The 55845-nt window shown below is 67.4% G+C and carries 52 protein-coding genes (1 of these 52 only partly in view); 29 read left to right on the forward strand and 23 right to left on the reverse strand.

Translation table 11 applies throughout. The annotated features are described in order from the left end of the window. Positions 1–69: 69 nt before the first annotated feature. The gene (locus ACIIOY_RS19275; RefSeq protein WP_411036297.1) at positions 70–885 is read right to left on the reverse strand and encodes a MerR family transcriptional regulator; all 816 of its coding nucleotides are present in this window, start codon (positions 883–885) and stop codon (positions 70–72) included. Between the two features lie 193 nt (positions 886–1078). On the opposite strand from ACIIOY_RS19275, the gene ACIIOY_RS19280 reads away from it, so the two are divergent. Then, positions 1079–2356, forward strand: coding sequence for a 4-aminobutyrate--2-oxoglutarate transaminase (locus tag ACIIOY_RS19280; protein ID WP_411036298.1), 1278 nt, complete (start codon positions 1079–1081; stop codon positions 2354–2356). An 87-nt stretch (positions 2357–2443) separates the two neighbouring features. Continuing rightward, a complete protein-coding gene (locus tag ACIIOY_RS19285; protein WP_411036299.1) occupies positions 2444–3925 on the forward strand; it encodes an NAD-dependent succinate-semialdehyde dehydrogenase in 1482 nt (493 codons plus the stop codon). A gap of 36 nt (positions 3926–3961) precedes the next feature. Here the strand turns inward: ACIIOY_RS19285 and ACIIOY_RS19290 are convergent, their stop codons facing one another. Genes ACIIOY_RS19290 through ACIIOY_RS19305 form a run of 4 tightly spaced genes read right to left on the reverse strand, consistent with a single transcriptional unit; the run spans position 3962 to position 6318 of the window. Then, entirely contained in the window at positions 3962–4357 is a 396-nt protein-coding gene (locus ACIIOY_RS19290) for a type II toxin-antitoxin system VapC family toxin (RefSeq protein WP_411036300.1), read from the reverse strand. After that, a complete protein-coding gene (locus tag ACIIOY_RS19295) occupies positions 4357–4596 on the reverse strand; it encodes a type II toxin-antitoxin system VapB family antitoxin (RefSeq protein ID WP_411036301.1) in 240 nt (79 codons plus the stop codon). Before ACIIOY_RS19295 ends, ACIIOY_RS19290 begins: the two co-directional genes overlap by 1 nt. Before the next feature lie 57 nt (positions 4597–4653). Next, complete coding sequence (maiA, locus tag ACIIOY_RS19300; RefSeq protein ID WP_411036302.1) at positions 4654–5298, reverse strand: maleylacetoacetate isomerase; 645 nt, start codon at positions 5296–5298, stop codon at positions 4654–4656. 3 nt (positions 5299–5301) lie between these two features. Then, the gene (locus ACIIOY_RS19305; RefSeq protein ID WP_411036303.1) at positions 5302–6318 is read right to left on the reverse strand and encodes a fumarylacetoacetate hydrolase family protein; all 1017 of its coding nucleotides are present in this window, start codon (positions 6316–6318) and stop codon (positions 5302–5304) included. Positions 6319–6431: 113 nt separating this feature from the next. Between ACIIOY_RS19305 and ACIIOY_RS19310 the strand changes: the two genes are divergently transcribed. Next, entirely contained in the window at positions 6432–6992 is a 561-nt protein-coding gene (locus ACIIOY_RS19310; RefSeq protein ID WP_411036304.1) for a DUF2585 domain-containing protein, read from the forward strand. Between the two features lie 8 nt (positions 6993–7000). Here the strand turns inward: ACIIOY_RS19310 and hmgA are convergent, their stop codons facing one another. Beyond that, entirely contained in the window at positions 7001–8341 is a 1341-nt protein-coding gene (hmgA, locus tag ACIIOY_RS19315) for a homogentisate 1,2-dioxygenase (protein WP_411036305.1), read from the reverse strand. A gap of 85 nt (positions 8342–8426) precedes the next feature. On the opposite strand from hmgA, the gene ACIIOY_RS19320 reads away from it, so the two are divergent. Continuing rightward, positions 8427–8885 carry a MarR family winged helix-turn-helix transcriptional regulator gene (locus ACIIOY_RS19320; protein WP_411036306.1) on the forward strand — a complete coding sequence of 153 codons (459 nt, stop codon included), beginning with the start codon at positions 8427–8429 and terminating at the stop codon, positions 8883–8885. Between the two features lie 88 nt (positions 8886–8973). After that, a complete protein-coding gene (locus tag ACIIOY_RS19325; RefSeq protein WP_411036307.1) occupies positions 8974–9234 on the forward strand; it encodes a WGR domain-containing protein in 261 nt (86 codons plus the stop codon). Here the strand turns inward: ACIIOY_RS19325 and ACIIOY_RS19330 are convergent. Beyond that, entirely contained in the window at positions 9231–9701 is a 471-nt protein-coding gene (locus ACIIOY_RS19330; protein ID WP_411036308.1) for an Lrp/AsnC family transcriptional regulator, read from the reverse strand. The genes ACIIOY_RS19325 and ACIIOY_RS19330 overlap by 4 nt on opposite strands. 184 nt (positions 9702–9885) lie before the next feature. Here ACIIOY_RS19330 and ACIIOY_RS19335 point away from each other — a divergent pair, with 184 nt between their 5' ends. The 7 genes from ACIIOY_RS19335 to ACIIOY_RS19365 all read left to right on the forward strand — a co-directional run bounded on the left by ACIIOY_RS19335 (position 9886) and on the right by ACIIOY_RS19365 (position 18629). After that, a complete protein-coding gene (locus ACIIOY_RS19335) occupies positions 9886–10086 on the forward strand; it encodes a hypothetical protein (protein ID WP_411036309.1) in 201 nt (66 codons plus the stop codon). A gap of 41 nt (positions 10087–10127) precedes the next feature. Next, positions 10128–13832 (forward strand): trifunctional transcriptional regulator/proline dehydrogenase/L-glutamate gamma-semialdehyde dehydrogenase, encoded by a 3705-nt coding sequence (gene putA, locus ACIIOY_RS19340; protein ID WP_411036310.1) that lies wholly within the window; start codon positions 10128–10130, stop codon positions 13830–13832. Positions 13833–14205: 373 nt separating this feature from the next. Further along, on the forward strand, positions 14206–14952 hold the full coding sequence (minC, locus tag ACIIOY_RS19345; RefSeq protein WP_411036311.1) for a septum site-determining protein MinC: 747 nt from the start codon (positions 14206–14208) through the stop codon (positions 14950–14952). 34 nt (positions 14953–14986) lie between these two features. Further along, on the forward strand, positions 14987–15802 hold the full coding sequence (minD, locus tag ACIIOY_RS19350; protein ID WP_411036312.1) for a septum site-determining protein MinD: 816 nt from the start codon (positions 14987–14989) through the stop codon (positions 15800–15802). Further along, complete coding sequence (minE, locus tag ACIIOY_RS19355) at positions 15799–16062, forward strand: cell division topological specificity factor MinE (protein WP_411036313.1); 264 nt, start codon at positions 15799–15801, stop codon at positions 16060–16062. Before minD ends, minE begins: the two co-directional genes overlap by 4 nt. A 99-nt stretch (positions 16063–16161) precedes the next feature. After that, positions 16162–16344 carry a hypothetical protein gene (locus ACIIOY_RS19360; protein ID WP_411036314.1) on the forward strand — a complete coding sequence of 61 codons (183 nt, stop codon included), beginning with the start codon at positions 16162–16164 and terminating at the stop codon, positions 16342–16344. 254 nt (positions 16345–16598) lie between these two features. After that, on the forward strand, positions 16599–18629 hold the full coding sequence (locus ACIIOY_RS19365; protein ID WP_411036315.1) for a right-handed parallel beta-helix repeat-containing protein: 2031 nt from the start codon (positions 16599–16601) through the stop codon (positions 18627–18629). Between the two features lie 95 nt (positions 18630–18724). Here ACIIOY_RS19365 and ACIIOY_RS19370 read toward each other — a convergent pair whose 3' ends face one another. After that, a complete protein-coding gene (locus tag ACIIOY_RS19370; protein WP_411036316.1) occupies positions 18725–19588 on the reverse strand; it encodes a DMT family transporter in 864 nt (287 codons plus the stop codon). Positions 19589–19701: 113 nt separating this feature from the next. Between ACIIOY_RS19370 and ACIIOY_RS19375 the strand changes: the two genes are divergently transcribed. Beyond that, positions 19702–21099: an aminotransferase-like domain-containing protein gene (locus tag ACIIOY_RS19375; RefSeq protein WP_411036317.1), complete on the forward strand. Its 1398-nt coding sequence runs from the start codon at positions 19702–19704 to the stop codon at positions 21097–21099. 6 nt (positions 21100–21105) lie between these two features. Here the strand turns inward: ACIIOY_RS19375 and ACIIOY_RS19380 are convergent, their stop codons facing one another. The 5 genes from ACIIOY_RS19380 to ACIIOY_RS19400 all read right to left on the reverse strand — a co-directional run bounded on the left by ACIIOY_RS19380 (position 21106) and on the right by ACIIOY_RS19400 (position 26090). Further along, the gene (locus tag ACIIOY_RS19380; RefSeq protein WP_411036318.1) at positions 21106–21858 is read right to left on the reverse strand and encodes an ABC transporter ATP-binding protein; all 753 of its coding nucleotides are present in this window, start codon (positions 21856–21858) and stop codon (positions 21106–21108) included. Beyond that, a complete protein-coding gene (locus ACIIOY_RS19385; protein WP_411036319.1) occupies positions 21855–22664 on the reverse strand; it encodes an ATP-binding cassette domain-containing protein in 810 nt (269 codons plus the stop codon). The genes ACIIOY_RS19380 and ACIIOY_RS19385 overlap by 4 nt, the downstream gene beginning before the upstream one ends. After that, positions 22661–23506: an ABC transporter permease gene (locus tag ACIIOY_RS19390; RefSeq protein WP_411036387.1), complete on the reverse strand. Its 846-nt coding sequence runs from the start codon at positions 23504–23506 to the stop codon at positions 22661–22663. Before ACIIOY_RS19390 ends, ACIIOY_RS19385 begins: the two co-directional genes overlap by 4 nt. A gap of 14 nt (positions 23507–23520) precedes the next feature. After that, positions 23521–24474 carry an ABC transporter permease gene (locus ACIIOY_RS19395; RefSeq protein ID WP_411036320.1) on the reverse strand — a complete coding sequence of 318 codons (954 nt, stop codon included), beginning with the start codon at positions 24472–24474 and terminating at the stop codon, positions 23521–23523. 92 nt (positions 24475–24566) lie between these two features. Beyond that, complete coding sequence (locus ACIIOY_RS19400; RefSeq protein ID WP_411036321.1) at positions 24567–26090, reverse strand: ABC transporter substrate-binding protein; 1524 nt, start codon at positions 26088–26090, stop codon at positions 24567–24569. Between the two features lie 189 nt (positions 26091–26279). On the opposite strand from ACIIOY_RS19400, the gene ACIIOY_RS19405 reads away from it, so the two are divergent. Beyond that, complete coding sequence (locus tag ACIIOY_RS19405; RefSeq protein ID WP_411036322.1) at positions 26280–27512, forward strand: M24 family metallopeptidase; 1233 nt, start codon at positions 26280–26282, stop codon at positions 27510–27512. On the opposite strand, the gene ACIIOY_RS19410 is transcribed toward ACIIOY_RS19405, so the two are convergent. Genes ACIIOY_RS19410 through ACIIOY_RS19420 form a run of 3 tightly spaced genes read right to left on the reverse strand, consistent with a single transcriptional unit; the run spans position 27509 to position 30142 of the window. Beyond that, complete coding sequence (locus tag ACIIOY_RS19410; RefSeq protein WP_411036323.1) at positions 27509–28267, reverse strand: iron ABC transporter ATP-binding protein; 759 nt, start codon at positions 28265–28267, stop codon at positions 27509–27511. The two genes, ACIIOY_RS19405 and ACIIOY_RS19410, sit on opposite strands and share 4 nt — an antisense overlap. After that, positions 28264–29205: an iron chelate uptake ABC transporter family permease subunit gene (locus tag ACIIOY_RS19415; RefSeq protein ID WP_411036324.1), complete on the reverse strand. Its 942-nt coding sequence runs from the start codon at positions 29203–29205 to the stop codon at positions 28264–28266. The genes ACIIOY_RS19410 and ACIIOY_RS19415 overlap by 4 nt, the downstream gene beginning before the upstream one ends. Continuing rightward, positions 29198–30142, reverse strand: coding sequence for an ABC transporter permease (locus ACIIOY_RS19420; protein ID WP_411036325.1), 945 nt, complete (start codon positions 30140–30142; stop codon positions 29198–29200). Before ACIIOY_RS19420 ends, ACIIOY_RS19415 begins: the two co-directional genes overlap by 8 nt. Positions 30143–30208: 66 nt before the next feature. On the opposite strand from ACIIOY_RS19420, the gene ACIIOY_RS19425 reads away from it, so the two are divergent. The 11 genes from ACIIOY_RS19425 (at position 30209) to ACIIOY_RS19475 (ending at position 43552) form a co-directional block, all read left to right on the forward strand. Beyond that, complete coding sequence (locus tag ACIIOY_RS19425; RefSeq protein WP_411036390.1) at positions 30209–30541, forward strand: hypothetical protein; 333 nt, start codon at positions 30209–30211, stop codon at positions 30539–30541. Between the two features lie 10 nt (positions 30542–30551). After that, positions 30552–30638: a K(+)-transporting ATPase subunit F gene (gene kdpF, locus ACIIOY_RS19430; protein ID WP_411036388.1), complete on the forward strand. Its 87-nt coding sequence runs from the start codon at positions 30552–30554 to the stop codon at positions 30636–30638. A 17-nt stretch (positions 30639–30655) separates the two neighbouring features. After that, complete coding sequence (kdpA, locus tag ACIIOY_RS19435) at positions 30656–32365, forward strand: potassium-transporting ATPase subunit KdpA (RefSeq protein WP_411036326.1); 1710 nt, start codon at positions 30656–30658, stop codon at positions 32363–32365. Between the two features lie 10 nt (positions 32366–32375). After that, positions 32376–34412, forward strand: coding sequence for a potassium-transporting ATPase subunit KdpB (gene kdpB, locus ACIIOY_RS19440; protein ID WP_411036327.1), 2037 nt, complete (start codon positions 32376–32378; stop codon positions 34410–34412). 2 nt (positions 34413–34414) lie between these two features. After that, positions 34415–34984 (forward strand): potassium-transporting ATPase subunit KdpC, encoded by a 570-nt coding sequence (kdpC, locus tag ACIIOY_RS19445; protein WP_411036328.1) that lies wholly within the window; start codon positions 34415–34417, stop codon positions 34982–34984. A gap of 2 nt (positions 34985–34986) precedes the next feature. Then, positions 34987–37677, forward strand: a complete 2691-nt coding sequence (locus tag ACIIOY_RS19450) for an ATP-binding protein (protein ID WP_411036329.1) — start codon at positions 34987–34989, stop codon at positions 37675–37677. Continuing rightward, the gene (locus tag ACIIOY_RS19455) at positions 37674–38369 is read left to right on the forward strand and encodes a response regulator (protein WP_411036330.1); all 696 of its coding nucleotides are present in this window, start codon (positions 37674–37676) and stop codon (positions 38367–38369) included. The genes ACIIOY_RS19450 and ACIIOY_RS19455 overlap by 4 nt, the downstream gene beginning before the upstream one ends. 190 nt (positions 38370–38559) lie before the next feature. Then, entirely contained in the window at positions 38560–39072 is a 513-nt protein-coding gene (locus ACIIOY_RS19460; RefSeq protein WP_411036331.1) for an RNA polymerase sigma factor, read from the forward strand. Between the two features lie 154 nt (positions 39073–39226). After that, positions 39227–40153 (forward strand): FecR family protein, encoded by a 927-nt coding sequence (locus ACIIOY_RS19465; protein WP_411036332.1) that lies wholly within the window; start codon positions 39227–39229, stop codon positions 40151–40153. 131 nt (positions 40154–40284) lie between these two features. After that, entirely contained in the window at positions 40285–42588 is a 2304-nt protein-coding gene (locus tag ACIIOY_RS19470; RefSeq protein WP_411036333.1) for a TonB-dependent receptor, read from the forward strand. Positions 42589–42643: 55 nt separating this feature from the next. Then, complete coding sequence (locus ACIIOY_RS19475; protein WP_411036334.1) at positions 42644–43552, forward strand: siderophore ABC transporter substrate-binding protein; 909 nt, start codon at positions 42644–42646, stop codon at positions 43550–43552. 240 nt (positions 43553–43792) lie between these two features. On the opposite strand, the gene ACIIOY_RS19480 is transcribed toward ACIIOY_RS19475, so the two are convergent. The 5 genes from ACIIOY_RS19480 to cyoA all read right to left on the reverse strand — a co-directional run bounded on the left by ACIIOY_RS19480 (position 43793) and on the right by cyoA (position 48775). After that, positions 43793–44512 carry an SURF1 family protein gene (locus ACIIOY_RS19480; RefSeq protein WP_411036335.1) on the reverse strand — a complete coding sequence of 240 codons (720 nt, stop codon included), beginning with the start codon at positions 44510–44512 and terminating at the stop codon, positions 43793–43795. 35 nt (positions 44513–44547) lie between these two features. Continuing rightward, positions 44548–44946 carry a cytochrome o ubiquinol oxidase subunit IV gene (cyoD, locus tag ACIIOY_RS19485; RefSeq protein WP_411036336.1) on the reverse strand — a complete coding sequence of 133 codons (399 nt, stop codon included), beginning with the start codon at positions 44944–44946 and terminating at the stop codon, positions 44548–44550. Beyond that, entirely contained in the window at positions 44943–45563 is a 621-nt protein-coding gene (cyoC, locus tag ACIIOY_RS19490) for a cytochrome o ubiquinol oxidase subunit III (RefSeq protein WP_411036337.1), read from the reverse strand. Before cyoC ends, cyoD begins: the two co-directional genes overlap by 4 nt. A 4-nt stretch (positions 45564–45567) precedes the next feature. Beyond that, positions 45568–47571, reverse strand: coding sequence for a cytochrome o ubiquinol oxidase subunit I (gene cyoB, locus ACIIOY_RS19495; protein ID WP_411036338.1), 2004 nt, complete (start codon positions 47569–47571; stop codon positions 45568–45570). Positions 47572–47656: 85 nt separating this feature from the next. Continuing rightward, on the reverse strand, positions 47657–48775 hold the full coding sequence (gene cyoA, locus ACIIOY_RS19500) for a ubiquinol oxidase subunit II (protein ID WP_411036339.1): 1119 nt from the start codon (positions 48773–48775) through the stop codon (positions 47657–47659). Positions 48776–49039: 264 nt separating this feature from the next. Here cyoA and ACIIOY_RS19505 point away from each other — a divergent pair, with 264 nt between their 5' ends. After that, entirely contained in the window at positions 49040–50365 is a 1326-nt protein-coding gene (locus ACIIOY_RS19505) for an MFS transporter (RefSeq protein ID WP_411036340.1), read from the forward strand. Positions 50366–50384: 19 nt separating this feature from the next. Here ACIIOY_RS19505 and ACIIOY_RS19510 read toward each other — a convergent pair whose 3' ends face one another. Beyond that, on the reverse strand, positions 50385–50687 hold the full coding sequence (locus tag ACIIOY_RS19510; RefSeq protein WP_411036341.1) for a hypothetical protein: 303 nt from the start codon (positions 50685–50687) through the stop codon (positions 50385–50387). Next, positions 50684–52978 (reverse strand): FdhF/YdeP family oxidoreductase, encoded by a 2295-nt coding sequence (locus ACIIOY_RS19515; RefSeq protein WP_411036342.1) that lies wholly within the window; start codon positions 52976–52978, stop codon positions 50684–50686. The genes ACIIOY_RS19510 and ACIIOY_RS19515 overlap by 4 nt, the downstream gene beginning before the upstream one ends. Before the next feature lie 196 nt (positions 52979–53174). Here ACIIOY_RS19515 and ACIIOY_RS19520 point away from each other — a divergent pair, with 196 nt between their 5' ends. The 3 genes from ACIIOY_RS19520 to ACIIOY_RS19530 all read left to right on the forward strand — a co-directional run. Continuing rightward, positions 53175–53792, forward strand: coding sequence for a helix-turn-helix domain-containing protein (locus tag ACIIOY_RS19520; RefSeq protein ID WP_411036343.1), 618 nt, complete (start codon positions 53175–53177; stop codon positions 53790–53792). A 45-nt stretch (positions 53793–53837) separates the two neighbouring features. Next, positions 53838–54908 carry an extracellular solute-binding protein gene (locus tag ACIIOY_RS19525; protein WP_411036344.1) on the forward strand — a complete coding sequence of 357 codons (1071 nt, stop codon included), beginning with the start codon at positions 53838–53840 and terminating at the stop codon, positions 54906–54908. A gap of 177 nt (positions 54909–55085) precedes the next feature. After that, positions 55086–55845, forward strand: partial view of an ABC transporter permease gene (locus tag ACIIOY_RS19530; protein WP_411036389.1) — the 5' portion only. Its footprint extends 26 nt past the window's final position; the window shows 760 of its 786 coding nt (coding positions 1–760); its start codon is at positions 55086–55088; its stop codon lies beyond the right edge, outside the window.

The raw sequence follows: 55845 nt of genomic DNA on the forward strand, positions 1-55845 counted from the left end.
CTGCACCTTTCCTCCTACTCAGGCACAAAATGCGGCTTGCAGAACACCCATCCTGATCGAGTACAGACCCTAGAACGTCGGCGGGGTGTTGATCCAGATCAGCACCGTCTCGCCGTCGTGGCGGTTGCGCCAGGCGTGGCGGCGGCCGCTTGCGAAATAGAGGCTGTCGCCGGGCCCGAGGTCGTGGAACTCGTGGCCGTCCAGCACCATTTCCATCCGCCCTGAAAGCACGTGCACGAACTCCTCGCCCTCGTGCTCGTAGGCGCCGTCCGAGGAGGCGCCGGGGGCGAGCACGAAGCGGTGGCAGTCCATCATGTTGCGCCCCTCCGCCAGCACCTGCACGGTCACGCCGGGCGAGGTCTCCGGCCAGAGCTTCCACTCCCCTGCCCTGACGACCGACCGGTTGTCTTCTTCCTCCTCGCCGGAAAGCTTCGAGACGGTCGTGCCGTAGTAGTCGGCAAGGTCGTGCAGCACGCGGAAGGTCACGCCCTGCGAGGTGCGCTCGAAGGTGGAGAGCACCGAGGTGGCGATGCCGATGTCGCCGGCGACCTGCTCCAGCGTCTTGCCCGCGGCGTGGCGCAGGCTGCGCAGCTTGCGCCCGACGCCCTGCGGCGCATCCCCTTCGGAGGGCGGCGTCTCGGCGGCGGGCTCCCCGGCCTCCAGCGCCTCGCGGATGGCGGCCGGGTTGAGGCCGCGCTCCGTCCTGTACCAGGCGATGCGCTTCAGCCGCGCGACGTCCTCCGCGCTGTACTGGCGATGGCCGGTCTGCGAACGGCCCGGCACGACGAGCCCCTGGGCTTCCCAAAGCCTCAGCGTGGAGGCCGAAACGCCGGCGAGCCGCGCCGCCTCCGCCACCTTGTAATGCACCGGCTCCGCAGAACCCATCGCGCCAAATCCCTGATTCCGTATTATCGTTCCATAGCATTTCCCGGGACACGCCTGCCGGTTTGAAATCCGTCGCGCCGCCCCCCGTGTAAAATGCCGTTGCATTCTTGCAGAAAAAATGTAGGAATTCCACTTGAAGCTTGCAGAAAAAATGCAAGTTATTGGACAACGCCTCCAGATCCGGGATAAAGCCATGACCGCCACGCCTCTGACAGACCGCAAGAACGCCGCCATCTCGCGCGGCGTGGGCATGACCACGCAGATCTACGCCGACCGGGCGGAGAATGCGGAGATCTGGGACAAGGAGGGCAACCGCTACATCGATTTCGCCGCCGGCATCGCCGTGGTCAATACCGGCCACCGCCATCCGCGCGTCATAGAGGCCGTCAAGAACCAGCTCGACCGCTTCACCCACACCTGCCACCAGGTCGTGCCCTACGAGAACTATGTCGAGCTCGCCGAGCGGCTGAACACCATCACCCCCGGCAACTTCGCCAAGAAGACGATCTTCGTGACGACGGGCGCGGAGGCCGTTGAGAACGCCGTGAAGATCGCCCGCGCCGCCACCGGCCGCCAGGCGGTCATCGCCTTTTCCGGCGGCTTCCACGGCCGCACCTTCATGAGCATGGCGCTGACCGGCAAGGTCGTGCCCTACAAGGTGGGCTTCGGCGCGATGCCGGGCGACGTCTTCCATGCGCCCTTCCCGGTCGAGATGCACGGCACGACGGTCGAGCAGTCGCTTTCGGTGCTGAGGAAGCTCTTTGCGGCCGATGTCGACCCGAACCGCGTCGCCGCGATCATCATCGAGCCGGTGCAGGGCGAAGGCGGCTTCTATCCGGTGCCGGCCAATTTCATGAAAGCGCTGCGCGAGATCTGCGATGAGCACGGCATCCTCCTCATCGCCGACGAGGTGCAGACCGGCTTCGCCCGTACGGGAAAACTCTTCGCCATGGAGCATTACGGCATCGCGGCCGACATCACGACCATGGCCAAGGGCCTCGGCGGGGGCTTTCCGATCGCCGCCGTCACCGGCCGGGCGGAGATCATGGACGCGCCCGGCCCGGGCGGCCTCGGCGGCACCTATGCCGGCAGCCCGATCGGCGTCGCGGCGGCCCATGTGGTGCTCGACGTCATCAAGGACGAGGACCTGTGCAACCGTGCCGAAAGCCTCGGCGCGCGCCTCAAGCAGCGCCTCGCCTCCCTGCGCGACAAGGTTCCGGAAATCGCCGACATCCGCGGCCCCGGCTTCATGAACGCCGTCGAGTTCAACGACGTGGCGACGAAGCAGCCGAGCGCCGACTTCGCCAACAGGGTGCGCCTCAAGGCCCTGGAAAAGGGCCTGATCCTGCTCACCTGCGGCGTGCACGGCAACGTCATCCGCTTCCTCGCGCCGATCACCATCCAGGACGAGGTCTTCGCCGAGGCGCTCGACATCCTCGAAGCTGCGATGATCGAAGCCCGCGCCGCCTGAGCGGCGGCCGAACCGAAATCCCCCGAGGCGGCACCCGGAGCATCGGCTTCGGGTGAACGGCCTTTCTTTTCCGGAAGGAGCGAAACCATGGCCTTCTACGATGCTCTTGCAAAGCACCTGAAGTCGACCGAGTTCCTGCGCGACGCAGGTTATGTCAACGGCAACTGGATCGGCGGCAACGGTGCCGCGACCTTCGACGTCCTCAACCCGGCGACCGGGGAAAGGCTGGCGACGCTGCCGGAGATGGGCGCGGGCGAAACCGCCGCGGCCATCGACGCCGCCTACGCGGCGCAAGGCCCCTGGGCCGCGCGCCCGGCCAAGGACCGCAGCGCGCTGCTGCGCAAGTGGCACGATCTCGTCGTCGCCAATGCGGACGAGCTTGCCGCGATCCTGACAGCCGAGATGGGCAAGCCGCTGGCCGAGGCGAGGGGCGAAATCCTCTACGCCGCCGCCTATGTCGAGTGGTATGCGGAAGAGGCCAAGCGCATCAACGGCGAGACGATCCCCGCGCCCTCCGCCGACAGGCGCATGCTCGTCATCCGCCAGCCGGTCGGCGTCGTCGGCACCATCACGCCATGGAACTTCCCGGCGGCGATGATCGCCCGCAAGGTCGCCCCGGCGCTCGCCGTCGGCTGCACGGTGGTCTCCAAGCCCGCCGAGCAGACGCCGCTCTCGGCCATCGCCCTTGCGGTCCTCGCCGAAAAGGCGGGCCTTCCGGCCGGCGTCTTCAACCTCATCCTCGGCACAGATGGGCCGGCGATCGGCAAGGAGCTCTGCTACAATCCGAAGGTGCGGAAGATCTCCTTCACGGGCTCTACGGAGGTCGGCCGCATCCTGATGCGCCAGTGCTCCGACCAGATCAAGAAGGTGAACCTGGAGCTCGGCGGCAACGCGCCCTTCATCGTCTTCGACGACGCCGATCTCGATGCGGCCGTGGAGGGCGCCATGGCCTCGAAGTACCGCAATGCCGGCCAGACCTGCGTATGCGCCAACCGGCTCTACGTGCAGGCGGGCGTCTATGACGCCTTCGCCGAGAAGCTGGCGAAGAAGGTGGCGGAGCTTTCGGTCGGCGACGGCTTCGACAAGGCCACGACGATCGGCCCGCTGATCGAGGAAGCGGCCGTCAAGAAGGTCGAGGCACATATCGCCGACGCCCTTTCCAAGGGCGCGACGGTGGTGGCCGGCGGCAGGCGTATCGACGGCAAGGGCACCTTCTTCCAGCCGACCGTGCTGAAGGACGTCGCCCGCGGCATGGCGGTCGCGAAGGAAGAGACCTTCGGCCCGGTCGCCCCGCTCTTCCGCTTTGACACGGTCGAGGACGTGATCGAGCAGGCCAACGACACCGAGTTCGGCCTTGCCGCCTACTTCTTCGCCGGCGACCTCAAGAAGGTCTGGAAGGTGGCCGAAGCGCTGGAATACGGCATGGTCGGCGTCAATACCGGCCTCATCTCCTCCGAGGCCGCCCCCTTCGGCGGCATCAAGCAGTCCGGGCTTGGCCGCGAGGGCTCCGCCCACGGCGCGGACGACTATCTGGAGCTGAAATACATCTGCATGGGGGATGTGGCCTGACCATTCAGGATCGCCCCGCCTCGCGCGGGGCGATTTTCATGCGGCTTCGATATCCGTCCTGGCGAAGTCATCGCCTTTATAAAGCAGCGGCATGCAGAGTTGCCGGGCGCAGGCATAGGCGAAACAGTCGCCGAAGTTCAGGCCGGCCGGATGCCGGCCCTTGCCGAAACGCTGGTAGGCATCGACAGCTGCGGCTGTCAGCGCCGGCTCGATTGAAATGACTGTAACGTCGAAGGGGCGAATATAGGCCTCCACCTCCCGCAGGGCCGCCTTCGGCTCAAGCCCGAAGATCCGCCCGTAAGCAACCGAGGCCTCCCAGAGCGCCATGGGGGACGTCGTCCGCGCATCCGCGCGCATGAGGCGTGCGGAGAGCGATTCCGCATCGCTTTCATCCGCCATCATGGCGACCATGGCTGAAGCATCGACGAACATCAGTCCTCGTACAGGCTGTCGATGAAAGCCTTGTCGGCCTTGAGGCCGGTCGGAGAGTATTTCCGGTTCAGCTCGCGGGTCATGGCGATGGCCTTCTCCACCAGCGTCGGCTGGCTCTCGGCTCGCGCCAGCTCACGCGCCAACGCCTGCCGCACCGCCTCGGTCTTGCTGACCTTGCGCAGCGTGGACAGCCGTTCGGCAAGCCGGTCGACCTCCTGGTCCTTGACATAGAGCGGCATGGTATATCCTTCCCTTTCAAGAGGTATATATAGCATGCCGCAGCCCGGCAGGAAAGGTCAGGCCGGCTTCACCGCCTCCGGATGGGCCGCCTGGAAGGCAGGAAGGGCCCGGCAGGTCCCGGCGATGCGCCGGACCCGTTCGAGGCCGGCGATGTCGGCGCCCCAGCGCTCGGCGTTGTAGACCTGCGGCACGAGGCAGAAATCGGCCATGGTGGGCGTGTCGCCGTGGCAGAAGGTGCCGGTGGCCGGATCGGTCAGCAGGGCCTCGACGGCGGAAAGGCCGTCGCTGATGAACTTCTTCATCCAGCCGGCGCGGACCTCCTCCCCGCCCCCGGTGATCTCCAGCACATGGTTGGCGACGCCCGTGTTGCAGACGGCGTGGATCTCCATGGCGATGGCGTAGGAGAGCGTGCGCACGCGCTGCCGGCCGGGCGGGTCGGCGGGCAGGAAACGCGCCCCGGGGCGCGTTTCGGAAAGGTATTCGATGATCGCGAGGGATTGCGTCAGCGTCCGCCCGTCGATCGTCAGGGCCGGCACGAGGCCCTGCGGATTGCGGGCGCGGTGTTCCGGCGCGCGCTGCTCGCCGGCGAGCAGATCGACGGGCACCCGCCGGTACGGCAGGCCGAGGCTTTCGAGCGCGATGCGCACGCGGTAGCTGGCGGAAGAGCGCCAGTAGTCGTAGAGCACGATGCCGTCGCTCATCGGTCAGCCCTTATCGTAGCGTGTCACGGTCTGCTCGATCGCGCCGAAGATCGAGTGGCCGGCCTTGTCCTTCATCTCGATGCGCACGGTGTCGCCGAACGTCAGGAACGGTGTCTTCGGGGCGCCGGTGGCGATCGTCTCGACGGTGCGGATCTCGGCGATGCAGGAATAGCCGGCGCCGCCCTCCGGGACCGGCCTGCCCGGCCCGCCGTCCTGCCTGTTGGAGACGGTGCCGGAACCGATGATCGAGCCGGCGACGAGCGGGCGGGTCTTTGCCGCATGGGCGACGAGCTGGCCGAAATCGAACGTCATGTCGACGCCGGCATTGGCCCGGCCGAAGGGCTTTCCGTTGAGCGAGACGAGGAGCGGCAGGTGCAGCCTGCCGCCGTCCCAGGCCTCGCCCAGCTCGTCCGGCGTCACGGCGACGGGGGAGAAGGCGGAGGAGGGCTTGGACTGGAAGAAGCCGAAGCCCTTGGCAAGCTCGGCCGGGATGAGGCCGCGCAGCGACACGTCGTTGACGAGCATGACCAGCTTGATCGCCTCGCGGGCTTCCTCGACGCTTGCGCCCATCGGCACGTCGTCGACGATGACGGCGACCTCGCCCTCCATGTCGATGCCGAAGGCCTCGTCGGCCGCAAGGATCGGATCGCGGGGGCCGAGAAAGCTGTCGGAGCCGCCCTGGTACATCAGCGGATCGGTCCAGAAGCTCTCCGGCATCTCGGCATTGCGCGCCTTGCGCACCAATTCGACATGGTTGACGTAGGCCGAGCCGTCCGCCCATTGGTAAGCCCGCGGCAACGGAGAGGCGGCGTCGTGCTCGTGGAAGCGCATCGTCGGCTGCGAGCCGGTTTCCAGCCCCTCGGCGACCCGCGCCAGCCGCGGCGCGACATGCGCCCAGTCGTCCAGCGCCGCCTGCAGCGTGCGGGCGATGTGGCCGACTTCCGAGCAGCGCGTCAGGTCGCGCGAGACGACGACCAGGCGGCCGTCGCGGGTGGAATCCTTTAATGTCGCAAGTTTCATGCGCCTCTCTCCCGATCTTGTTTCCGGCCGGCGGATCGTGTCATCTTCCGGCCGCCTGTCTCCACCCGCATGCGCCGTTTCCGCGGCGCATTGCCTCTCCAAGGAAATCCCGCTTGAACCCCACGGCCCGAAATTCCCTGCTGATCGCCGCCGGCTTCATCGCCGCGACGGCCATCATCCTTTATACGATGGGTCAGCCGCTCATCTGCAAGTGCGGATATGTCAAACTGTGGCGCGGCGTCGTGGTTTCCTCTGAAAACTCGCAGCACCTTTCCGACTGGTACACGCCGAGCCACATCATCCACGGCATCCTGTTCTTCGGCTTCTTCACGCTGATCCTGAGGAAGGCGAGCATCAACGTGCGGCTCGCCCTTTCGCTTGTCGTCGAATGCTCGTGGGAAATCCTCGAAAACACCGACATGGTCATCAACCGCTACCGCGAATCGACCATCTCGCTCGACTATTTCGGCGACAGCGTGATCAATTCGAGCGCGGACATCCTCGCGATGGTGGTCGGCTTCTTCCTCGCCGCGCGCCTGCCCGTCTGGGCGAGCGTCGCGATCATCGTCTTCTTCGAGGCGCTGACCACATACCTCATCCGCGACGGGCTGGCGCTCAACATCCTGATGCTCGTCTGGCCGCTGGAGGCGGTGAAGGCCTGGCAGGGCAGCTGACCGGCCGGTCATTTGACGCCCGGCGTGCCGTCGAACTTGCGCTCCAGTCCGTCCCAGCAGTCGAGATAGTTTTCCTGCAGCGTCTCCAGCTCGGCGGCGAACTTCGTGAGCTGCTGCGGGAAACGCGTCTCGAACATGAAGGCCATGGTGTGGTCCAGTTTCACCGGCTTCAACTCGCTGCCGGAGGCCTTCTCGAAGCCCATCGTGTCCGGGCCGTGCGGCAGCATCATGTTGTGCAGGCTCATGCCGCCGGGAACGAAGCCCTCCTCCTTGGCGTCGTACTGGCCATGGATCAACCCCATGAATTCGCTCATGATGTTGCGGTGGTACCACGGCGGGCGGAACGTGTGCTCGGCGACCAGCCAGCGCGGCGGGAAGATGACGAAGTCGACATTCGCCGTGCCGGCCTCCTCCGTCGGCGCCGTCAGGACGGTGAAGATCGATGGATCGGGATGGTCGAACAGGATCGCCCCGACCGGCGAATAGGTCCGGAGGTCGTATTTGAACGGCGCGTAGTTGCCGTGCCAGGCGACGACGTCGAGCGGCGAATGGCCGATCCCGGTGACGTAGAACTTGCCGCACCATTTGACATGGACCCTGCAGGGCGTCTCCTTGTCCTCGTAGGCGGCGGCCGGCGTCTTGAAGTCGCGCGGATTGGCGAGGCAGTTGGCGCCGATCGGACCGCGGTCCGGCAGGGTGAACTTCGCCCCGTAGTTCTCGCAGATGTACCCGCGCCAGACATCCCCCTCGCCGATGCGGGCGACCTTGAACATCATGCCGCGCGGGATGAGGCAGATCTCCAGCGGCTCGACGTCCATGATGCCCATCTCGGTGAAGACGCGGATGCTGCCGAGCTGCGGCACGACGAGCAGCTCGCCGTCGGCGTTGAAGAAATAATCGTCCACCATGTCGGCATTGAACGTATAGGCGTGCGCGGCCATGCCGACCTGCGTCAGCACGTCGCCGGCGGTGGTCATCGTGCGGATGCCTTCGAGGAAGTTCAGCCTTTCCTTCGGCGCCGGCAGCGGGTTCCAGCGCAGCTGGCCGAGCGGAAGCGAATGGTCGTCGAGGCAGGGCGCGGTCTTCCAGTGCGGATAGCCGGCATTGCTGAATCGGCGGGTGTGCCGCACGCTCGGGCGGATGCGGTAGAGCCAGGAGCGCTCGTTGGTGCCGCGCGGCGCGGTGAAGGGCGAGCCCGAAAGCTGCTCGGCATAGAGGCCGTAGTTGCATTTCTGCGGGCTGTTCTGGCCCTGCGGCAGCGCGCCGGGCAGGGATTCCGTCTCGAAGTCGTTGCCGAAGCCCGGCATGTATTTCAGGCTGTTGGCGGTCTGCGTCGCATGATCCGGCATGGCTTGCCCTCCTCTGCAGAGCGTGCTTGTCGTCAGATGGTTACAGATGTAACTGTCCATTTTGTAACCATCAAGGCGACCGCCCATGGACTTCAAGCTCGAAACCTTCCTGCCCTACCGGCTCAACCAGGCAGCCGAGCGGGTGAGCCAGCGCTTCGCCGCGCAGTACCGCGTGCGCTACCGCATGACGCGGCCGGAATGGCGGACGCTCGCCGCGCTCGGCGCCTACGGCCGCATGACGGCAACGGAGATCGGCGCCAATTCCAGCATGCACAAGACGAAGGTCTCCCGCGCGGTGCGGGCCCTGGAGGAAAAGCGCTGGCTGAAGCGCAGCGAGGACGCGAGCGACCGCCGCATCGAGCATCTGGAGCTGACGCCGGCGGGCCGGCGCATCCACGGCGAGATGATCGAGCTTGCCCGCCGCTACGAGCAGGAACTGGCGCGGCTTCTCGGCACGGCCGGCCTCAAGCAGCTGGAGGCGGGCCTTTCGGCCGTCGAGGCCGGGCTGCCTGCGCAGGCCGTCCGGCGCGGCCCGAAGGACTGACGACGCTTCACCGGCATGAATCGATCCGGCCGGATCGATTCAAAGCTTTCATTGGACGGCCTTTCCGGGCTCCGGCAGACTCGATGGCATGCCGAACGCCCATGCCTTCCCGACGATCCACCGTTTCCGCCGCATCGACGCGGCGCGCAACATGGCCCGCTTCTACCTGCTTTCGCTGGAGCCGACGCTCTTCGGCGAGGTCGCCGTCCTGGCCCACTGGGGCCGCATCGGCACCCGCGGACGGCAGGCGCTCAGCCTGCATGCCACGCTGGCAGAAGCGGAAGCGGTGCTCGCGCGCCAGATCGCCCGGCGGCGCAAGCGGGGATACGCCGCGCTCACGACTGCCTAACCACGCTCCTTGACGGTCTCCATCGCCACGTTGGTCGACGTGTTCGCGACGTAGGGCAGGTTGGAGATCCGTTCGCCGAGGACCAGCCGGTACTTCTTGATGTCGCGCGTGCGGATTTTCAGGAGATAGTCGAAGCGGCCGGCGATCATGTGGCACTCCTCGACCTCCTTGATCTTCTTCACGGCCGCGTTGAAGCTGGTCAGGGCCTCCTCGTGCGTGTTGGTCAGCTTCACCTCGGCGAAGGCGATATGGTCGAGGTTCATCTTCGCGGGATTGAGGATCGCCTTGAAGCCCTGGATGAAGCCTTCCGCGATCAGCCGCTTGAAGCGGTTCTGGCACGGGGTCTTCGACAAGCCGACCCGTTCCGCCAGCTCGGCGACGGAGATGCGGCCGTTTTGCGCGAGTTCCTCGAGGATTTTCCGGTCGAATGCGTCCAATGACCCATCGACATGCGTATTATCGGGCAATCAACCCTCCATTTTTCCGAAAATAGACCCATATAGCCTAATCTGAAGCGATATGAAGTCCATCTGTTTTTATGCGGCGTGATATTGTCCCGCCCAGTTTCCCGGAACGAAAGCACGCCACCCGGCCGCCCTCGGCGCAGCCGGATGCGGGCGATGGTCCGGCGCCGGCGGCAGGGGGATAGTGGTGCAAGACGAGAGCTTCGATGATAGCATGTCGCCGGACCTGCTCAGCCGCTACAAGCCGCTCGCGATCCGGGCTGTCGTGGCGGCCTGCAGCATCAGAGCGGAGCCCGCGCGCGCCGGACCGGGCGTTCCGCTTCGCCACGCGCCGCAGTTCCATGACGTCCCGAACCGGGACGAGCCTGCAATAGCCTTCATCCGCTGAACCCTGTTTCGCAAGACACCGAACCGCTTATAGGTCCTTCCATGCAGAACCCCGCCGCCGCCTCCCTTCCCGCCGCCGACGAGACCGTCGCCCCGTTCTCGCGCTTCGCCCCGCCGATCCGCCCGCAGGGCGAGCTGCGCCGGGCGATCACGGCCGCCTACCGCCGGCCGGAAACCGAGTGCCTGCCGCCGCTCGTCGCCGCGGCCCGCGTTTCCGAGCGGGAGCGCTACGACATTCGCAACACCGCCCGCACGCTGATCGAGGCGCTGCGCGCCAAGCACAAGGGCACCGGCGTCGAGGGACTGGTGCAGGAATATTCGCTGTCGAGCCAGGAGGGCGTGGCGCTGATGTGCCTTGCCGAGGCGCTGCTGCGCATTCCCGACACCGGCACGCGCGACGCGCTGATCCGCGACAAGATCGCCGAGGGCGACTGGAGCTCCCATATCGGCGGCGGCAAGTCGCTCTTCGTCAACGCCGCCACCTGGGGCCTCGTCGTCACCGGCAAGCTGACCTCCACCGTCAACGACCGCGGCCTTTCCGCCGCGCTGACGCGCCTCATCGCGCGCGCGGGCGAGCCGGTCATCCGCCGCGGCGTCGACATGGCGATGCGCATGATGGGCGAGCAGTTCGTCACCGGCGAGACGATCGAGGAGGCGCTGAAGCGCTCCAAGCCGCTGGAGGCCCGCGGCTTCCGCTATTCCTACGACATGCTGGGCGAGGCCGCGACGACCGCGGCCGATGCCGAGCGCTACTACCGCGATTACGAGGCCGCCATCCACGCCATCGGCAAGGCCTCCGGCGGGCGCGGCATCTACGAGGGCCCCGGCATCTCGATCAAGCTTTCGGCGCTGCATCCGCGCTACAGCCGCGCGCAGGCCGCCCGCGTCATGAGCGAACTGCTGCCGAAGGTGAAGGCGCTCGCGGCGATCGCCAAGGGCTACGACATCGGCCTCAACATCGACGCGGAGGAGGCCGACCGCCTGGAACTGTCGCTCGACCTGCTCGAAAGCCTCTGCTTCGACGAGGACCTCAGGGGCTGGGACGGCCTCGGCTTCGTCGTGCAGGCCTACGGCAAGCGCTGCCCCTTCGTGCTCGACTACATCATCGATCTCGCCCGCCGCGCCGGCCGGCGCGTCATGGTGCGCCTCGTCAAGGGCGCCTATTGGGACGCCGAGATCAAGCGCGCGCAGCTCGACGGCCTCGAAGGCTTCCCGGTCTATACGCGCAAGATCTATACGGACGTCGCCTATGTCGCCTGCGCGCGCAAGCTGCTCGCCGCGCCCGATGCCGTCTTCCCGCAGTTCGCCACCCACAACGCCCAGAGCCTTGCCACGATCTACCACCTCGCCGGCCCGGACTTCTCTGTCGGCAAGTACGAGTTCCAGTGCCTGCACGGCATGGGCGAGCCGCTCTATGACGAGGTGGTCGGCAAGGACAAGCTCGACCGGCCCTGCCGCATCTACGCGCCCGTCGGCACGCATGAGACGCTGCTGGCCTACCTCGTCCGCCGCCTCCTCGAAAACGGCGCCAACTCCTCCTTCGTCAACCGCATTTCCGACCCGAAGGTCACCGTCGAATCTTTGATCGCCGATCCGGTGGACATCGTCGCCGCCATGCCGGTGGTCGGCGCGCCGCACGACCAGATCGCGCTGCCGGCCGCGCTCTACGGCAAGTCCCGGCAGAACTCGAAGGGCCTCGACCTCTCCAACGAAACGACGCTCGCCGCCCTCTCGGCCGAGCTCGCCGCCACCGCCGCCAGGCCATGGCATGCGCTGCCGCTGCTCGCGGACGGCTCCGCGCAGGGCGAGACGAGCGACGTGCTGAACCCGGCGGACCACCGCGACGTCGTCGGCAGCGTCACCGAGGTGAAGGCCGAGGATGCCGGGCACATCGTCGCGATGGCAGCAAGCAGCCTCGCCGACTGGGCGGCGGTCCCGCCCGCCGAGCGCGCCGCCTGCCTCGACCGGGCGGCGGACATCATGGAGGGCTGCATCCAGCCGCTGATGGGGATCATCATGCGCGAGGCCGGCAAGTCGGCGGCCAACGCCATCGGCGAGGTGCGCGAGGCGGTCGACTTCCTGCGCTACTATGCCGATCAGGCCCGCCGCACGCTGGGGCCGTCGCACCTGCCGCTCGGCCCGGTCGTCTGCATCAGCCCGTGGAACTTCCCGCTCGCCATCTTCACCGGCCAGGTCGCCGCCGCCCTGGTGGCGGGCAACACGGTGCTCGCCAAGCCCGCCGAGGAGACGCCGATCATCGCCCACGAGAGCGTGAAGATCCTGCACGAGGCCGGGGTTCCCGCCGGCGCGCTCCAGTTCGTGCCTGGCGGCGGCCGTGTCGGCGCCGCCCTCGTCGGCGCGCAAGAGACGGCCGGCGTCATGTTCACCGGCTCGACGGAGGTCGCCCGCCTCATCCAGGCGCAGCTTGCCGAACGGCTTTCGCAGGCCGGCAGGCCGATCCCGCTGATCGCCGAAACGGGCGGCCAGAACGGCATGATCGTCGATTCCTCGGCGCTCGCCGAGCAGGTGGTGGGAGACGTCATCGCCTCGGCCTTCGACAGCGCCGGCCAGCGCTGCTCGGCGCTGCGCGTCCTGTGCCTGCAGGACGACATCGCCGACCGCACGCTGACCATGCTCAAGGGCGCGCTCAACGAGCTGACGCTCGGCCGCACCGACAGCCTCAACATCGACATCGGCCCGGTCATCACGGCCGAGGCGCGCGACGGCATCAACCGGCACATCGAGCGCATGCGCGAGCTCGGCAACAAGGTCGAGCAGCTGGCGCTGCCGGCGAGCGCCGGGCACGGCACCTTCGTTCCGCCGACGATCATCGAGATCAAGAGGCTTTCGGACCTCAAGCGCGAGGTCTTCGGCCCGGTGCTGCACGTCATCCGCTTCCGCCGCACCGATCTCGACAAGCTGATCGACGACATCAACGCTTCCGGATACGGCCTCACCTTCGGCCTGCACACGCGCCTCGACGAGACGATCGCGCATGTCACCAGCCGCATCAAGGTCGGCAACATCTACGTCAACCGCAACATCATCGGCGCGGTCGTGGGCGTCCAGCCCTTCGGCGGACGCGGCCTTTCCGGCACCGGCCCGAAGGCCGGCGGCCCGCTCTATATCGGCCGCCTCGTGCAGAAGGCCCCGGTGCCGCCGCAGCAGGATTCGGTGCACACCGATCCGGCGCTGCGCGACTTCATCACCTGGCTCGACCGCAAGGGCAAGGCCGCGGAAGGCGAGACGGCGCGCAGCTTCGCCAACCGCTCGGCCCTCGGCCTCGTGCGGGAGCTCACCGGCCCGGTCGGCGAGCGCAACCTCTATGCGCTCCATCCGCGCGGCCGCATCCTCCTCGTGCCGAAGAGCGAATCCGGCCTGCTGCGCCAGGTCGCAGCCGCCCTTGCGACGGGCAACCAGATCGCCGTCGACGGCACCCGGCCGCTCCAGCCCGCGCTGGCGGACCTGCCGGCCTCCGTCGCCGCCCGCCTCGCCTGGACGACCGACTGGGAGAAGGACGGCCCGTTCGCCGGCGCGCTGGTCGAGGGCGACGCGGAGGACGTGCGGCGCGTCAACCGCGAGATCGCGGCCCTTCCCGGCCCGCTCGTCCTGGTGCAGGCGGCAACGACCGAGGAACTCGCCGACGACCCCGAGGCCTATTGCCTCAACTGGCTGCTGGAGGAAGTCTCCACCTCCATCAACACCGCCGCGGCCGGCGGCAACGCCAGCCTGATGGCCATCGGCTGATCCATCGCGGCGGCGGGCCGTATATCGCCGCGGCGCCTCGTCCGGCCTGCCGGCCACCTTCTCCTCCCGCAGGCGGGGAGGAGGAGATATGCCGTGCCGACTTTTTCAGGGCATCGATGTCGCGTGAGACAGGCTCCCTCTCACCCGCGGCCTTTCTCCTCCATCGAATCACTTCGCATCAGACGGCGCCGCAAGCGCTTTCGCCACGCGCTTCGAGGGCGAAGAATAGGGCGCGTCTACCTCTGCGTTTCCTTCGCCTCCCATATTCCCGCGCGCGCTGCTGGCACGGCATGCTTCGCGCCAGCCACGCCTGCGAATTAACTGTTCGTTAACCATTTCACCGCTACACCGGAGCTACCGAAAATTAACCAAGATGACTGACGTGTTAACTCAACCCCGGCCGATCCGCCTCAAGGGGCGGTCCTTCCTTGCGCTTGCACTGACCCCGGAGCTGCCCTTCGAGGACTGGCTGGTGCGCCTCGACGATCTGGCCGCCCGCTCGGCCGGCTTCTTCCTTCGCCGGCCGGTGGTGCTGGACGTCGAGGGGCTGGACATCGACCGGCCGCAGCTGCGCGGGCTCGTCGAGCAGCTGGGCGCGCGCAACGTGCGGGTCATGGGGATAGAGGGGGCGCGCGCCTCGCTGCTCGGCCCGGACATGCCGCCGGCAATGTCCGACGGACGTCCGGCGGGCGACATAGAGGCCCCGGCAGGCGAGCCGGCGGAGGCGGCCGAAACGGCCGGTCCCGCCGAGAGCGCGGTAGCGTCCGAGCCGGCCGCGGCGGCGAAGGCTGCGCCCTCGATGATCGTCACGCGGCCGGTGCGCTCCGGCCAGTCCATCTTCTTTCCCAAAGGGGACGTTACCATCATCGGCTCGGTCGCATCGGGCGCGGAGATCGTCGCCGGCGGCTCGATCCACGTCTACGGCCCGCTGCGCGGCCGGGCGATGGCCGGCACGATGGGCAATGCCTCGGCGCGCATATTCTGCCGCAAGCTCGAAGCGGAGCTGATCGCCATCGACGGCTTCTACAAGACGGCGGACGACATGGAACCGGACCTGCGCGGCAAGCCCGTGCAGGCCTGGCTGGAAGGCGAAACGATCAAGGCCGCGACACTCGGCTGAACAGCAGGCGAATTCCTACTTACTGGAGAGGTACATGGGCAAGGTAATCGTTGTCACATCGGGCAAGGGCGGCGTCGGCAAGACGACGTCGTCGGCCGCACTGGGCGCCGCGCTGGCGCAGAACGGCGAGAAGGTCGTGGTCGTGGATTTCGACGTCGGCCTGCGCAATCTCGACCTCGTCATGGGCGCCGAGCGGCGCGTCGTCTACGACCTCGTCAACGTGATCCAGGGCGAGGCCAAGCTCACGCAGGCGCTGATCCGCGACAAGCGGGTCGAGACGCTCTACCTCTTGCCGGCCTCGCAGACCCGCGACAAGGACAACCTCACCCCGGAGGGCGTCGAGAAGGTCATCGCGGCCCTCAGGAACGCCTTCGACTGGGTGATCTGCGACAGCCCCGCCGGCATCGAGCGCGGCGCGACGCTCGCCATGCGCCACGCCGACGTCGCCATCGTCGTGACCAACCCGGAAGTCTCCTCGGTGCGCGACTCCGACCGGATCATCGGCCTGCTCGATTCCAAGACGGAGAAGGCGGAAAACGGCGAGCGCATCGAAAAGCACCTGCTGCTGACCCGCTACGACGCGAACCGCGCGGAGCGCGGCGACATGCTGAAGGTCGACGACGTGCTCGAGATCCTCTCGATCCCGCTGCTCGGCATCATCCCGGAAAGCATGGACGTGCTGCGGGCGTCCAACGTCGGTGCGCCCGTGACGCTGGCAGACGGGCGCAGCGCCCCGGCGCTCGCCTATTTCGAGGCGACGCGGCGGCTGAAGGGCGAAAACCTGCCGGTGACCATTCCGGGCGAAAAGCGCGGTTTCCTCGGCAAGATCTTCGGAAGGAAAGCGGCATGAACCTGTTCCGTTTCTTCTCCCGCGCCCAGTCGGCGCCGGCCGCCCGCGAGCGGCTGCAGGTGCTGCTCGCCCACGAACGCGCCGCCACCGGCGACACGGACCTCGTCAACAAGCTGCGCGACGAAATCCTGAAGGCGATTTCCAAGCACATGCAGGTCGACGACGAGAAGGTCAGCATCAAGATGGAACGCGGCGCCCAGGTCTCGACGCTGGCCGTCGACATTGAGATCCCGTTCGACGCCGGCAAGAAGGCGGCCTGACGGCCGCTCCGCCCCACCGCCGCGCATCGCCGATGCCGGCGGCGACGCGGCCCCTCCGGGGGCCGAAGACAGCAGCAACAGTCATCGAAGGAGAATGTCATGACCCGTTTCGCACTTCTGGAAAGGCTGAAGGCGGTCCAGCAGATGCCCAAGTACCAGGGGCGTGACATCACCACGATCAGCGCGGTCCTGTCGAACCAGGCGCTTGCGCGGCATGTGGAACATTGCGAGCAGGCCGCAGGCGTCAAAGCCCCTCCCGCCGCAGCGCCCCAGGACGCATGACCAAGCCCCGCGAGAAGCACGAATACCGCCTTCGCTGCGCAAAGTTGACTCTCTAGGTCAAGTATAATATCGCCAATCGCATCCGCCCTGCGGATCGCTGAATGGAGATATTCATGAAAATTATTAGGGAGTTGGCTGGGCCGCTCGCAGCTGTGGCCGCGAGCATCGCGCCTGTGCATGCCGCGGATATGCAGGCCTTTGCGGAGTTCGAGGGACGCTGGCACGGCGAGGAGTCGCTGGGAGGCCTCGGGATCATGCTGCCGTTTCGGCTCGATGCGAGCCAGACGTTCCTGATCGACCTCAACGGATCGCTCGTCGAAGGCGGCGTCCGGCAGGCCTCGTTCGGCACCGGTTACCGCTTTACGACGGCAGGCCAGTGGACCGTCGGCCTCTACGGTTACTACGACTATCTCAACTCCCGCCTCGGCAACGATTTTCACCAGCTCTCGTTCGGCGCCGAAGCCCTCGGTCCGGTCTTCGAAACCCGCGCCAACGTCTACCTTCCGCTGGGCAGCGACAAGACGGTCGACGGCGCCGGGCGCGGCGTGATCAGCGACGGTATCCTCAGGTTCCGCGAAGGCCGCGAACAGGCTAGGCCCGGCATGGACGCCGAAGCCGGCGTCAAGATTCCCGGCGTTTCGGACGACGGCAATGCGGAACTGAAGCTCTTCGCCGGCAGCTACTGGTATGGCGGCAAGAATGTCAGCGACATGTTCGGCGCGAAGCTGCGGGCGGAGCTTGCCTTCGCCAATGTCCCCGGCCTTCCGGCCGGCTCCACGGTCTCGCTCGGGGCAAGCGCGACCTATGACAACCAGGACAAGCTCGGCGGCGCCGTGATGGCGCGGTTGCGCATCCCCTTCGGCGCAACCGGCAGGGCGGCCGATCCGTTCGATCCCGCCACCCAGGCGGTCCGGCGCGCATCTCTCATCAAGACGCATGTCGGGGCGACGGGGGACCTCGAAGACGCCGTCTTCGACCTCACCGGGCAGACGGCCGGCAATGTGCTGACGGTCTCGGCGCAAAGCGGCAACGCAGCCGCCATCAATTCGCTGCTCGCGGCGGCAGGCGACGGAGCACTCGTGCTCGCCGACGGCAATATCGGCCTCGACGGCTCGCTGATGCTTTCGAACGGCCAGGCCCTACTCGGCGGCGGCGGGACCCTCGCCCTGCGCGGCGCATCGAGCGGGGGCCGCGGCACGTTCACCAACGAGGGTGCCGGCACGACGCTGACCGGTTACGACCCGGCCCAGGACGTCGTGACCATGGCATCGAACGGCATGGTCTCGTCGCTTGCCGTCACCGGCGGGCTTGCGGGCATCGCCAGCACGGGCACGTCGGGCCTGATCATCGACAATGTGGACATTTCGAGGACCGCCCATGACGGCATCCGCCTGACGGGCGTCGACGGCGCCGTCGTGCAGAACAGCACCATCCACGATCTCTACATCTGCGAAAGCAGCACGCTTTGCGAGTTCGCCGTCGGCAATCCGAACCGCGCGCCCTATGCCGCCATCAGCGCGCACGGCACGAAGGGCCTCGCCGTCCGCGACACCACGATCGACAACGTGACCTACGGCGTCTTCGCGGGAAGCGCGATAGACGACGGTGACTGGCCCCCGGTCGTTACCGCTCTCGCCAGCGATATCACGCTCGACAATGTCAGCATCTCCCGCTCGCGGCGCGAAGGCATCCTTCTCGTGGCGGCCGATAGGGTCGCGATGAACAGGGTGACGATCGACAATTCGGCGCAAGACCGCGACATGGATCTCGTCGTGCTGCAAGGCAGCTCGAACGTCTCGATCACCGACATGGTGCTGAAGGGCGGCATCAACGGCCTCATGCTGGTGACGGCACCCTCCCTGCCCGATGAAGCCGTCACGACGGATGTCGAGGTGAACGGCCTGACGATCGACGGCACGCAGAATGCCGGCATATTCTTCAACCCGGTCGCCGGGATCGATCTCAGGAACGTGACGATCACCAACGCCGGCACATACGGCATGTTCATCTACGGCGACGAATGGGGCTTCCTGGGCGGCCCCGTGGCCGATGTCGGCTTCGAGAACGTGGTGATAGACAACGCCAGGACGGCGGGGCTCTATTTCATGGGACCGTCTGAAGACTTCTCCGGCGATGTGACGGTGCGCAACACGCCGCGCGACTGCAAGTCCGATCCATCCTGGAGCGGCGGGCTCAGCGGCTCGATCAGCCAGCCGAGCGGCTCGGTGTTCATCGTCAACGGCCAGGAACTCGGTGCCTCGACCTTCGAAGCCCGTTGCGGCTGAGCCGAGCGGCGCGGCTCCCGCGGCAGCGCCGCGGAGGTCGCCGCCGGAACGACAGGCGCGAAAATATTCCCGAACTTCTCGTTGCCGGAGCTGCCTCAGCGCGCGAACCTGCGGGCACCGGCGACGCAGAGGACGACGGCGAGGGTCGTGGCGATCATCAGGGGGTTCACCGTCTCGTGCAGCAGGCCGGCGGCGAGCAGGAGGCCGAGGAAGGGCTGGAGCAGCTGCAGCTGCCCGACCGCCGCGATCCCGCCGAGCGCAAGGCCGCGATACCAGAAGACGAAGCCGACCAGCATGCTGAAGACGGAGACATAGGCAAGGCCCGCCCATGCGCTGCCGGCGATGCCGGCCCAGGTGCCGGGAAGCGAAAGGAGCGCGATGAGCGCCATCGGCGGCAGCGCGAGCACCAGCGCCCAGGAGATGACCTGCCAGCCGCCGAGCGAACGGGAGAGTTTCGCCCCCTCCGCATAGCCGAGGCCGCAGGCGATGACGGCGGCAATCATCAGGAGATCGCCGGCAAGGGAAGCTTCCGCGCCCGAATTCAGCGCGAAACCCACCACCATCGCACTGCCCAGGCAGGAGAACAGCCAGAAGAGCGGCTTCGGCCGCTCCCCGCCCCGCAGCACGCCGAAGACGGCGGTCGCCAGCGGCAGGAGGCCGACGAAGACGATCGAGTGCGCGGAGGTGATGTATTGCAGCGCCAGCGCCGTCAGGAGGGGAAAGCCGACGACGACGCCGAGCGCGACGATGGCAAGCGACAGGAGGTCGCCGCGGGACGGCCTCGGCTGGCGCAGGGCAAGCAGCAGGGCCGCGCCCAGGAACGCCGCGATGACCGCGCGCGCCGAGGTCAGGAAGATCGGCGAGAAATCCGTGACCGCGATGCGGGTCGCCGGCAGCGACCCGCTGAAGATGACGACCCCGAGCAGCCCGCTGCCCCAGCCTTCCATGGATGTTTTCATCGTGCCTCGCATTCCCTTTCCAGATACATCCGGGGGGCTGGCGGAGGCAGGCACAAAACAATACAATTGCGGCAAACTGTATTGGTATATGGATCCATACAATAGGAGCGGGCATGGCGGCGCTTGCAGGAAGCCGGACAGGCGACGTCATGAATGCCATCCGCGGCCGGATCGCCGGCCGCGCGCTCGCGCCGGGCGACCGCCTGCCCTCGATCCGCCGCCTCGCAAGCGCGATGGGCGTGTCGCCCTCGACGGTCGTCGAGGCCTATGACCGCCTCGCCGCGGAAGGATTGATCCGGGCGCAGCGCGGATCGGGCTTCTACGTTTCGAGCGCCGCGCAGCCGCCGTTGAAGCTGACGGAAGCGGAAACGCCGAAGGCGCGGGCGGTCGATCCGTTCTGGGTTTCGCGGCAGTCGCTCGATGCGGACGATGGCGTGCTGAAGCCCGGCTGCGGCTGGCTGCCGGCCGACTGGATGCCGGACGAGGCGCTGCGCCGCGCCATCCGCAGCCTTGCGCGCGGCGACAGCGGCGTTCTGGCCTATTACGGCAGCACGCGCGGCTCTCCGGCGCTGAGGCGCCTGCTGCTGGCGCGGCTGGCGGACGACGGCATCGAGGCGGGGCCGGACCACCTGATGCTGACCAACACGGGCACGCAGGCGCTCGACCTGATCTGCCGCTTCCTGCTGCGGCCGGGCGATGCGGTGCTTGTCGACGATCCCTGCTACTTCAACTTCCAGGCCCTGCTGAAGGCCCACCAGGTGAAGATCGCCGGCGTGCCGCATGGACCGTCAGGCCCGGATGTCGCGGCCTTCGAGGCGGTGCTCGCCGCCGAGCGGCCGCGGCTCTACATCACCAATTCGGCGATCCACAACCCGACGGGCGCGTCGCTTGTCCCGCAGGTGGCGCACCGGCTGCTGAACGCGGCGGCGGGCAGCGACATGACCATCGTCGAGGACGACATCTTCGCCGATTTCGAGCCCGAGCCGTCCACCCGGCTTTCGGCGCTCGACGGGCTTTCGCGCGTCGTCCGCATCGGCAGCTTCTCCAAGACCCTCTCGGCTTCCGCGCGCTGCGGCTACATCGCGGCGCGGCCGGACTGGATCGAGGGACTGGTGGACCTCCAGATCGCCACCAATTTCGGCGGGCCGAACCCGATTTCCAGCGAGATCGTCGCGCACATGCTCGCCGGCGGCGGCTATCGCAAGCATATGGAGGAACTGCGGCGCCGGCTCGTGCGCGCGCGGCGCGAGACGGCCGACCGGCTGCACCGGCTCGGCATCGAGCCGTGGCTGCTGCCGCGCGGCGGCTTCAACCTCTGGTGCCGCCTGCCGGACGGGCTCGATTCGGCCCGGGTGGCGCAGGCGGCCGTCGCGGGCGGCGTCATCCTCGCCCCCGGAAACGTCTTCAGCGTGTCGCAAGGCGCGGGCGGCTTCATGCGCTTCAACGTCGCCCACATGATCGAGCCGCGCGTCTATAAGGTGCTGGAAGCGGCGATGAAAGGCGCGGCCTGAAACGGCTCAGGCGCGCTTGGGCATGCGGGGCGTGCCGGCAAGGAGCTTGCGCGTATAGGGATGGGCCGGGCGGGCGAGGACGTCGCGCGTCGCGCCCTGCTCCACGATCCTGCCCTTCTCCAGCACCACCAGCTTCTCGCAGAGCAGCGCGACGAGGGCAATGTCGTGCGAGACGACGATGAAGGTCGTGCGGGCCGAAAGGGTGCGCATGAGGTCGATGATGCGGGTGCGCGTGGTCAGGTCGAGCGCGCTCACCACCTCGTCGGCGATGACCACGTCGGGGCTCGCGACGATCGCCCGCGCAATGGCGATGCGCTGGCGCTGGCCGCCGGAGAATTCGTGCGGGTAGCGGCGCGCCGCATCGGCCGGCAGGCCGACGTCCCGCAGCGCCCGGGAGACCGCCTCCCCCAGGCCGGTTTCCATCTTCAGGGAACGCAGAGGCTCCGCGACGATGTCGAACACCCGCTGGCGCGGATCGAGCGAGGAATAGGGATCCTGGAAGACCGCCTGCACGCTGCGGCGGAAACCGCGCATGAAGGCGCGGTCCGATATGTCCAGCGGATCGCCGCGGAACGCGATCGTGCCGGAGGAGGCGCGCTCCAGCCCGAGCAGCAGCTTCAGCATGGTCGTCTTGCCGGAGCCGGATTCCCCGACGATGCCGAGATTGCCGCCGGCTTCGACGGCAAGGTCGATGCCGTGCAGCACCGTCTTCCCCTTCGCATAGCCGAAGGATACGTCCGAGAGGGCGAGAAGCGTCACAGGGCAGCCTCCAGGGCATCGTCGAAGGCGCGGGCGGCCGCGACCAGCCCCTGCGTATAGGGATGGGCGGGACGGTCGAAGAGCATGCCGACCGGGCCCTGCTCGATCAGTTCGCCCCCGCGCATCACCAGCGCCCGCCCGGCCACGGCGGCGACCACCGGAAGGTCGTGGCTGATGAAGAGGAGGCCCATGCCCTCGTCGCGCACCAGCCTCTCCAGCAGCCCAAGGATTTCGGCCTGCGTGGTCACGTCGAGCGCCGTCGTCGGCTCGTCGGCGATAAGGAGCTTCGGCCGGCAGGCGAGCGCCATGGCGATGGCCGCGCGCTGGCGCTGGCCGCCGGAAATCTCGTGCGGATAGGCGCGGGCGATGCGCTCCGGCTCGGGCAGGGAGACGCGCTGCAACAGTTCCAGAACCCGTGCCTCCACTTCGGCCCGTGCAAGCCTCATGCCGTCGCGCAGGGAACGGCGCCTGACCACCTCGCCCACCTGGCCGCCGATGCGCATCAGCGGGTCGAGCGCCGTCATCGGCTCCTGGAACACCGCGGCGACGCTTCGGCCCCGCAGCGCGACGAGGTCGCGGTCGCGTGCGCCCACCACCTCGCGGCCATCCAGCCGGACGGAGCCGGAGACACGCACCGTTTCCGGCAGGAGGCCGAGGACGGCGAGCGCCGTCAACGACTTGCCGGAGCCGGATTCGCCGATGAGGCCGACCCTCTCGCCCGCGGCGATCGCAAAGGAGGCGCCGGAGACGAGCGCGCGGCCGGCCGTGCGGATTTCGAGGTTCTCGACGGACAGCAGCGGGCTCACCGGCTCCTCCTGCGGGTGGGATCGGCGACGTCGCGCAGGCCGTCGGCGAAGAGGTTGAGGCCGATGACCAGGGACACCAGCGCAAGGCCGGGCGCGATGGCGCCGAAGGGCGCGGTGTAGACGGAGGCCTGCGCCTCCTGCAACAGCCGGCCCCAGGAGGCATTCGGCGGCGGCGCGCCGAGGCCGAGATAGGAGAGCGACGCCTCGGCGATCACCGCGAGCCCGAACTGCAAGGCGAAGTTGACGATCAGCGTCGGCCAGATGTTCGGCAGCACATGGATGCGCACGATGCCCGGCCAGCCGGTCCCGGCGACCCGCGCGGCCGTGATGTAGTCCATCGCGAGGACGCGTTTCGACAGGATGCGCGTCAGCCGCGCGACGATGGCCGAGCCGGCGATGCCGATGGCGAGGACCGCCGTCCAGAGGCTGGCGCCGTCGCTGGAGGCGACGATCAGCATGGCGAGGAGCAGCGTTGGAAAGGCGATGAGGATGTCGAGTGCCGCGGCAAGGACGTCGTCGAGCGTGCGCGTGGCGAAGGCCGCGAGGACCCCGGCCGTGACGCCGATCAGCGCGCTCAGCGCCACCGCGCCGCAGCCGACGAGAAGGGCGATGCGCGAGCCGACCATGATCTGGGTGATGAGGTCGCGGCCGAGCCGGTCCGTTCCGGCCCAATGGGCAAGCGAAGGGCCTTCGAGGCGCCCGCCCGCCATGTCCCCAACCCCGTAGGGCGTCCAGACGAGGGAAAGGAGCGCGACGACGACATGCAGGCCGACCAGAAGACCGCCCACCGCGAGCGGCCAGGGGATCGACGCCTTTTGCACCGTGCCGCCGCCCGCGGCCATGCTGCCGTGCCCGCTCATGCCCCGTCTCCCACAACCCGGCCGCGCAGGCGCGGATCGACGAGCCGTTGCAGGAGGTCGGCGGCAAAGCCGACCAGCAGCACCAGCAGCGTGGAGACGAAGAGAACGCCCTGCACGTTGGGATAGTCGCGCTGCTCGATGCCGAGCAGCAGCATGGAGCCGAGACCCGGCAGGGCGAAGACCCGCTCCACCACCACGGCGCCGAGCAGCGTCGAGGCGAGCTCGATGCCGAGGATGGAGATGACCGGCACCGCCCCGTTGCGGATGCCGTGGCGCAGGAGCGCCTCGGAAAAGGTGGCGCCGAGCGCGCGGGCGGTGCGCAGATAGTCGCTTCCCAGCACGTCCTGCGTGGCCGAGCGCACGTAGCGGATCAGCGAGGCCGACATGACGATGGCGATGGTCGCGACGGGCAGGACGAGGGCCTGGAAGGCCGCGCCAGGCGCCTGCCAGCCGCGCGCGGGAAAGCCGCCGGACGGAAAGAGCCTGAGGTTCACCGCGAAGACCGTGACGAGCAGGATGCCGATCCAGAACACCGGCACGGCGATGCCGAGCTGCGAGACGACGGAGATCAGCCCGCCATACCAGCGGTTCTGCCGCACGACCGAGAGGATGCCGAGCGGCACGGCGAGCGCGATGGCGACGAGGAAGGCCATCAGCGTCAGCGGCACGGTGACGACGAGGCGCTTGCCGATCTCGGCCAGCACAGGCGCGCCGCTGACAAAGGAATTGCCGAGGTCGAAGCGGGCGAGGCTGCCGGCAAAGCGCGCGAACTGCTCATGGAGCGGCAGGTCGGAGCCCACCTGCCTGCGCGCGGCCTCGATCTGCGCGGCATCCGCACCGACGGAGACGAGCGCGTTGGCGGGATCGCCCGGCAGGAGGCGCAGCAGCAAGAACAGGATGACGGCGGCGATGAGGACCGACAGCGCCAGGATGGCGGTGCGGCGGAGCATGTAGGAAAGTATGGTATCTACCTCTCATGGAGACGCCGCCCGAACATAGTCCAGGCGGCGTTTCGTGTCGAGCGTAACGCCCGTGCGACGGGTCACTCGGCCTTGGTGATGCCGTAGGCGAAGAACTGCGAGTTGAGGCCGTTGACCGGGTAGCCGCTGACGGTGTTCTTCGACACGACGATCTGCGGGTAGAGGTAGAACCAGTTGCTGGCCGCGTCCTCGGCGATGATCGTGTTGGCTTCCTTCAGCTTCTCGACCTGCTCGGCTTCCGTCGCGCTGGCCTCGGCTTCCTTGATCAGGTCCACGACCTTCGGGTTGTTGTAGCCCCAGTAGAAGTCCGGGTTGCCGTAGAACACGATGTCGCGGTGGTTGACGTGCTCCTGCAGCGTCGCCTGGAAATCGTGCGCCTTGTAGATCTTCGTGTACCACTCGTTGGCGGTGATGACGTTGATCTCGACCTTCACGCCGACCTTGGCAAGCTCGCTCTGGATGAACTGCGCGGCGATCGGATGCGGATCGTAGTTCGGCGTGTCGATGGTGAAGGTGAAGCCGTCGGGATAGCCGGCTTCCTTGAGCAGCGCCTTCGCGCTTTCCGGGTCGTAGGCATCGACCTTGGTCAGATCGACGTACCAGGCGTCGGTCGGCGGCACGAAGGAGCCGATCAGCGTGCCGTAGTCGCCCCAGACCGCCTTCAGCAGCTTCTCGTCGTCGATGGCGCGGGCGAGCGCCTTGCGGACCTTCACGTTGTCGAAGGGCGCGACGCGGTCGTTGTAGGCGAGCAGCAGCTTGGTGGTCGACTTGCCTTCGCTGACGGTGAACTCGGGATTGTCCTTGAACTGCGCCAGCGAATCCGGGCTCTGCACGGTGGTGATGATGTCGACCGAGCCGGTGAGCAGCGCGTTGTTGAGCGCGGTCGCCTCGGTGAAGTACTGGAAGACGACCTCGCCGTTCTTCGGCTTCTCGCCCCAGTACTTGTCGAAGCGGGCGATCGCCAGCGACGAGCCGCGGCGCCATTCCTGAAGCGCATAGGGGCCGGTGCCGTCCTCCTTCGACTGGAGGTCGCCCGCCTCGTCGTTGACGATCCAGACGTAGCTGAGATTGTAGGGCAGCGAGATGGAGCGCGCGGCGAGCTTCACGACCACGGTCGCATCGTCCGGCGTCTCGATGCCGGCAATCGACTTCAGGCTGTTCTTGCGCGAGCTCTTCGATGCCTCGGCGGTGACGCGCTCGATGGAGAACTTCACGTCCCTGGAGGTCAGCGGCGCGCCGGAATGGAAGGTGACGCCCGGCTGCAGCGTGAACGTATAGGTAAGGCCGTCCTCGCTGACCTTGGTGTCCTTCGCCAGCACCGGCTCCACCGTGCCTTCGTCCGTCAGGCGGAACAGCGCCTCGTAGACATTGCCGTTGAAGGCCTCGTTGATGCCCTGGCCGGCGCCCGCCGTGTTGTCGAGGTTCTGCGGCTCGTAGAGCGAACCGATGTTGATCGTGGCGTCCGGATCGCTTTCCGCGGCAAGCGCCTGGCCGAAGACGGCCAGCCCGAGCACGGCCGCAAGCGCCGCCGTAACCGCCCGGTTGCCGCGGCCCCTGGCTCCGCCGTGGATGTTGAAACCGCTCATCTCGTTCTCCTGTTTCGATGCAGCCGCGATCGGCGGCCGACTTGGGCTCGGATTGTATTGATCCTAACGGCGCGGCGGTATGCGTTTCCACTCCAATTTGCGGAAATGAAAGGGAATCGTCTTTCAACCGCGCCCAAATCCATGGATAGTTTTCGCGCCTGCAAGGCATGGTGACCGAACGAGGAAAGAATGGGCGACATGGACCGCGCAAGGGCGCAGGCATTGCTTGCGGCCGAAGGGCTGGACGGGATGGTCCTGTTCCGGCCGGAAGCCTTCCGCTACGCGACAGGCCTTGCGGCGGGCGTCGCCGCCATGTGGGGACGCGCGGGATCGGCCATCGCGCTCGTGCCGGCGGATGCGGGCGCGCCGCCCGCCGCCGTCATGAGCGACCACGCCGCCGCCGGGGCGAGACATTCCGCGGGGACGATCGACATCCGCACCCACCGCATCTGGATCGACGGGGTGAGCGTCGGGAACGCCCGCACGATCGCGGAGATAGACGCGGCCTATCGTGCGGCCGGCAATGTCGGGCCGCGCCCGGAAACCTTCGACCAGCAGGCCTGTTTCCGCCTTCTCGCCGACCTTCTCTCCGAGCGCGGCCTTTCCCGTGCAGCGCTCGGGGCCGACCTCGATTTCATGCCCGCCGCCGATTTCGCGGCGCTGAAGGCGGCGATCCCCGGCGTCGACTGGCGGGACGCGTCCGAGATCGTCGGGCGGCTGCGCCTCATCAAGAACGACCGCGAGATCGAACACCTGCGCAAAGCGGCTCGTTGTGCCGAAGCCGGGCTGGAAAGCCTCATGTGGGCGGCGCGCCCCGGCATGCGCGTCGCGGAGCTTTCGGCCGCCTGGCTTGCCGGCGCGCGCGCGGCGGCCGCGCGGGGCGGGCATGCCCTCTCCGGCCATTGGGACTACATCTCCATCGGCCCCGACCTGCAAAACGGCACGGCGCCCCTCGGCGAAGGCGACCTCGTCAAGGCCGACGTCGGCACGCTGGTCGAGGGCTATTCGTCCGATGGCGCGCGCACCTTCGTCTGGGGCAAGGCATCGCCGCTCGCGCAGGACGTCTACAAGGCATTGCTCGATGCGTTCCTGACAGGCGTCGAGGTCCTGCAGCCTGGCAATACGTTCGGCAAGGTCCACGAAACGATGCTTTCAACCATGCGCCGGCACGGCTTCCACGAATACTACCGCGGGCACTTCGGCCATTCCGTCGGCGCTGCCGCCGGCATCGAGGAATGGCCTTTCCTTTCCCACGGCAACGGCATCGCCATCGAGCCCGGCATGGTGCTGGCGCTCGAAGCGCCCTTCTATGCCGACGGGCTCGGCGCGCTGATGATCGAGGAGCAGTTCCTCATCACGCCGGACGGCGCGCAGACCATGAACAGGCTGCCGCGGGAGCTGATCCCGCTCGGCCGGAACTAGAGCTGGTGCAGCACGAAGGGGTTTCCGTCGATCATTTCCACGCGCATGCGGAAACCGAAGACGGCCTCCAGCGTGTCGGGCGTCAGGATGTCGGCCGGCGTGCCATCGGCGACGATGCGCCCTCCCTTCATCGCGACGATCCGGTCGGCGTGGGCGCTCGCCTGGTTGATGTCGTGCAGCACGATGACGACCGTCTTGCCGTTCTCGTCGGCGATGGTGCGCAGCGAGCGCATCAGCGCGCGGGCATAGTACATGTCGAGATTGTTCAGCGGTTCGTCGAGCAGCAGGTAGTCCGTGCCCTGCGCGAAGGCCATGGCGACGAGCGCGCGCTGGCGCTGGCCGCCGGAGAGCGTCTCGATGAACCGGTCGGCAAGATCGGTGAGGTCGAACTGAGCGATTGCCGCGTCGATGACGGCATTGTCCGCCTCGGTCAGGCGCCCGCGGCCATGGGGAAAACGGCCGAAGCCGACGAGTTCGCGCACGGTGAGGCGGCTTGCGACCGTCGTGTCCTGGCGCAGGATGGCGATCACCTTGGCAAGCTCCCGGCCGGGCGTCGTGTTCACCGGCAGGCCGTCGACCTCGATAACGCCCGCCTGGAGCGGCTGCAGGCGGGCGACGAGCGACAGCAGCGAGGACTTGCCGGCGCCGTTCGGGCCGATCAGCGCCACGACGCCGCCCTTCGGGATCGTCAGGCTGACATCGGAGAGGATCGGCGTCGCCCGATGCTTGAAGGAGACGTTTTCTATCCGGATCATTTGCGGCTCCCGAGGACCAGCAGCAGGAGGAAGACAAGCCCGCCGACGAATTCGACGACGACGCCGAGCGCCGTCGCGTTGCCGAGCGCGTGCTGGAAGAGCGTCTGCCCGCCGACGAGCACGGTGACGCCGACAAGGGCGGCGGCCGGAAGCAGCACGCCGTGGCGGCGGGTCGCCACGATGCGCTCGGCAAGGGCCGCCACCAGCAGGCCGAAGAAGGCCACCGGGCCGACGAGCGCGGTGGAGACGGCGACGAGCGCCGAAACGAGGAGAAGCAGGCCGGTCACCGTCGCGGTCCAGCCGACGCCGAGGCCGGTCGCCGTATCCGGCCCGAGCGAGATGACGTCCAGCACATGCCGCGCGCGCCAGGCGACGATGACGGCGACGGCCGTCACGACGGCGGCGAAGACGAGGAGGTCGGTGCGCACGGCGTTGAAATTGGCGAAGCTCGCCGTCTGCGCCACGGCGAACTCGTTGGGGTCGACGAGGCGCGCGAGCAGGGAATGGAGGCTGCGGAACAGGACGCCGAGGACGACGCCGGCGAGCAGCATCAGCCCCATGTCGAGCCGCCGCCTCAGCATGGGCAGCAGCAGCGCGCAGGCGAGCGCCATCAGGAGCAGGACCTCGATGGCGAACTTGAGCTGCGGATCGAAGGCCACATAGCCGACGCCGCCGAGCAGGAAGACCATCAGCATCTGGCCGAAGAGGTAGAGCGCATCGAGGCCCATGACGGAAGGCGTCAGGATGCGGTTGCCGGTGACGGTCTGGAAGACCACCGTGGACACGGCGATCGCCACGCCCACCTGCGCGAGGGCCGCGAGCTTCAGGAGGCGCAGTTCCAGAACGAAGGCGATATTGCCCTTGAGCCCGATCGCCAGGAACGCGGCGGCGGCAGCGAGCGCGGCGGCGGCAAGGCCGAGAAGACGGCGATCAACCATGCTCGCCGCGCCGGAAGAGAAGCCAGAGGAAGATCACGCCCCCGACCACGCCCATCACCGTGCCGACCGGGATTTCGTAGGGGTAGCGGATGAGGCGCCCGGCGATGTCGCAGGCGAGCACAAGCCCCGCGCCGCCGGCCGCGACCCAGCCCAGCGTGCCGCGCACGTTGTCGCCCATCAGCCGCGAGACGATGTTCGGCACAGCGAGGCCGACGAAGGGGATCATGCCGACCACGACGACCGCGAGCGCCGTGATGACGGAAACGATGACGAGGCCGATCTGCATCATGCGGGCGTAGTCGATGCCGAGCCCGATGCTCGCCTCCCGCCCGAGGGCCATGATGGTCAGCCGGTCGGCGACGAACCAGGCGGCGGCAACCATCAGCGCGGCGATCCAGAGCAGCTCGTAACGCCCGCGCAGCACGCCGGAAAAGTCGCCGTTGGTCCAGACGGAGAGGTATTGCAGCAGGTCCGCCTGCCAGGCGGCATAGGTCGCGGCCGCGCCGATGACGCCGCCGTAGACGATGCCGAAGAGCGGCACCAGGAAGGGCTGGGCCGGCGGCAGGCGCTGCGCCGTCGCCAGGAAGATGGACGTGCCGAGAAGGGCCGCGGCGCCGGCAACGAGCGTCTTCACCGGCAGGGCGGCCGCGGGAAAGAGCAGCGTGACGAGGAGGATGCCGAGTTCCGCGCTCTGGGCCGTGCCCGCCGTCGCCGGCTCGACGAACCGGTTGCGCGACAGCGTCTGCATGATGAGGCCGGCGATCGCGAGCCCAGCACCGCAGAGTATGGCGGCGAGCGTGCGCGGCAGGCGGCTGACCGCGAGCAGCTGCAGCGCGTCCGGATCGGAAAGGAGCGTGCCGAGCGGCAGCGGACTGACGCCGACGGCAAGGCTCAGCACGAAGAGCGCCGCAAGCCCGAAGCTTGCGGCGAGCGTCATGCGCAGGGAAGGTCTTGTAGCGGCGGCGATCATGTCCTGGAGGCGTTCAAGCGGCCTGTGCCCTGCATGACCGGCGGCTTGCAGGTTCCGGGCTGGCGACCGCTTCGAGCATGGCTTTCCCCTTCCATCCGGACGGCGCCGAAGCGCCTGTCGAAAAACACAACGTCCTTACGCATGTTTGCGCGGCATGGGAAGCCGGTCGTCCTGCCGCAGCGGACGCCTCTTTATCTTTTCCTTACGCCGCCCTCCCGCCTTCCCAATCGAAACCTGACGCCGGCTGCCCCTAGTCTGCGGCCGCACAACAGGAGAACGGACATGTCCGATTTCATCTTTCTCGCGCTCGGCTGCGGCACGTTCGTCGTCTTCGCCGCCTATGCCCGCGCGCTCGACCGGCTCTGAGGCAGCGGCAATGATCGAACCTCTCTTCGGCCTTGTCGTCGCAATCGCCCTCGGCGCCTATCTCGTGGTCACGCTGCTGCGGCCCGAACGCTTCTGACCCTCAGGAGAAACATCATGACCATGATCGGGTGGCTGCAGATCGCCCTCCTCTTCCTTGCGGTTCTGATCGCCATCAAACCGCTCGGCCTCTACATGGCCCGCGTCTTCGCCGGCGAGCGCACCGCGCTGTCGCCGGTCCTTGGGCGCCTCGAGGCCGACCTCTACCGCATATCCGGCGTCACGCCGGACAAGGAGCAGGGCTGGCTCGCCTATACGCTCTCCATGCTGGTCTTCTCGGCGGCCGGCTTCCTCGCGCTCTATGCGATCCTGCGGCTCCAGTCCCATCTGCCGCTCAACCCGCAGGGCTTTGCCGGCATGGCGCCGGACCTCGCCTTCAACACCGCCGTCTCCTTCGTGACCAACACCAACTGGCAGAACTACGGCGGCGAGACGACGCTCAGCCATTTCAGCCAGATGGCCGGCCTGACGGTGCAGAACTTCCTCTCCGCCGCCACGGGCATGGCGCTCGCCGTCGCGCTGACGCGGGCGCTCGTCCGCTCGAAGGCCTCGACGCTCGGCAACTTCTGGGTCGACATGACGCGGGCGACGCTCTACGTGCTCCTGCCGATGGCGATCGTCGTCGCGCTCGCCTTCGTCGCGATGGGCCTGCCGCAGACGCTGGAGGCTTCCGTCACCGCGACCACGCTCGAAGGCGCCAGCCAGACGATCCCGCTCGGCCCCGTCGCCTCGCAGGAGGCGATCAAGCAGCTCGGCACCAACGGCGGCGGCTTCTTCAACGTCAATGCCGCCCATCCGTTCGAGAACCCGACCGCCTTTTCCAACTACCTCAACATCTTCGCCATGCTGTCGATCTCGGCCGCGCTCGTCTACACGTTCGGCCAGCTCGTCGGCAACCGGCGCCAGGGCTGGGCGCTTATCGCCGCCATGGCCACCCTGCTGATCGCCGGCGTCGCCGTCACCTATTGGGCGGAAGCCGGGGGCAACCCGATCCTGACCGCGCTCGGCGTCGATGCCGCTGCCGGCAACATGGAAGGCAAGGAAGTCCGCTTCGGCCAGGCGACGACCGCGCTTTACGCCGCCGTCACGACCGGCCTTTCGGACGGCGGCGTCAACGGCATGCACGGCTCCTTCACCGGCCTCGGCGGCCTCGTGCCGATGTTTCTGATGCAGCTCGGCGAGGTGCTGCCGGGCGGCGTGGGATCCGGCCTCTACGGCATGCTCGTCTTCGCGCTGCTCTCCGTCTTCGTCTCCGGCCTGATGGTCGGGCGCACGCCGGAATTCCTCGGCAAGAAGATCGAGGGCCGCGAGATGAAGTACGCCATGCTCGCCGTGCTCGTCCTGCCGCTCGCCATCCTCGGCTTCACCGCGGTCTCGGCCATGCTGCCGCTTGCCGTCGCGAGCGTCGGCACCGCCGGCCCGCACGGGCTGTCGGAAATCCTCTATGCCTATACCTCGGCGGCGGCCAACAACGGCTCGGCCTTCGGCGGGCTTACGGGCAATACCGTCTGGTACAACACGACGCTCGGCATCGCGATGCTGCTCGGCCGCTTCGCCTATGTCGTGCCGGTCATGGCGATCGCCGGCTCGCTGGCGGGCAAGGTCAAGGTTCCGCCGTCCGCCGGCACGTTCCCGACCGACGGGCCGCTCTTCGTGGGCCTCCTCGTCGGCATCATCCTCATCCTCGGCGGCCTGCAATTCTTCCCCGCGCTCGCCCTCGGCCCCATCGTCGAGCACCTCGCCATGCTCGCCGGCCAGACCTTCTAAGGAAAGAGCCATGTCAAAGGACCATCACGCTCCCCGCCTTCTCGACGGCGCGATCCTGCTGCCGGCCGCTCGCGACGCCTTCGCAAAGCTCGATCCGCGCCAGCTCGTGCGCAATCCCGTGATCTTCGTCACGGAGGTCGTCGCCGCCGTCGTCACCATCCTGTTCCTGCGCGACCTTCTCACCGGCAGCGGCGAGGCGGGCTTTTCCGGCCAGATCGCCGCCTGGCTCTGGTTCACGGTGCTCTTCGCGACCTTCGCGGAAGCGGTCGCAGAGGGCCGCGGCCGGGCGCAGGCCGACAGCCTCAAGCGCACGAAATCCGAGCTCGTCGCCCGCCGGCTGACCGCAAGCGGCTCGACCGAGACCGTACCCGCGACGAGCCTTGCGGTCGGCGACATCGTGCTCGTCGCAGCCGGCGAGCTCATCCCCGGCGACGGCGAGGTGATCGAGGGCGTCGCCTCGGTCAACGAAAGCGCGATCACCGGCGAATCCGCCCCCGTGATCCGCGAATCCGGCGGGGACCGCTCAGCCGTCACCGGCGGCACGCAGGTGCTTTCCGACGAGATCAAGGTGAAGATCACCGTCGCGCCCGGCTCCTCCTTCGTCGACCGCATGATCGCGCTCATCGAGGGCGCGCAGCGGCAGAAGACGCCGAACGAGATCGCGCTGTCGATCCTCCTGTCGGGCCTGACGCTGATCTTCCTCTTCGTCTGCGTCGCCATCTGGGGGCTTGCCGGCTATTCCGGCACGGTGCTGACCGTCACGGTCCTTGCCGCCCTGCTGGTCACCCTCATCCCGACGACGATCGGCGGCCTCCTGTCGGCCATCGGCATCGCCGGCATGGACCGCCTCGTGCGCTTCAACGTGATCGCCACCTCCGGCCGCGCCGTGGAAGCGGCCGGAGACGTCGACACGCTGCTCCTCGACAAGACGGGCACCGTCACCTTCGGCAACCGCATGGCGAGCGACTTCCTGCCGGCACCGGGCGTTTCCCAGCCCGAGCTTGCCGAGGCGGCGCTGATCGCCAGCCTCTCCGACGAGACGCCGGAAGGCCGCTCCGTCGTGGCGCTCGCCACCGGCGAATTCGGTGTCGCCATGCCGGAGGCCCGCTTCGACGCGGTGATCGACTTCACCGCCGAGACCCGCCTTTCCGGCGTCGACGTCGCCGGCCGGCGGCTGCGCAAGGGGGCGGTGGACGCGGTGCTGCGCTTTGCCGGCCTGGAAGAAGGCGAGGCTCCGGCCGAATTCCGCCGGGCCGTCGAGACGATCGCCCGCAGCGGCGGCACGCCGCTCGCCGTCGCCGACGGCGCGCGCCTTCTCGGCGTCATCCATCTCAAGGACGTGGTGAAGCCCGGCATCAAGGAGCGCTTCGCGGCGCTGCGCGCCATGGGCATCCGCACCGTCATGGTGACGGGCGACAACCCGGTGACCGCCGCGGCCATCGCCTCGGAGGCCGGCGTCGACGACTTCCTCGCCCAGGCGACGCCGGAGGACAAGCTCGCCTATATCCGCCGCGAGCAGCAGGGCGGACGGCTCATCGCCATGTGCGGCGACGGCACGAACGACGCGCCGGCCCTCGCCCAGGCGGACGTGGGCGTCGCCATGCAGACCGGCACCCAGGCGGCGCGCGAGGCGGCCAACATGGTGGACCTCGATTCGAGCCCGACCAAGCTCATCGAGATCGTCGAGATCGGCAAGCAGCTGCTCATGACGCGCGGCTCGCTGACCACCTTCTCCATCGCCAACGACGTCGCGAAATATTTCGCGATCATCCCGGCGCTCTTCGTCTCGACCTATCCGGCGCTGGATGCGCTCAACATCATGGACCTCGCCTCGCCGCAGTCGGCCATCCTCTCGGCCGTCATCTTCAACGCGTTGATCATCGTGGCGCTCATTCCGCTCGCGCTGCGCGGCGTCGCCTACCGCCCGGCGGGCGCCGCCGCGCTCCTTCGCCGCAACCTGCTCGTCTACGGCGTCGGCGGCCTGATCCTGCCCTTCGCGGGCATCAAGGCTATCGACCTTGCCGTCAGCGCCCTACATCTGGTGTAATCATGCTGAACCATCTTCGCCCGGCCATGACCCTCGTCCTCGCGCTGACCGCGCTTCTCGGTCTCGCCTATCCGCTTGCCGTGACCGGCGTCGCGCAGGCCGTCATGCCGGCTTCCGCCAACGGCTCGCTCATCGAGAGGAACGGGACCGTCGTCGGCTCCGTCCTGATCGGGCAGGCCTTCGCCGCGGACAGGTATTTCTGGCCGCGTCCCTCCGCGACGGGCCCGGACGCCTACAATGCCGCCGCCTCGTCCGGCTCGAACCTCGGCACGACGTCGGTCAAGCTGAAGGACCGCGTGCAGGCGGACATCGACCGGCTGAAGGCGGCGGGCATCGCCGCGCCCGTTCCCGCCGATGCGGTGACGACCTCCGGCTCCGGCCTCGATCCGCATGTTTCGCCCGCCTTCGCGCGCGCCCAGATCGCCCGTGTGGCAAGGGCGCGCGGCCTTTCGGAAACGGACGTGGCGAGCCTCGTGGAAAGCCATATCGAAGGCCGCCTCCTCGGAATCGTCGGCGAACCGCGGGTGAACGTGCTACAGCTCAACCTGGCGCTCGACGCGCACGGAACATGAGAATGGCGGACAGCGACCGCGGCGACAGCCGCAGACCGGACCCCGACGCATTGCTTGCCCTGGCGGAGAAAGACCGCCGGGGCAAATTGACTGTTTTCCTGGGCGCTGCGCCGGGCGTCGGCAAGACCTATGCCATGCTGACGCGCGCCGGGCGCCTGAAGGCCGAGGGCGTGGACGTCGTCGTCGGCCTCGTGGAGACCCACGGGCGCGGCGAGACGGCCGCCCTGCTGCAAGGCCTGGAAGTACTGCCGCGCCTGCATACCGTCCATCGCGGGAAGGTGCTGGAGGAATTCGACCTCGACGCCGCGCTCGCCCGGCGTCCGCGCATCGTGCTCGTCGACGAGCTCGCGCACTCCAACCCCGAAGGAAACCGGCATCCTAAGCGCTACCAGGACATCGAGGAACTGATCGCCGCGGGCATCGACGTCTGGACCGCGCTCAACATCCAGCATCTCGAAAGCCTCGCCGACCTCGTGGCGCAGATCACCGGCGTCACGGTGCGCGAGCGCGTGCCGGACGTCGTGCTGAAGAAGGCCGACGAGGTGCTGCTCGTCGACCTGCCGCCGACGGAGCTGATCGAGCGCCTGAAAGAAGGCAAGGTCTACCTGCCGGAAAGCGCCAGCCGCGCCGTCGACCGCTTCTTCCGCCTCGGCAACCTGACGGCGCTGCGCGAGCTCGCGCTTCGCCGCACCGCCGACCGCGTGGACGACCAGATGGTCGACTACCTCAAGCAGAACGCCATCGAAGGCCCCTGGGCGACCGGCGAGCGGCTCATCGTCTGTGTCGGGCCGGACGAGCTTTCCGAAAAGGTCGTGCGGGTGGCGAGCCGCCTCGCCTCCGGCCTCAACGCCCCGTGGATCGTCGTGTCCATCGACCGGGCGGACCGCGACGTGGAAACGCCCCAGCGCCTGCAGCGCATCGAGGGATTGTTCCGGCTGGCCGAGCAACTGGGTGCGGAGACGCGCCGGGTGATCGGCAACGACTTCGTCGAGGAAATCCTGAAGCTGGCGCGGCGCGAGCATGCGACGCAGATCGTGATCGGCGCGAAGCGGCACCGCGGCTGGACCCGGCTTTTCTCGCCCTCGCTGCCGGATGCCCTTGCCCGCCGCGCCGCCGGCCTCGGCATCTATTTCGTGACGCCGGAGAAGAACGGCAAGCCGCCGGCGCCGGCGCGCTTTCCGCTGCCGAACATCGCCTCGGTGCGCCAGTCGGCATTGATCGCGGCAGGCCTCGTCGCCGCCACGGCGGCGATGGGCAAGCTGGTCCATGTCTTCGCGGAACTGCCCAACATCTCGCTGCTCTTCCTGCTCGCCGTTCTCGGCGCGGCGGTGCTGGGCGGCTATGTCTCCGCCTTCATCGCCGCGCTCCTCTCGGCGCTCGCCTACAACTTCCTGTTCATCGACCCGCTGCACACCTTCACGATCACCGCGCCGCACGAGGTCTTCGCCCTGATCGTCTTCCTGTCGGTCGCGATCATCGCCGGCGGCTTCGCCTCGCGCATCAAGGAACAGGCGGCCGTCGCCCGCGTCCGCGCCACCGCGCTGCAATCGCTCTACGATTTCTCGCGCAAGCTTTCGACGACCGCCAAGGCGGACGATGCGATCTGGGTGGCGGTCTCGCATCTGCAGGCGAGCCTCAAGCGCAACGTCGTGCTCCTCCTGCCCGACAAGGGCGACCTCAAGATCGCCGCCGTCTGGCCGCCAGACACCGACCTCGACGTCACCGATTTCACGGCGGCGCGCTGGACGCGCGACAAGCAGGAGCCGGCCGGCTACGGAACCGGCACGCTGCCGAACAGCCGCTTCGAGTTCCGCCCGCTCATGGGGCCGCACGGGCTGGTCGGCGTCTGCGGCATCCAGCAGACGGAGGAGCGGCTCGACCTCAACGCCGAACGGGCGCTTTCGGCGATCCTCGACCAGACGGCCATCGCCCTCGACCGCGCGCGGCTTTCGGAAGAGAGCGTGATGCAGGCGGCGAAGCTGGAAGGCGAGCGCTACCGCGAGGCGCTGCTCTCCTCGATCTCCCACGACCTGCGCACGCCCCTCGCCACGATCATGGGCGCCGTCACGAGCCTGCGCCAGCTCGGCGGCAAGATGAGCCCCGAAAGCCGCGACGACCTGCTCCAGTCGATCGAGGAGGAAGGCAGCCGCATGAGCCGCTTCGTCTCCAACCTGCTCGACATGACGCGCATCGAATCCGGCACGCTGAAGCCGAAGAGCGACTGGCTCGACGTCGCCGACGTGGTGCAGTCCGCCGTCGAGCGGGCCAGGAAGTATTTTCCGGGCAAGGCGATCGAGACGGGGATCGCGCCGGACCTGCCGCTCGTCGAGGGCGACAGCGTGCTGCTCGGGCAGGTGCTGTTCAACCTGCTCGACAATGCGGTGAAGTACGGCGGCGACGAGCCGGTCAACGTCTATGCGCGGCGCGACGGGCAGGACGTGCTGATCTCGGTCACCGACCTCGGCAGGGGCATTCCGCCCTCGGAGATCGACCGCGTCTTCGAGAAGTTCTACCGCCGCGGCAAGCCGGACGGCCGCTCGCCCGGAACGGGCCTCGGCCTTTCCATCGCACGCGGCTTCGTGGAGGCGATGGGCGGCAGGATCCATGCCGAAAGCCCGGCCGTGAAGAAGAAGGGCACGCGCATCGTCATCCGTTTCCCGGCAGGCGAGGAGAAGGCGGACAAGACGAAATGACGAACGAGCGCATCCTGGTGGTGGACGACGAGCCCCAGATCCAGCGGTTCCTGAAACCCGCCCTCAAGGCGGCGGGCTACGACGTGGTCGAGGCCGCCACCGGCGGCGAGGCGCTGAAGGCGGTCGCGACCGCCGCGCCGGACCTCGTCATCCTCGATCTCGGCCTGCCGGACATGGACGGCAAGGAAGTCGTCACCAGCCTGCGCGGCTGGACGCAGATCCCGATCATCATCCTCTCGGCACGCGAGCGGGAAAGCGAGAAGATCGCCGCCCTCGATCTCGGCGCCGACGACTATATCGAAAAGCCCTTCGGCATCGGCGAGCTCACGGCCCGCATCCGCAACGCGCTGCGCCACCGCGAGCGCGCCGCGGCGCCGCCGGCGGCCCTCTCCACGGACGGCCTCGTCATCGACACGGTGCGGCGGCTCGTGTCGCGCGGCGAGGAGGCGATCCGGCTCACGCCGAAGGAATACGACCTCCTGACCCTGCTTGCCCGCCATGCGGGCCGCGTCGTCACGCACAAGACGCTGCTCACCTCCGTCTGGGGGCCGGCCCACGGCGAGGACCTCCACTATCTGCGCGTCTTCATCGGTCAGCTGCGCCAGAAGATCGAGCGGGACCCGACGCATCCCACCATCGTGCGCACCGAGCCCGGCGTCGGCTACCGTCTCGTGGTCGATCAGGAAACCTGAGCCAGGCCGCCATAAACCTTATGATCGCCGCACCTCAAACTTGACCTCGCAAATCAAGTTAAGCTATTCCTGACACGCATTTCACGCGGGTTCCGATGACCGCGAATCTTGAGGGAAGAGGGATGGCGGCCGCACTCGGCAATGCCGCGAAACGGTTTTGCAGGCGCGATGCGGACGGGACGTCCGCGCCGTGAAGGAGGGTGATGCGACCTCGATGCTTTACGTCGCGCACCGCCCGGCCCTCGTGCGCTATGCCACGCGCATCGTGGGCTCGCGGGAGGCGGCGGAGGACATCGTCCAGGATGCCTTCATCCGTTTCTCGCCGGCCAACGCGCACGGCACGTCCGCCGGCCAGACGCTGGCCTATCTCTACCGGATCGTGCGCAACCTGTGCCTCGACCTCATCAAGCGGCAGAAGATCGAGATGAGGGAACGCGATACCGAGCCGCCCTTCTGGTCCGTGCCGCGCGCCATCGAGACGCCGGAGGAGGCAGTGCTGGTTTGCGACGAGGTCCGGGTCGTGCGGGACGTGCTGGACGGCCTTCCCCGGGACGTGCGCATCGCGGTCGAGATGCACCGGTTCGGCGGCCATACGCTCGAGGACGTGGCCGCGCATCTCGGCATTTCGGTGGCCACCGCGCACCGGCACGTGCGCGCGGCCCTCGTGCAGATCGCCCTGCGGCTCGATGATTTCGAAACGTGAGCGGGCGATCCCGTGAAAAATTTTTACCCGCAGATCGTATTTACGAACGGATTGGATGTCCGGCTGGAACCCTGTGCGCGGCACGGGAAGCCGGAAGACGGGTAAGATCTTGGTTCAGGACGAGAACGACAAGCGTCACGCCTTGGAAGAGGCCATGGACTGGCTTCTGCGGCTGAAGGACGAGCCCCGGTGTCAGCAGACGGCTGCCGACTTCAAGGCGTGGCTCGACCGGTCCGAACGCAACCGGGCGGCCTGGCGAAGCGCCCTCAGGACCTGGGCACTGCTCGGCGAGGTCGAACCGCGCCACGCGCATCTATGGCGGCAGGAGAGCGCCGAGGTCGTGCCGCTGCCGAAGCGGCGGCGCCGGGTGGCCGCGGCGGCGCTGGCGCTCGCGGCGGCGCTCGTGCTTTTCCTCGCCGCGCCGGCCTTCATGATCTGGCTGCAGGCGGATTTCCGCACGGGGACGGGAGAAAGCCGGGTGGTGACGCTGGCCGACGGCAGCGAGGTCGATCTCTCCGCCGGCAGCGCCATCGACGTCGACCTGACGGCGGAGGGACGCCGCGTGCGGCTCCTCGCCGGCCAGGCCTTCTTCGACGTGGCGCATGATGCGGCGCGCCCGTTCACCGTCGAGGCGGGCAATGCCAGCGTCGTCGTGCTCGGCACCGCCTTCGACGTCGCGCTGGACGACGCGGCGACGACCGTGCAGCTTGCGCGCGGCGTGGTCGGCATTTCCGGCGACGGCACGGGCCGCGGCGTTGCCGAAATGGCGCCCGGCGACATGGCGACGGTGGACGGCAAGACGGGGGCGATCACGCGCACCACCGTACCGCTCGAAGAGATCGGCGCCTGGCGGAGCGGCCGGCTCTTCGTCAACGACGTGACCATCGACAGCGTGGTCGCGCGCCTGCAACGCTATCACTCCGCCTGGATCAGCGTGCCGGACCGCACACTCGGCCGGCAGCGCGTGACGGGCCTCTACGACCTCAGCGATCCCGACCGGGCGCTGAAGGCGCTCGTAACACCCCATGGCGGCAAGGTCCGCTCGGTTTCGGCCTATGCCCGCATCCTCTCGCGCTTCTGAGCCTTCCGAAAAATTTTCGGAAAAATCGTGAAATTTGCGCCGAAGGTGAAAAATCCTCCCGAGGCAGTCGTCTTTGCACCGGGAATGCGCGCCGGGGGCAGCGCATCTCGAAGTATGGCACCGGGGGTAAAATGCGTTCGCACAACGATCGATCGAATACGATGCGCGCCAAGGCGCGCATGCGCGCTGTCTTCATCACGAAGCTGACGGTTTCGACCGCCGCAGCGCTCGTCCTGAGCCTGCCGCAGGCGGCCTTGCGGCCAGCGGCCGCGCAGGAGCAGGAAAGGACCGCCCGCGTCGGCACCATGCCGTTCGATATCCCGGCGCAATCGCTGGCGAGCGCGCTCAACGCCTTCGGCCGCCAGTCCGGCCTCCAGGTGTCGCTGGCCGCCGCCACCTCGCGCGGCGTCACCTCGACGGCGGTGAAAGGCGACTTCACGCCGCAGGAGGCGCTGGCCCGGCTGCTCGAAGGCACCGGCACCCGGCACTCGATCACCGCGGACGGCACGGCGATCGTCACCGCCAGGCACCTCTCCCCGCTCGTGACCGGCTCGGTCGAGGACGGCTCGACGACGCTCGAGCGCATCACCGTGGACGGACAGCAGGCCGGCGAGGGCGACGTCGCCGAGCTCAACATCACCGCCGAGGACCTGGAGCGCAGGAACCCGGCCAACATCCAGGACGTCTTCCGCGAAGAGCCGAGCGTCAAGGTGGGCTCCTCGCTGCCCATGTCGCAGAAGGTCTATGTCCACGGCATCGAGGAAACGAACCTCGCGGTCTCCATTGACGGCAGCCGCCAGAACAACAAGGTCTTCCATCACAATGCGACGACCCTGATCGACCCGTCGCTGCTGAAGGCCGTCAGCGTCGACGAGGGCGTGGCGCCCGCCGATGCCGGTCCGGGCGCCCTTGCCGGCTCCATCAAGTACGAGACGAAGGACGTTTCCGACTTCCTCGACGGCAACGGCTTCGGCGGCTTCCTCAATTCCAGCTACAACACCAACGGCGGCATCTTCACCAACGGCATTGCCGGTTACGGCAGGCAGGACGGACTGGAGTTCCTCGGCTACTTCAACCTCGGCCGCGGCGACAATTTCTCCGCCGGCAACGGCAGCGAGGTGCTGGGCACCGGCACGCATTTCCTGAGCGGCATCGGCAAGGTCTCCTACCAGTTCGAAAGCGGCGACCGCGTGGAGATCAGCCACGAAGGGATCAACGACGACGCGGCCCGCCCCTTCCGCGCGAACATGATCCACACCACGGGCGCAAGGCCCTTCGAACCGGTCCTGCGCGACTATGACCTGAAGCGCACGAACACCGTCCTTACCTATACGGACGAGACGCCGGAGGGCTGGTGGGACCCGAAGCTGGTGCTCGCCTATGGCCAGACCGAGGTCGGCACCACCGTATACCTCAGGCCCGGCCTGACGCCGTCGAGCTATCCGATCACCGGCACCACGAGCACGTTCAACGGCAAGTTCGAGAACCGCTTCAATTTCGACATCGGCACGGTGACGGCCGGCGTAGACTTCTACAACGACGAGGCCGAGCTCGGCGACCTTTTCGAGCCCGGCGTCGAGAAGGCGAGCAATGTCGGCGCCTATGTCCAGGCGCGCCTGCAGCCCTTCGAACGGGCACGCGTTTCCTTCGGCGGGCGCGCGGACCGGCAGTGGTTCACGGGCACCACCGAGAAGGAGTGGGACAATTCGGGCCTCAGCGGAAACATCTCGGGCGAGTACGACCTCGTGCCCGAATTCCTGACGGCAAAGGCCGGCTATTCCCATGTCTGGGCCGGCATTCCGCTCGCGGAAAACTTCATCATGAACCCGAACTGGAGCTATCTGCCGGATCCGGTGCCCACGACCGCCGACAACTACGTGCTCGGGCTTGCCGCCAGGTACGAAGGCTTCTCGCTCGAAGGCTCGATCTTCCGGACCGACATCGACAATGCCAGGGCGGCGCGCTACGCCGTCGGCTCCGCCTACATACGCCGGCACGTCGAATCCGAAGGCTTCTCGATCGGCGCGGGATATGACTGGGGCGACGGCTATGTCCGTGTGAAATACGTGGACATCGACACGCAGATCGACGGCCGGCCGGCCGATTCCGATACCGGCACCTATCTTGCGACGCCCGTGGGCAGGATCTTCACGATTTCCGCCGCCCACACCTTCACCGACTGGGGCCTTACGGTCGGCGGCGACGTGGAGATCGCGCCGGAATACCAGGACACGTTCAAGGCCTACGAGGTCGTCAACACCTTCATCGAGTACAAGCCGCCGAGCCACCAGAACCTGACGCTGCGCGCCGAGGTGAAGAACCTCTTCGACGAGACCTATGCGGACCGCGCCACCTACGGCCAGGAATTCGGCGTCGTGACGCCGCTCTACCAGCCCGGCCGCTCGTTCGTGCTGACGCTGCGCGCAACGTTCTGATAGACCAGCTCCCGGCGGGGCATTCCCGCCGGAACCCTTTTGCCCGGAGACCGCGATGAAGCGCCGTTTGACATCCCTTGCGCTGGCAGCCGCCCTCCTTGCGGCGGGCAGTGCCGTCGCCGCCGAGATCCAGGTCGAGACGGCGGCAGGCCCCAAAACGGTCGAGACGCCGGTCGAGACGGTGGCGGTCTTCGACATCGCCGCCGTCGATACGCTCGACAAGCTCGGCGTCAAGCCGGCGGGCCTGCCCTCCAATCTCTACCTCGAGGAACTCTCCCACCTGAAGGATGGCGCAGTCGCGGTCGGCGATATTTTCGAGCCGGACCTCGAGGCGCTGAGCGCCCTTGCCCCCGATCTCATCATCCTCGGCGGCCGCTCCTCGCCCAAGGTGGACGCGACCACGCAGGTCGCCCCGACGATCGACATGACGATGAACGGCGACGACCTCCTGGACCAGGCGCGCGAGCGCATCGCGACATACGGCCGCCTCTTCGGCAAGGAAAGCGAGGCCAAGGCCGCGCGAAAGGAGCTGGACGCCGCCGTGGAGAAGGCCCGCAGCGCCGTCGCCGGCAAGGGCAAGGCGCTGATCGTCATGACCAACGGCCCGAAGGTGACGGCCTACGGTTCCGGCTCGCGCTTCGGCTGGCTGCACCGCTCGCTCGACCTGCCGCCGGCGGTCGATGATGTCGAGGCGGCCACCCACGGCGAGGCCGTTTCGTTCGAATTCATCCGGGAGGCGAATCCCGACTGGCTGATCGTGCTCGACCGCGCCGCGGCGATCGGCTCCAACGAGCAGAACGCCAGGATCACGCTCGACAACGCGCTCGTCGCCGAGACGACGGCCTGGAAAAAGGGGCAGGTCGTCTACCTTCCCTCCGGCGATTTCTACATCGCCGCCGGCGGTGCGCAGGCCATGATCCGCGTCTACGCCGCCATCAGCGAGGCCTTCGGGGCGGCCCGGTAGGCACCATCCCCGGCCCGGCCGCCGGCCGTTTCCTGGGCATGGGCGTGATCAAAGCTGCCGCATGTGCAGTTTATTTGCACAACCGTACCGGATTCGCGGAATCAGACCTTCCCTGCGCGCGGCCGAAACCCTACTTGGATAGCACTCGCGCAACCCGCGAGCTTCCCCGCGTCATTGGGAGCCAAACCATGGCGCTCGCTGCCCCGCTTCGTGCGGGGCTTCTTTTTTGCGGGATCACGGCTAGGCCAGCCGGCGGCGGTGGACGTGCCAGGCCGCAGCCGCGCTCATCGCCGCAAGCCCGTACCAGGTCAGCGCATAGACGAGGTGGCTGTTGCGGAAGGCAACGACCGTAAGGCCGCCGACCGGCAAGCCGCCCGGATTGGGCGTCGCATCCGCATCGATGAAATAGGGCGCGACGACGCCCAGGCCCTTCGCCGCGGCGATGGCCGCGACATCGCGGGAGAACCAGCGGTCGTTCGCCGGGTCGTTGGAGCGCAGGAACGCGCCGCCCGGTTCGCTGATGCGCAGGAGGCCGGTGACCATGACGGGCCCGGCAGCGATTTCGCCGGCCGCGCGCGCGGCGGGCGAGCTGCGGTCGGAGGGCACGAAGCCGCGGTTGACGAGCACGGCCGAGCCGTCGGCGAGGACGAGCGGCGTCACGACCCAGAAGCCCGCGCCGCGCTCGGTCACGGCCTGGACCAGCGCCGACTTGTCATGCCGGAAGAGGCCGGTGGCGGTAACGCGGCGGTACTCGTCCTTCTCGCGGCTGACGGCGGGCCATTCCGCCCGGCCCGGCGCCGGCGCCGGCTCGGCGTGGATGCGGCCTTCGACGCGCTCGATGAGGTCGAGCTTCCAGAAGAGCCGCTGCACCTGCCAGGTGCCGAGCGTGAGGAAGGCGGCGAGGAGGAACAGCAGGAAAGCGGTGAGGAGAAGGCGCGCACGGCGGGAGGGCTGCGGCATGTAACCTATCGCACTCCCTCTGCCCTGCCGCCCCGTCAGGGCATGTTCTTCATCATCTCGTGGGTCATCGGCATCATGTTGGTGTTGAGGTGATGCATGACCCAGAGGGAACCGGCGATCGCGATGCCCACGATGATGAGCGTGAAGATCAGCGCCATCAGCGTCCAGCCGCCTTCCGAGCGCGGGTTCATGTGCAGGAAGTAGACCATGTGCACGAAAATCTGCACGACGCCTATTCCCATGACGAGCACGGCTGTCAGCAGCTTGCTTTCCAGCACGCCGGCCATGACCAGCCAGAAGGGGACCGCCGTCAGGATGACGGACAGGATGAAGCCGGTCATGTAGCTCTTGAAGGAGCCGTGGCCGGCCTCGTGGCCGTGGCTGTGCGCGTGGTGTGCCTGCGAGGCGCTTTCGTGGGTGGGGTGCGCGCTCATCCGAGAACTCCCAGCAGATAGACGAAGGAGAAGACGCCGATCCAGATGACGTCGAGGAAATGCCAGAACATCGACAGGCACATCAGGCGGCGGCGGTTTTCCGGGATCAGGCCGCGCCTGTGCACCTGCACCATCAGCGTGACCAGCCAGACGATGCCGAAGGTGACGTGCAGGCCATGCGTGCCGACCAGCGTGAAGAAGGAGGAAAGGAACGCCGAACGCGTCGGGCCGGCCCCTTCCAGGATCAGGTGGTAGAACTCGTAGAGCTCCAGCGCCAGGAAGGCCGCGCCGAAGACGCCGGTGATGCCGAGCCAGACCAGCGTCTCCATCTTGGCGTTGCGCTCCATCTGGAGCATCGCGAAGCCGTAGGTGATGGAGGAGAAGAGCAGCATGGCCGTGTTGACGGCGACGAGCGTCAGGTCGAACAGGTCGGTCGGCGACGGGCCGGCCGCATAGCTGCGGCCGAGCACGCCGTGCGTGGCGAACAGCACGGCGAAGATCAGGCAGTCGCTCATCAGGTAGATCCAGAAGCCCAGCATGGTGCTGTTTTCCGGATGATGCTCTTCCGTCAGGTAGAACTGCGGTTTTTCGTTTTCCTGGACTTGGGTCGCGCTCATGGGCTCAGGTCCGTTCTGCAAGCAGTTTCGTGCGCGCGTCTTCCGTCGCCGCCACGGTCTCGGCGGGAATGAAGTAGTCGCGGTCGTAGTTGAAGGTATGGGCGATCGACACCGCGACGATGGCGACGAAGGAGACGATCGCCAGCCACCAGATGTACCAGATCAGCGCGAAGGCGAGCACGACGCTGATCGCGGCGAGGATGACGCCCGTGCCGGTGTTCTTCGGCATGTGGATCGGCTTGAAGCCGCCGAGCGGGCGCTCGTAGCCGCGGTTCTTCATGTCGTACCAGCTGTCGTGGTCGTGCACGACCGGCGTGAAGGCGAAGTTGTAGTCCGGCGGCGGCGAGGAGGTCGACCATTCGAGCGTGCGCCCGTCCCAGGCGTCGCCCGTCGTCTCGCGGAGCCGGTCGCGCCTGAGGAAGCTGACGACGAGCTGGATGATGAAGGAGGCGATGCCGAGCGCGATCAGGAAGGCGCCGAAGGCGGCGATCACGAACCATATCTGCAGCGAGGGGTCCTCGAACTGGCTGACGCGGCGGGTGACGCCCATCAGGCCGAGCACATAGAGCGGCATGAAGGCGAAGAAGAAGCCGATCTGCCAGAACCAGAAGCTCATCTTCCCCCAGAACGGATCGAGCTTGTAGCCGAAGGCCTTCGGCCACCAGTAGACGAGGCCGGCCATCAGCCCGAACAGCACGCCGCCGATGATGACGTTGTGGAAGTGGGCGATGAGGAACAGCGAGTTGTGCAGCACGAAGTCGGCCGGCGGGATGGCGAGCATCACGCCCGTCATGCCGCCGATGACGAAGGTCACCATGAAGCCGACCGTCCACAGCATCGGCACCTCGTAGCGGATGCGGCCGCGATACATGGTGAAGAGCCAGTTGAACATCTTCGCGCCCGTCGGGATCGAGATGATCATGGTCGTGATGCCGAAGAAGGCGTTGACCGAGGCGCCCGAGCCCATCGTGAAGAAGTGGTGCAGCCAGACGATGTAGGAGAGGATCATGATCACGCAGGTCGCGTAGACCATCGAGGTATAGCCGAACAGGCGCTTGCCGCAGAAGGTCGCCACCACCTCGGAGAAGATGCCGAAGGCCGGCAGCACGAGGATGTAGACCTCCGGATGGCCCCAGATCCAGATGAGGTTGATGTACATCATCGGATTGCCGCCGAGGTCGTTCGTGAAGAAGTTCGTGCCGACATAGCGGTCGAGCGACAGCAGCGCGAGCGTGGCCGTCAGGATCGGGAAGGTCGCGACGATCAGGATGTTGGTGCAGAGCGAGGTCCAGGTGAAGACCGGCATCTTCATGAAGGTCATGCCCGGCGCGCGCATCTTCACGATGGTCGCGATGAGGTTGATGCCCGACAGCGTCGTGCCGACGCCCGCCACCTGCAGGCCCCATATGTAATAGTCGACGCCGACGCCCGGACTGTAGTCGACGCCCGAGAGCGGCGGATAGGCGAGCCAGCCGGTGCGCGCGAACTCGCCGATGAAGAGCGAGATCATGATGATGATCGCGCCGGCCGTCGTCATCCAGAAGGAGAAGTTGTTGAGGAAGGGGAAGGAGACGTCGCGCGCGCCGATCTGCAGCGGCACGACATAGTTCATGAAGCCGGTGACGAAGGGCATCGCCACGAAGAAGATCATGATCACGCCATGGGCGGTGAAGATCTGGTCGTAGTGATGGGCGTTGAGGTAGCCCTCGTTGCCGTTGAAGGCGATCGCCTGCTGGATGCGCATCATGATGGCGTCGGCAAAGCCGCGCAGCAGCATGATGATCGCCAGGATGATGTACATGATGCCGATCTTCTTGTGATCGACGCTCGTGAACCACTCGTTCCAGAGATAGCCCCAGAGCCTGAACTTCGTGATCAGCGCCAGCAGCGCGATGCCGCCCAGCGCCACGACGGCGAAGGTCACGACGAGGATGGGCTCGTGGTAGGGGATCGCCTCCCAGGAAAGCCGCCCGAAGAGGAATTGCGTGAGGCTGATGTCACCGAACATGGGATCGTCCAATACCGTTCTCGAATGCGGCCCGCTCTTCCAGGGCCTTGCGCCCCCGCCGCAGCCGGCGGGCACGATTTAAGTGCTAGTGCGACTGATGCGCGTCGTGGTTCATCGTGGCCGGCTCCTCCTGCCGCTCCTCGACGCCTTCGGCCGGCTCCTCGCTGCGCGCGGGATTGCCGGTTTCCGGGAAGGTGGCGCCCGGCGCGGCCTCCCCGCCCGCCGACACCGCATGGCGGTTGTCGTGCTCCAGCTTCGCCTTGTTCTCATGGCTCTCGACGCCCGCGCCGCCCATCATGTCGATATGCATCATGTCCTTCATGCACATCTGGCCGGCGCGCACGCACATGTTGAGCACGGCGTCGTAGAGCCCGTCATCGACGGAAGCGTAGTAGCGGACGGGCTCCTTGATGCTCGGCTTCTCGAGCTTCAGATAGGCGTCGCGGTTGAGCATCGTGCCGTTCTGCTTCACGCGGGCGACCCACTGGTCGAAACCGGCTTGGTCCAGCCCGTGGAACTTGAAGCGCATGTGGGAAAAGCCGTCGCCGCTGTAGTTGGACGACAGGCCCTCGTATTCGCCCGCCCTGTTGATGACGGCGTGAAGCTTCGTCTCCATGCCGGGCATGGCGTAGATCATGCCGGCGAGCGCGGGGACATAGAAGGAGTTCATCACCGAGGACGCGGTGATCTTGAAGTTGATCGGCACGTCGACGGGTGCGGCCATCTCGTTGACCGTGGCGATGCCGTAGTCCGGATAGAAGAACAGCCATTTCCAGTCGAGCGCCACGACCTCGACGGTGATCGGCTTCGTCTGCCCGGTGACGGGCCGCGCGGCGTCGATCCGGTCGAGCGGCCGGTAGGGATCGAGCTTGTGCGTGCTGACCCAGGTGATGGCGCCGAGCGCGATGATGATGGCGAGCGGCGCCGACCAGATGATGACTTCGAGGCCGGTGGAATGGTGCCATTCCGGGTCGTACTTGGCCGCCGTGTTCGACTGGCGGTACCGCCAGGCGAAAAAGAGCGTCAGGCAGATCACGGGCACGATGTTGATCAGCATCAGGATCGTCGAAATGACGATCAGGTCCCTTTGCTGCGCCGCAATATCACCGGACGGGGACATGACGACCATATCGCAACCCGTCAAAGTGAAAAGCATCAGGGCGGAAATGATGGAGCGTCGGGCTAAACTGAATTGCTTCGGCATTTCGGCCTCAACTTGCGTTCTGTCTAGTCGGCAATAATCGGGCACGGACTTGCTTGGGAATGAGGTCCATCGTCGCAGCGCAGCATTCTGTCGCAGTACGGTAGTCAATTAGGGGCTTTCTGTCGATGCGCGTTTGTACTAGCGCAATAGAAATGCATGTTGTCAATTTCCCGCGCCCTTCCGGACAGAAACGCTTGTCCTTGATATCGGGCGCGGATTGATCAACATTCTAACGACAGGACGCAAATCTGCGCGGAGGAGTTCATGAGCTCGGCCATCAACCCCACATCGTCCGGTCTCGAACGCGATGCCCGCCGCATGCACGAGGACGACAAGCCGCTCTCCCCGGGCAGCGTCGCCATCGGCGTGGTGATCGGCCGGACGTCGGAGTTCTTCGACTTCTTCGTCTACGGCCTCGGCTCCATCCTCGTCTTCCCGAAGCTGATCTTCCCCTTCGCGCCCAGTCCGGTGGCCGCGACGCTGATGTCCTTCGCGCTGTTCCCGCTCGCCTTCCTCGCCCGCCCGGTCGGCTCCTTCGTCTTCATGTGGATCGACCGCCAATACGGCCGCGGCACGAAGCTCACGATCGCGCTGGTGATCCTCGGCGGCTCGACGGCATCGATCGCCTTCCTGCCGGGCTACGAGACGATCGGATACTGGGCGGTGGCCCTGCTCGCGCTCTTCCGGCTCGGCCAGGGTTTTGCCCTCGGCGGGGCCTGGGACGGCCTCGCCTCGCTGCTGAACCTCAGCGCGCCGGCGAACCACCGCGGCTGGTATGCGATGATCCCGCAGCTCGGCGCGCCGATCGGCTTCGCGCTCGCGAGCATTCTCTTCGGCTATTTCGTCAGCAACCTTTCCGAGGAGGATTTCCTCGCCTGGGGCTGGCGCTATCCCTTCTTCGTGGCATTCGCCATCAACGTGGTGGCGCTCTTCGCGCGCCTGCGCATCGTCGCCAGCAAGGAATTCGGCGCCGCGATGGACGCGCAGGAGCTCCAGGCCCGGCCGGTCTTCGAGATGCTGAGCAAGCACAGCATGGACGTGGTCCTCGGCGCCTTCGTGCCGCTCGCGAGCTTCGCGATGTTCCACCTCGTGACCATCTTCCCGCTCAGCTGGGTGACGCTCAACGGCGGCCAGTCGGCGGCGGAATTCCTCTGGGTGCAGGTGGCGGGCGCGGCGGTCGGCGCGGTCGGCATCGTGCTTTCCGGCGTCATCGCCGACCGGATCGGCCGGCGCAACCAGCTGATGTTCGGCGCGATCCTGATCGCGATCTTCTCGTTCTCGGCCCCCTTCCTGCTCGACGCGGGCGGCAAGGGCCAGGATGCCTATATCCTGATCGGCTTCTTCATCCTCGGCCTCACCTTCGGCCAGTCCTCCGGCGCCGTCTCCTCGCGCTTCACGCAGGCCTACCGCTATACCGGCGCGGCGCTCACCTCCGACCTCGCCTGGCTCGTGGGCGCGGCCTTCGCGCCGCTCGTGGCGCTCGGCCTTGCCTCGAGCTTCGGCATCATCTTCATCGGCGGCTACCTGATTTCCGGCGCGATCTGCACCATCGCCGCCCTCACCCTGACGCGGGTGCTCGACCAGCATTGAGGCAAGGCCGCGTCCGCTTTCAGGCCAACAGCGCCGCGTAGCGCTTCACGCCGTCTCCCAGGGCGTAGTGGGTGCGCATCGTCCGTCCGTCGCGCTTTTCGATGTGCAGCAGGTCGCCCCGCCCGGCGAGCGCGGCCAGTTCCCGCAGCACCAGCGCATGGGCAAGGCCGAGAAGGCGGGCGAAGGTGCGGCTGTCATGCGCGATGCCCATATGGGCGGCGGCAAGCAGTCCCGCCCCGATCGGGCTCAATTGCGAATCCTCCTCCCGCAGCCGGGCGGCGAGCGCCAGGAAGCGCTCGGCATCGGGCGCCTCTCCGCTCACGCGGCCTCGCGCCTGCGGAAGGTCACCATGATCGATTTCGAGGTCGGCGTATCGCTTTCGGCGCCTGCGCTTGCGAGCGGCACGACCACGTTCAGCTCCGGATAGTACCCCGCGATGCTGCCGCGGGGGATGTCGTAGGGCACGAAACGGAAGTCCGCCGCAACGCGCTCGATCCCGTCGTCGTGATCGCTGATGACATCCACCCGGTCGCCCGCCGCGGCCCCCATGGCCTTCAGGTCCTCGGGGTGGATGAAGATGACCTGCCGCTCGCCATAGACGCCGCGATAGCGGTCGTCGAGGCCGTAGACCGTGGTGTTGTACTGGTCGTGCGAGCGGAAGGTCTGGAGGGCGAAGCGCCCCTCGCCTTTCTTCGCCCGCTGGTGCACGGTCTCCTCCGGCAGCGGGCCGGAGAAGAAGGTCGCCTTGCCGGCGGGCGTGTTCCACTCGCGGTTGGCGGCGGCGTTGCGCAGATGGAAGCCCCGCGGCTTGCGCAGGCGCCTGTTGAAGTCCTCGAAGCCCGGGATGGTCGCCTCGATGTGGTCGCGGATGCGGTCGTAGTCGTCGGCGAGCGCGGCCCAGTCGACGATGCCGTTGCCGACCGTCGCCTCGGCGATGCCGGCTATGATCGCCACCTCCGACAGCAGGTGCGGCGAGGCCGGCCGGTTGATGCCCGCCGAGCCGTGCACCATGCTCATCGAATCCTCGACGCTGACGAGCTGCGAATTGCCCGCCGAGTTGAGGTCCATTTCCGTGCGGCCGAGGCAGGGCAGGATGAAGGAGACTTCGCCCGGCATCAGATGCGAATGGTTGGGCTTCGTGGCGATGTTCACCGTCAGCCTGAGGCCGGCGAGCGCCTTTTCCACGAGGGCGCTGTCCGGCGTCGCGCGGGCGAAGTTGCCGCCGAGGCCGATGAAGGCCTGCGCCGAGCCGTCCAGCATGGCGCCGATCGCCGAGAGCACGTTATGGCCGTGCTTGCGCGGCACGGTAAAGCCGAAATGCCTCTCCAGCGCGTCGAGGAAGGCGGCAGGCGGCTTCTCGTTGATGCCCACGGTGCGGTCGCCCTGCACGTTGGAATGGCCGCGTACCGGGCAGAGGCCGGCGCCCGGCCTGCCGACATTGCCGCGCAGGAACATGAAATTGGTGATCTCGCGGATCGTCGCGACGGAATGGACATGCTGCGTGATGCCCATCGCCCAGGTGCAGATGACGCGCTCGGCCTTCATGTAGACCTCGGCCGCCTGCTCGATCTCGGTCCGTGTCAGGCCGGACTGGTCCTCGATCTGCGCCCAGCCCGTCGCCTCGACGGCGGCGCGGTAGTCGGCAAAACCCGCGCAATGCTCCGCCAAGAAGGCATGGTCGAGCACGGAGGGAAGGCCGGCCGCCACAGCCGCATCCTCGGCCGCGAGCACGGCCTTCGCCATGCCGCGCACGGCCGCCATGTCGCCGCCGAGCTGCGGCTGGAAATAGTGGCTGGCGATCTCCTTCGATCCGCCCCGCAGCATCTCGATCTTGTCCTGCGGATCGGAGAAGCGTTCGAGGCCCCGCTCGCGGACGGGATTGAAGACGACGATGCGCGCGCCGCGCATGGCCGCCCGGCGCAGGTCTCCGAGCATGCGCGGATGGTTGGTGCCGGGATTCTGGCCGATCACGAAGATCGCGTCCGCCTTCTCGAAATCCTCAAGCAGGACGGTGCCCTTGCCGACGCCGATCGCCTGGCGCAGCCCCACGCCGCTCGCCTCGTGGCACATGTTCGAGCAGTCGGGAAAATTGTTCGTGCCGTAGATGCGCACGAAGAGCTGGTAGAGATAGGCCGCCTCGTTGCTGGCGCGGCCGGAGGTGTAGAATTCGGCGCGGTCGGGATCGCCGAGACTCCTCAGGATGGCGCCGATTTCCGCGAAGGCGTCCTCCCAGGCGACCGGCAGGTACTTGTCGCTCGCCGCGTCATAGCGCATCGGATGCGTCAGGCGGCCGTGGAGCTCGAGCTCGTAGTCCGACAGGCGGCGCAGCTCGGAGACCGTGTGCGCGGCGAAGAAGGCGGGGGACGCACGCTTTTCCGTCGATTCCCAGGCGACGGCCTTCACGCCGTTCTCGCAGAATTCGAAGGAGGAGCCGTGCTCGGGATCGCCCCAGGCGCAGCCCGGGCAATCGAAGCCGTCCGGCTGGTTGGCCTTCAGCAGGGTGCGCGCGCCGGAGAGCGGCATGCCGCTCTCCAGGAGGCGCTTGCCGCAACTCTTCAACGCTCCCCAGCCGCCGGCCGCGGAGGATTTCTTACCGATAAAAGGAGTGTCCATAAGTCATGTATTTGCCATTCGTCAGGATTGATCAAGGGGACGGTTCGAATGGCTTGATAGGAAACTCCTATTGACGAAGCGGGCGGGCGCGGCGCTCCGCCGATCATAGCGGCAAGGACAAAAAATACGCGGCAGCCCGATTTCGCGGTTGCTAATCCGCCCGCCACTTAATATGTTGTTAAGTGAGGAGTGACCCATGGACGATTTCGTGGCTGCGACAGCGAAACAGGGGGCCGTCGGCGAGAAGGTCAAGGCTTTCCGCTTGGCACGCCGCATGTCGCTGCGCGCGCTCGGCGAGGCCACGGGCACGACGGCAAGCTTCCTGAGCCAGCTCGAGCGCGGCCTCAGCGGGGTCAACATCAGCACGCTGATGCGTATCGCCGGCGCGCTCGGCATCAGCCTGACGGACCTTTTCGACGATGCGTCCCCGCCCGTCGGCCGCGTCCTGCGCAAGGCCGAGCGCCCGGCGCTGCCGCCGGCCGAGGGCTACCGCAAGATGCTCCTGTCGCGGCGGCCGATCCGCGACATGGAAGTCTATATCGGCGAATTCGATCCCGGCGGCTCGACGGGCGACAAGCCCTACAGCCACGGGGATTCGCACGAGCTCTTCTTCGTGATCCGGGGCGAGGTCGAACTCACCCTCGGCGAGGAACGCCATGTGCTGTCGGCCGGCGACAGCATCGAATATCCGACCTCGGTTCCGCACAAGACCGTCAACACCGGCACGGAACCGGCCGAAGTCCTGTGGATGATCGCGCCGCCCACCAGCGTCGCGGACGACCTCGACAAATACCTGCCACGGCCCGGCTCGTAGCCGCGGCGGGAACAACTGAGGCGAGCGCTACTGGGAGTAACAAGGATGAGAAAACTTGCGAGGGCTTTTGCCCTGACGATGACGTGCGCCCTGGCCTTGCCGGTGCTTGCGCAGGAAAAGCCGGTCGCCGGCGAGGTGAAGGAAGGCTCGCTCAAGGGCAAGACGCTGACCTTCGTCTCCTACGGCGGCATCTACCAGGACGGCCAGGTCGCCGCCCTTCAGGAATTCGTGGAAAAGTCCGGCGTGACGCTGCTCAACGACGGCCCGACGGAAATCGCCAAGCTCAAGGCCCAGGTGGATGCCGGCAACGTCACCTGGGACGTGGTCGACACCGCGGACCTGCCGCCCTACGTCCATTGCGGCACGCTGTTCCAGAAGCTCGACTTCTCCAAGCTCGACGTCTCGAAGATCCCGCCCGGCCAGGTCGGCGAGTGCTCGGTCCCGGCGATGAACTACGGCGTCGTCCTCATGTACAAGAACGAGACCTACAAGGACAATCCGCCGAAGAGCTGGCTGGATTTCTTCGACACGGAGACGTTCCCCGGCATCCGCGCCATCGACGGCAGCGGCGATCCGACCGGCGGCCTGCTCGAGCAGGCCTTCAAGGCGGCCGGCGGCGATCCGAAGGCGATGACGCCGGACGACATCGAGAAGGCCATCCAGAAGCTGCGCGACCTCGGCCCCGACACGATCTACTGGAAGACAGGCGCCGAATCCCAGCAGCTTGCCGAATCCGGCGAGGCCGACATGATCATGATGTGGACCGGCCGCGCCATGACCGCCGTGAAGAACGGCGCCGATTACACGCCCGTCTGGCAGGACTGGCTCGTCGTCATGGACCAGATGACCATCCCGGTCGGCGTCAAGGACACGGACGCCGCCTATGCGCTGATCAATGCCTATCTCGGCCAGCGCTCGCAGGAGATCCTGACGGAAAAGACCTCCTACACGCCGATCCACATGGACGCCAAGCCGAAGGTGGACGAGGCGACGGCCGCCTTCCTCACCTCGACGCCGGAACGCATCGCCCAGGGCTACCAGCAGAACATTCCGTTCTGGGTGAAGAACTTCGACCTTGCCGGCGAGAAATGGTCCGCCCTTCTTTCCGGCAACTGAGCCCCCGAAGGTCCGCGAGCCCGGCCCCGGCCGGGCTTGCCTGAAACACGGGAGATGTCCTTGAACGCCACGCCCGACCAGGGCCCGCGGACCGGCCTCGATGCCGGCTCCGAACGGCCAGCCTTCCTTTCGCGATTCCGCCCCCGCGGCGCGGCGTGGCTTGCAGCGCCCGCCGTCCTGGTGCTGCTCGTCGCGCTCGCCTATCCGCTTGCGATCGTCGTCTGGCGCTCCTTCACGGATCCCGCGCCCGGCATCGGCAACTACGTCTGGTTCTTCCAGTCCGCCGTCAACAGGACGGTGCTGCAAAGGACCTTCGTGGTCGCCGCCTGGGTGACGCTCGTCTCCCTCGTCTGCGCCTATCCCTACGCCTACGCCATGACCATCGTCGGCCGGAACGTCAGGCTCGCGCTCATCCTGTGCGTGCTCGTGCCCTTCTGGCTGAGCGGCGTGGTGCGCACGCTCGCCTGGGTGATCCTCCTGCAGGATTCCGGCGTCATCAACTCGTTCCTGCGCGGCCTCGGCCTCTCGCCGGTGAAACTGATCCGCACGCTGCCCGGCGTCATCATCGGCATGACGCAGGTGCTGCTGCCCTTCATGATCCTGCCGATCTACTCGGTGATGCGCGGCATCGACACGCGCCTCCTGCAGGCCGCCCGCAGCCTCGGCGCAAAGCCCTGGCGCGCCTTCCTGCAGATCTACGTGCCGCTCTCGCTGCCGGGCGTCTATGCCGGCGTCATCATCGTCTTCATCCTCTCGCTCGGCTTCTACATCACGCCGGCGCTCCTCGGCGGCCCGCGCTCGACCATGCTGTCCTCGCTGGTGCAGAACCAGGTGCTGAGCCTGCTCAACTGGGGACGCGGCGGCGCGATGGGCGTGGTCCTCCTCGTCGCCACCTTCGTGCTGCTCGCCATCGCCGCCCCGCTGATGCGCCAGAAGC

The organism is Shinella agrisoli (assembly GCF_046557955.1).
In the GTDB taxonomy this organism is placed as follows: domain Bacteria; phylum Pseudomonadota; class Alphaproteobacteria; order Rhizobiales; family Rhizobiaceae; genus Shinella.

Excerpts from the sequence above, each read along its gene's own strand:
- ACIIOY_RS19275 (WP_411036297.1), bottom strand. The coding sequence starts at position 885 with ATGGGTTCTGCGGAGCCGGTGCATTACAAGGTGGCGGAGGCGGCGCGG.
- ACIIOY_RS19280 (WP_411036298.1), top strand. The coding sequence starts at position 1,079 with ATGACCGCCACGCCTCTGACAGACCGCAAGAACGCCGCCATCTCGCGC.
- ACIIOY_RS19285 (WP_411036299.1), top strand. The coding sequence starts at position 2,444 with ATGGCCTTCTACGATGCTCTTGCAAAGCACCTGAAGTCGACCGAGTTC.
- ACIIOY_RS19290 (WP_411036300.1), bottom strand. The coding sequence starts at position 4,357 with ATGTTCGTCGATGCTTCAGCCATGGTCGCCATGATGGCGGATGAAAGC.
- ACIIOY_RS19295 (WP_411036301.1), bottom strand. The coding sequence starts at position 4,596 with ATGCCGCTCTATGTCAAGGACCAGGAGGTCGACCGGCTTGCCGAACGG.
- maiA (WP_411036302.1), bottom strand. The coding sequence starts at position 5,298 with ATGAGCGACGGCATCGTGCTCTACGACTACTGGCGCTCTTCCGCCAGC.
- ACIIOY_RS19305 (WP_411036303.1), bottom strand. The coding sequence starts at position 6,318 with ATGAAACTTGCGACATTAAAGGATTCCACCCGCGACGGCCGCCTGGTC.
- hmgA (WP_411036305.1), bottom strand. The coding sequence starts at position 8,341 with ATGCCGGATCATGCGACGCAGACCGCCAACAGCCTGAAATACATGCCG.
- ACIIOY_RS19320 (WP_411036306.1), top strand. The coding sequence starts at position 8,427 with ATGGACTTCAAGCTCGAAACCTTCCTGCCCTACCGGCTCAACCAGGCA.
- ACIIOY_RS19325 (WP_411036307.1), top strand. The coding sequence starts at position 8,974 with ATGCCGAACGCCCATGCCTTCCCGACGATCCACCGTTTCCGCCGCATC.
- putA (WP_411036310.1), top strand. The coding sequence starts at position 10,128 with ATGCAGAACCCCGCCGCCGCCTCCCTTCCCGCCGCCGACGAGACCGTC.
- minC (WP_411036311.1), top strand. The coding sequence starts at position 14,206 with ATGACTGACGTGTTAACTCAACCCCGGCCGATCCGCCTCAAGGGGCGG.
- minD (WP_411036312.1), top strand. The coding sequence starts at position 14,987 with ATGGGCAAGGTAATCGTTGTCACATCGGGCAAGGGCGGCGTCGGCAAG.
- minE (WP_411036313.1), top strand. The coding sequence starts at position 15,799 with ATGAACCTGTTCCGTTTCTTCTCCCGCGCCCAGTCGGCGCCGGCCGCC.
- ACIIOY_RS19360 (WP_411036314.1), top strand. The coding sequence starts at position 16,162 with ATGACCCGTTTCGCACTTCTGGAAAGGCTGAAGGCGGTCCAGCAGATG.
- ACIIOY_RS19365 (WP_411036315.1), top strand. The coding sequence starts at position 16,599 with ATGCTGCCGTTTCGGCTCGATGCGAGCCAGACGTTCCTGATCGACCTC.
- ACIIOY_RS19370 (WP_411036316.1), bottom strand. The coding sequence starts at position 19,588 with ATGAAAACATCCATGGAAGGCTGGGGCAGCGGGCTGCTCGGGGTCGTC.
- ACIIOY_RS19375 (WP_411036317.1), top strand. The coding sequence starts at position 19,702 with ATGGCGGCGCTTGCAGGAAGCCGGACAGGCGACGTCATGAATGCCATC.
- ACIIOY_RS19390 (WP_411036387.1), bottom strand. The coding sequence starts at position 23,506 with ATGGCCGCGGGCGGCGGCACGGTGCAAAAGGCGTCGATCCCCTGGCCG.
- ACIIOY_RS19395 (WP_411036320.1), bottom strand. The coding sequence starts at position 24,474 with ATGCTCCGCCGCACCGCCATCCTGGCGCTGTCGGTCCTCATCGCCGCC.
- ACIIOY_RS19400 (WP_411036321.1), bottom strand. The coding sequence starts at position 26,090 with ATGAGCGGTTTCAACATCCACGGCGGAGCCAGGGGCCGCGGCAACCGG.
- ACIIOY_RS19405 (WP_411036322.1), top strand. The coding sequence starts at position 26,280 with ATGGGCGACATGGACCGCGCAAGGGCGCAGGCATTGCTTGCGGCCGAA.
- ACIIOY_RS19410 (WP_411036323.1), bottom strand. The coding sequence starts at position 28,267 with ATGATCCGGATAGAAAACGTCTCCTTCAAGCATCGGGCGACGCCGATC.
- ACIIOY_RS19415 (WP_411036324.1), bottom strand. The coding sequence starts at position 29,205 with ATGGTTGATCGCCGTCTTCTCGGCCTTGCCGCCGCCGCGCTCGCTGCC.
- ACIIOY_RS19420 (WP_411036325.1), bottom strand. The coding sequence starts at position 30,142 with ATGACGCTCGCCGCAAGCTTCGGGCTTGCGGCGCTCTTCGTGCTGAGC.
- ACIIOY_RS19425 (WP_411036390.1), top strand. The coding sequence starts at position 30,209 with ATGACCGGCGGCTTGCAGGTTCCGGGCTGGCGACCGCTTCGAGCATGG.
- kdpF (WP_411036388.1), top strand. The coding sequence starts at position 30,552 with ATGATCGAACCTCTCTTCGGCCTTGTCGTCGCAATCGCCCTCGGCGCC.
- kdpA (WP_411036326.1), top strand. The coding sequence starts at position 30,656 with ATGACCATGATCGGGTGGCTGCAGATCGCCCTCCTCTTCCTTGCGGTT.
- kdpB (WP_411036327.1), top strand. The coding sequence starts at position 32,376 with ATGTCAAAGGACCATCACGCTCCCCGCCTTCTCGACGGCGCGATCCTG.
- kdpC (WP_411036328.1), top strand. The coding sequence starts at position 34,415 with ATGCTGAACCATCTTCGCCCGGCCATGACCCTCGTCCTCGCGCTGACC.
- ACIIOY_RS19450 (WP_411036329.1), top strand. The coding sequence starts at position 34,987 with ATGGCGGACAGCGACCGCGGCGACAGCCGCAGACCGGACCCCGACGCA.
- ACIIOY_RS19455 (WP_411036330.1), top strand. The coding sequence starts at position 37,674 with ATGACGAACGAGCGCATCCTGGTGGTGGACGACGAGCCCCAGATCCAG.
- ACIIOY_RS19465 (WP_411036332.1), top strand. The coding sequence starts at position 39,227 with ATGGACTGGCTTCTGCGGCTGAAGGACGAGCCCCGGTGTCAGCAGACG.
- ACIIOY_RS19470 (WP_411036333.1), top strand. The coding sequence starts at position 40,285 with ATGCGTTCGCACAACGATCGATCGAATACGATGCGCGCCAAGGCGCGC.
- ACIIOY_RS19475 (WP_411036334.1), top strand. The coding sequence starts at position 42,644 with ATGAAGCGCCGTTTGACATCCCTTGCGCTGGCAGCCGCCCTCCTTGCG.
- ACIIOY_RS19480 (WP_411036335.1), bottom strand. The coding sequence starts at position 44,512 with ATGCCGCAGCCCTCCCGCCGTGCGCGCCTTCTCCTCACCGCTTTCCTG.
- cyoD (WP_411036336.1), bottom strand. The coding sequence starts at position 44,946 with ATGAGCGCGCACCCCACCCACGAAAGCGCCTCGCAGGCACACCACGCG.
- cyoC (WP_411036337.1), bottom strand. The coding sequence starts at position 45,563 with ATGAGCGCGACCCAAGTCCAGGAAAACGAAAAACCGCAGTTCTACCTG.
- cyoB (WP_411036338.1), bottom strand. The coding sequence starts at position 47,571 with ATGTTCGGTGACATCAGCCTCACGCAATTCCTCTTCGGGCGGCTTTCC.
- cyoA (WP_411036339.1), bottom strand. The coding sequence starts at position 48,775 with ATGCCGAAGCAATTCAGTTTAGCCCGACGCTCCATCATTTCCGCCCTG.
- ACIIOY_RS19505 (WP_411036340.1), top strand. The coding sequence starts at position 49,040 with ATGAGCTCGGCCATCAACCCCACATCGTCCGGTCTCGAACGCGATGCC.
- ACIIOY_RS19515 (WP_411036342.1), bottom strand. The coding sequence starts at position 52,978 with ATGGACACTCCTTTTATCGGTAAGAAATCCTCCGCGGCCGGCGGCTGG.
- ACIIOY_RS19520 (WP_411036343.1), top strand. The coding sequence starts at position 53,175 with ATGGACGATTTCGTGGCTGCGACAGCGAAACAGGGGGCCGTCGGCGAG.
- ACIIOY_RS19525 (WP_411036344.1), top strand. The coding sequence starts at position 53,838 with ATGAGAAAACTTGCGAGGGCTTTTGCCCTGACGATGACGTGCGCCCTG.